Genomic DNA, 56,534 nt, shown 5'->3' with positions numbered 1-56,534 from the left:
CCTCCGCCCCTGGTTCCAGGGCGACGGCGCGTTCTACCTCTACCTCGCCGGCCAGGACCACACGCAGGCCTTCGGCGTCGACTTCTACACGACCGTCTCCCCGTACCGCCTGCCGGGCACCACGGTGCCCGTCGAGGAACGGCAGACGGTGCCCGAGCTGTACGGGCAGCCCTGGTACGAGAACCCCGGCCACCCGCTCGGCTTCACGTCGTCGTCGGAGTCGCAGAACACCTACGTCTACTTCCCGCGCGCCACGAACTCCTTCTCCGGCGGCGCGACGCTCGGGGCGTACGGCGCCGCAGGCATGGTCCTGTCCGACGACGTCCCCTACGTCGACGCCCAGGCCGGCGTCCTCCCCGCGGACTTCGTCGTCTACGCGAACGCCCGCGCGGTGAAGTCGTGGTTCCTGCTCGACGACGAGGTCGTGGTGCTGGCGGCAGGGATCCACGACGAGCACGGCCGCGACGTCGTCACGACGCTCGACTCCCGCATCGCCGCGCCCGGCGACGGCGTGGCCGTGACGGGCGCCCGCAGTGACCGGAGCGCATGGTCGCCGCAGGACGGCGAGGCGTCGCTCGCGTGGCTGCGGTGGGACAACCCGGGTCAGGGCGTGGCCGTCGGGTACGCCCTGCTCGACGCCGAGCCCGTGCACGTGACGCTCGAGGACGTGACGCGCAGCCGCCGCGTGGTCCGGACCTCGAACCCCGACAGCGCGGTGACGAAGCGGGTGTTCACGGCCGCCGTCGAGCACGGCCACCACCGCGCGGAGCTCGCCTACGCCATCGTGCCCGGCGCGACCGAGCAGCAGCTCGCGGCCTACGGCGGTGGCCCGGTCGCCGTGCTCGCCAACGACGAGCACGTGCAGGCCGTCCGGCACGCAGGCCTCGGCCTCGTGGCCGCGAACGTGTTCGACGGTCGCGCGCACGTCCGCAACCTGACGATCGACGGCCCGGCGTCCCTCCTCGTGCGCGAGGACGACGGCACCACCTCCGTTGCGCTGTCCGACCCGACGATGCGGCGCGACACCGTCACCGTCACCCTCCGCGGTCGCCACCTCGACGTCGAGGCCGCGGACGACGGCGTGGAGGTGCGGCGCGTGCCGGGCGGCACCGAGGTGCGTGCCCGCACGCGGCACGCCTACGGCGCGAGCCGCACCGCCGTGCTGCGACGACGCTGAGGGCCGGTCCACCGCTGACACGCACCGGCCGTCCGCGTCACGCCCGCTCTCGGACGACGCGCGCCAGGCCGACGTCCATCGACTCACCGACCGCCATACGGTCCAGGCACCACCGCAGGTGCCAGTGCGGCTCTCGTGCGGCGTTGGCGAAACCGGAGTCGAGGAGGAAGTCCGCTGCCGATCCGGCGTGCGCGAACTCCTCCTCTCCGTCCGGGGTCTCGACGACGAACTCGGGGATGTCCACCGTGCGATCCTCCCGCAGCCCGGCCCGACCACGGCCTGGCTACCAGCGGGCTGGTGGGTGGCCCGCATCCCTTGACCTGATGGACAGCCCGCCCCGAGGGCCTCGGTTGCTCAGCCTGGCTGGGCCTGTTGCGACTCACCAGGCGCGGGGGTCGGCTCCTCGGGGAAGGTTCCCCACGCCACGGCAAAGCACTCCGGAGAGGTCGATTCTTCGTAGACGTCGAACGTCCCGATCAGACCCTGCTCAGGACCGACGACACGCACGGAGTGCACCGCGCCCATCTGGTCGTCACTGAGGAGCAGGTCCTGCACGGAAGTCCCGTCGAGCTCCTCGCCCAGGAGCGTGAAGGCCCCCGGATCGACGTCGTTGCCCTCGATCAGGAACCTCTCCGCGGCGTCCGTGTCGCCTTCTGCGACAGCGCCGAGGAATCCGGTCACCGCCCCCTCGACGCTGGGCGCCCCGCGATCACAGGATTCCCCTACACCGGGGGAACAAGCCGCCGCGGCGGATCCGGTGATGAAGATCAGGAACAAGGCACCGTTGGAGCGCCCGATCCTTGTCGTCATGTCAGCCCTTCAGGTCCGGTGCGCGAAGCGCGCGTCGCCAGCACACATTCCCATGAGATGCAAAAGCTTCTTGCCATTGGAATTGCCGACGTGATATTCACAATTTCCGCCCAGCAGTATCGCAGCGACCAAGTCATTGCACGACTGGTGGCGATCAACGAATTGCTAGATTCCGATCCTTTAATCTGGTCGACGGCTCGCCACCCAACCAACGTTGCCATTCGCGGTTATCGTTCAAGGCGATATGGTTCACGGTTGGTGACATACGGTACGCAACAGGTAGTCGCGTACTCCGAGTCGGTCGAAAATCTCTCTACGAATAGTCCACAATTCCACGCAACAATCCGTCGATTGTACGCCAAGAACCTCACCGGCTAAGAAGGCGCGCCAGCCGAGGCTACAAGGATCCTCTCGAAAGCCACCATTGAAGAATGGCAAGAACGATGGGAGCGCTCGCCAGCCTCACCACGATTCGCAAAAGACCGCCCAACTTCCCGAAGCCTCCCTCCTTCGGCGCCTGCACGGAAAGCATCCGAACGTCCGCACCTCCCCGTAGGAGGCGGACCACACTCTCCTCCCCGGCATCATGAACGTAATCCAGGTCCCGCTTTCGAATTCGCGATCGATCGCACACATTCTCAAGCCCGGCGCGCCAACCACCCACGGCGACAAGTCGAGACTCCGACTCTCTGAAATAGCGATCGACCTGCCGGCAGAGAGTCTCACGTGTGCCCAACTCCTTCGGTGGAAGATGGCGCAAATCGATTAGCCCCCGGCACGTCCTACCAAAGCCGTAGTACGGGTCACTCTTACGAAGCAGACGGTCGTTGATCGACCAGGCAATAACCATGCCCCACGGGATCAGCACGGCGGATGTCACGACGAAGCACAGGATGGAAAAGCCTAAGTACAACGCCCCTGATGTCTTCAGCAGTATTGCAAGTACCAATTCCGCGGCCAGCGCGCCGAGAAGCATGCCGTAGAGCACGCCACTCACCGTCGCACCCGGAGACGCACCGCCACGCATCCAACGAGCAGCCCGTAGTTTCGAGTGGGCAGACAGCCGCGAAATGCTCTCCCAGGAAAACTTGACCTTTCGATCCAGATACCGCTCCGCTCTAGTAACTGCGCGTGAGGATGGAGCCTTCGTCACCTACACTCCTGAATAGCATCGATGTGCGCGTGGCATGCCCTCGCGAGCAGACGATAGCGGTACCCGTTCATGCCACCGGTACGGCCAGAAGTACCGTGCCCGCTATGAGAGGTCCTATCCGCCGCCATTCCCAGCCAGCGGTGTTATGAGGTCTGGCGATTGCTGCGCGGTTCCGTTCCGGCAACTCACGTCCTGAGAGATCATGAATTCGACAACTTTCGTTCGGTCGTCCGGACACAAAGGGCCGGTAGGCATGCCCGCGAACTCGAACGAGATCTCCGAAGGTAGAACCGATCGGAGCATCGCGGGGATGACCTCACTCCACACCCGAACGGCGCGACGTGCAGCGCTCTTGCAGGATTCGCACGGACCTGGCCCCAGGCTCGGGGAACGACCTAGGATCCGCCGCGCACCTGTCCTCGGGAGCGACCTCTGCGCCGCCACGCAGACGCGGAGGTTCCGAGCCTGCTAGACCGACGGCCGGGGTCCCGCATCGTGCTGGTCGCGGTCGCCGTCGACGCGCACCGGAGCATCCGCCCGCAGCGACTGCTCGACCGCGTCGACCAGCACGGCGACGCGCACGGCCCGGTCGACGTCGACGGTGACCGGGCTGCCGTGGCGTACGGCGGCGGCCAGCTCGCGGCGGGCGGTGACCCAGCACTCGTCGTGATCCATGCCGCTGGTGGTGTAGCGCGCGACGCCGGCCGACGAGTACACGTCGACGTCGGTGAGCACGCCTTCCGCGGCCACGGCGCCGGACAGCACCACCTGGGCGACCGCGCCGTCGGCGTGCCAGGTGGTGACGGCGGTGAGCTGGTCACGCGCCTGCTCGGCACGGACGGCGACGACCGGCCCGACGGCGAGATCGACGAGGTCCAGCAGGTGCGGACCGAGGTCGCGGAGCGCACCCAGCGGCCCGGACCTCCAGGTGCCGTCGGCCTGCGCGAACGAACCCTGCAGGAAGCCCCCGTGCAGGTAGCGGGCGGAGGCCCCGAGGGCGGGGCCCTCGGCCCGCAGGGCCGCGGCCTGCGCGAGGAAGTGACGGGTCCGGGAGTGATAGCGCTTGGTCAGCACGACGAGGTGCGGCACGCCCGCGGTGCGCACGGCGTCGGCGACCTCCCGGGACTGCTCGAGGGTGACGCCGAGCGGCTTCTCCAGCATGAGCGCGCGGCCGCGCGCCGCGGCGCGGACCGCGAGCTCAGCCTGGACGTGCGGCGCGACGGCGAAGTCGACCGCCTCGCACTCGTCGACGAGCTCGTCGAAGCTGCGGAACGCCCGGACCCCGTGCTCGGCGGCGAGTGCCGCCGTCCGCTCGGGGTCACGACCCCAGACGCCGGCGAGCCGCGTCGGCCCGGCGGCCGAGTGCAGCGGGGCGTGCATGGTGCGCGCCCACCCACCGGTCCCGACCAGCCCGACGGCGACGGGCGCGTCGGCGGTCATGCGAGCCTCGCGTTCACGGCGTCGGCGGACAGCTCCTGCTGCACGACCTGCCCGGCCATGCCGACCAGGCTGGCGTCGTCGCCCAGCCGGGCCAGCCGGATCTCCAGGTTCCGGGTCGCGCGCGGGAGCACTGCCGGGTAGAGCGACTCGCGGACCCCGCTGAGGAGCGAGGCGGAGGCGAGGTCGCCGCCGAACACCAGGACGCCCGGGTTGACGAGCGTCACCGCAGTGGCCAGCACCCGCCCGATCGCCTGCCCCGCCTGCCGTGTGAGCTGGAGCGTGTCGGGGTCGCCCTCCGCCAGGAGGGCCTTCACGTCCCGTCCCGAGCGCGCGTCGCGGCCGAGCGCGCGCAGCTGGCCCGCCACGGCCCGCCCCGAGGCGATCGCCGCCAGGCACCCGGTCGCGCCGCACTGGCACCGGACGCCCTCGGCCTCGGGCACGCGGACGTGCCCGATGTCGCCGGCCGCGCCGTCGTTGCCCTGGTAGATGTGGCCGTCGATCACGATGCCCGAGCCGATGCCGGTCGACGCCTTCAGCAGGAACAACGACCGCGGGCGGTCCGGGACCTGGAGGTACTCGCCGTACCCCATGGCATCGGCGTCGTTGCGCACGACGACAGGCACGTCGATCCCGAACGGCTTCGCCACGTGCTCCCGGACGCCGAACCCGTCCCACCCGGGAAGGATCGGCGGCTCGGACGGCCTGCCCGTCGCGGGGTCGACCGGACCGGTGAGGCTCACGCCGACCCCGAGCAGCGGCCGGCTCGGGTCGGTGTCGACGAGGTCCGCCAGTGCGGCACCGACGAGGTCCAGCGTCGGGACGGGGCCGGCCGCCACGTCCACCTCGACGACCGCACGCCGACGGACGGCCCCGTCGAGGTCGGTCACGGCGATCTCGGCGTGCGAGGTCTCGATCGCGGCCACGGCGACCTGGGCCGCGTCGGCGTTGAACGCCAGCCGGGTGGCACGGCGCCCACCTGTCGCGTCCCCCGAGCCGGCACCCTCGACCAGGCCCGCGGCGAGCAACGCGTCGACGCGGTGGGCGACGGTGACGCGCGAGAGGCCGGTCGTCTCGGCGATCTCACCGCGCGTGCTCGCGCGGCCCTGCCGCACCAGGTCGAGGATGTCCCCGGGTCCGATACTCATGCTCTGTCCGATCCCCCGAACCCGACTCTCAGCCCTTGTCCGCGCCGGCCGTGAGCCCTTCGGTCAGGGCTCGTTCGGCGACACCATAGAGCAGCACCACCGGGATGGTGAGCAGCACCGACCCCGCCATGAGGACGGTCTTGGACACCTCGATGCCGTTGGAGAGCTGCGAGAGGCCGAGCGACACCGTCCACTTGTCCCGGTCGGTCACGAGGAACAGGAGCGCGAACAGGAGCTCGTTCCAGGCGATCATGAAGATGTAGAGCGCGGTCGACATGATCGTCGGCATGGACAGGGGCACGGTGATCCGGCGCAGGATCGTCCAGCGGCTCGCCCCGTCGAGCGTCGCGGCCTCGTCGATCGAGCCGGGGATGGTCTCGAAGTTGGACCGCAGCATGTGGATCGACGTCGGCACCGTGAGCGCGATGTACACGAGGACCAGGCCGACCAGCGACGTACCCAGCCCGGCGCGGGAGAAGCCCACGAACAGCGGGATCGCGATGACGATCGCCGGGAACAGGTACACGGCCAGGAACAGCGCCCCCATGCCGTCGCGGCCCTTGAACGTCAGTCGCGAGACGGCGTACGCGCCGGGGATGACGGCCAGCAGGGTCAGCAGGGTGCACGACAGCGACACGATCGCCGAGTTGCGCATGAAGAGCGCGAACCCCTGGCCGCCCTCGGCCTCGCTGCGCAGCACCTCGGTGTACGTGGCGGTGGTGAGGTTCTCGAGCGGCACCCACAGCCGTTCGGGATGCTGCAGCAGCTGCTCGATCGGCACGAAGCTGAGCAGCACCATGTAGTAGAAGGGGAAGACCGTCGCGACCACGAGGGCGACGATGAGGACCCAGCGCAGGATGGGCCACAGCTTGAGCTCGAAGGCGAGCCGGTTCATGCGTCCTGCTCCTTCCGGCCGAAGAACCGCATGTAGACGGTGAGGAAGAGGGCCAGCACGACGGCGAGGACCAGGGCGTTCGCCGCGGCGCCGCCGATGTCGAGGTTGCCGGTGAGCTGGTTGTAGACGCGCACGGGTGCGATCTCGGTCCCGGCGGTGCCGCCGGTCAGCAGGTACACGTCGTCGAACTTGTTGAACGTCATGATGAGCCGCAGCAGGCACAGCAGGGCGATCGTCGGCACCAGCTGCGGGAAGATCACGTGCCGGAAGGTCTGGGACGGCGTCGCGCCGTCCACGCGGGCAGCCTCCTCGATCTCCGCCGGCAGGGCGACCAGCCGTGCGGTGAGGAACATGAACGCGAACGGGAAGTACCGCCAGACCTCGAACAGGATGACCGTGATCAGCGCGAAGGGCTTCTGCCCGAGGAAGTCGATCGGCTCGTCCCAGCCGAGCAGCGACGTGCCCCAGGTGTTGATCAGCCCGTACTGCGGGTTGAGCAGGATCTCCCACACGAACGCGACGGCGACGACGGGCGCGACGTAGGGCAGCAGCATGAACGCCCGCAGCACGCCGCGGGAGCGGAAGGGGCGCCGGAACGCGAGCGCTGCCGCGAGCCCCACGGCCACCGAGCCGGCGGTGGCCGCCACCGAGTAGACGATCGTGGTCCACAGCGACGACCAGAAGCCGGGTGCGGTGAGCACCCCGACGACGTTGTCGAACGTGAACGAGCCGGTGATGCCCCGTTCGGCGATCGTCGCGAGCGACGTGTCCTGGAACGCCAGGACGACGTTCCAGACGATCGGCACCACGATCACGACCAGGATGATCAGCGCGGTCGGCGCGATCATCGTCAGGCCGTCGCGGTTCTCCACCCGCGCGGCCAAGGACGTCCGTCGTCGTGCCGTGGGTGCCGGCGCGGGCCGGGTCACGGTCGTTGCGGTCACTGGTCGACCTCCTCGTTGATGGCCTCGACGTCACGCTGCGCCTGGGCGGCGGCGTCCTCGGGCGAGAGCCCGCCCGCGAGCTCGCTGACCGTCTTCGACAGCGGGAGCTGCGTGCTGACCGGGCCGAGGAGGCCGCCCTGGCCCTCGGAGATGCCCCACCGGTCGATGTTCTTCGCCACCGAGCGCAACGCGTCCATGGTCTGCGCGTCGTACACGTCGGCGAGCGGCTTCTTGGTGTCCACCCCGGCCTCGAGGCCCTCCCACGCGTCGGTGAACCGTCGCGGGTCCTGGGCGTCGCCGGTGCGCACGGGGAACTTGCCCTCCGGCGCCATCCCCAACCAGTCGGTGTACCCGTCGGACATCATGTACTCGACGAGCTGCGAGGCCTTCTTCTGGGGTGCGCCGTTCAGGACCGTCCACGAGGTGATCTCGCCGTAGGTCGACCCCTGCGGGTTGTCGGGTCCGGAGATCGACGTGACGACGCCGCTGTTGCGGGCCAGCCACTCCGGGTCGTCCGCGCACTGGTCGCACACGGGCTTCGCGTCGTTCCGCAGGCCGGCGAGCTCGTCGAGGATGAAGGTGGACCACACCGTCATGGCCGCGGACCCGTTGAAGTACGTCGCACGGGTCGAGTCGACGGACTGCGTGCCGCGGGGAGAGTCCTCGGTCGCGAGCCGGCTGTAGAGGTCCCAGGTCTTCTGGCAGGCCGGCGACTCCAGGGTGACGTCGCCCGCGCCGTCCACGAGCTGGCAGTCGTTGCTGAGCGCCAGCGACTCGAAGGACTGCGTGGTGAACACGTCCGAGGGATCGGTGGCCAGCGTGATGCCGAACCGCCCGTCACCGGTCAGCGTGTCGGCGGCCTTGCGGATCGCGTCGTACGACGTCGGAGGCGCCAGGCCGGCCTGCTTGAACAGGTCCTTGCGGTACACGAGCACCTGGCTCCACGCGTCCGACGGGACCGACAGGTGGTCGTCGCCGTCGCTGGTGAGCTGGAGCGCGGAGTCCTCGAACGTGTCGGGGCCGAGGTCCGCCACGACCTGGTTCGTCGTGGCGGTGTCGACGAGGCCCAGGTCGGCGATCTGGCGGACGTAGGACAGCGACAGCGCCCCGATGACGTCCGGCATGTCCCCCGACAGCACCGCCGACTGGATGAGCTGCGGCACCTGCGCCTCGTCCACGGCGACGAGCTGCACGTCGACCCCGGTCTCCTCCGTGAAGCGGTCCATGATCGCGCGGGTCGCGGCGACCCGCTCCGGGAGGTTCTCCAGGGACCAGACCACGAGCGTGTCGTCGTCCGCACCGGACGACGACGGCGCGCACGCCGCCGTCCCGGCGACGACGGCCGTCACCACGGCTGCGCAGCCGACTCGCTTCCACTGCCGCGATCGCCACCGTGCGGTCATGTGGCACCTCCTCGTAGGGCTTCGGGCTCATCCGTGAGCACGAGTCCGTACGCTAGCACTTCTGTCAACACGGTATGCTGAAGTAGCAAGGATGCTTTCGAGATGTGGCCCACGGGCCAGGAACGGGACCGATTCGTGACACACGTCGTGCGATTCGCGGCACCTCGCCGCGTCGAGGTGATCGAGACCAGCCCGCAGCCGCTCTCCCCGGGGCAGGTGCGAGTCCGCACCATCGCCACGGGGATCTCGGCCGGTACCGAGCTGACCGCCTACCGGGGGACGAACCCGTACCTCACGTCCACGTGGGACCCCGGCTCCAAGGTCTTCCGTGACGCCGACCAGGTCGCCCCGCCCGGGTACCCGCTCGACGGCTGGGGCTACTCCGAGGTCGGCGAGGTCGTCGAGATCGCTCCCGACGCCGGCCGCCCGGCCGCCGACGACGACGTCGCCGTCGGTGACGTCGTCTGGGGCATCTGGGGACACCGCTCGGAGGGCGTCCTCACGCAGGACGCCCTGCGCGGCCACCAGCTCCCCGCCGGGCTCGACCCGGTCGCCGGCTGCTTCGTGCGCGTCGGCGCCATCGCCCTGAACGCCGTCCTGGCGGCCGACCTCAACCCCGGCAGCACCGTCGTCATCCTGGGCCAGGGCGTCATCGGCCTGCTCGCCACGCGGTTCGCCACCCTCGCCGGCGCCCGCGTGATCGCCGTCGACGGCATCGAGCCGCGGCGCGCGGTCGCGACGCGGCTCGGCGCGCACGACGTCCTGACCCCCGGCCCCGACCTGCCGTACCAGGTGCGCGAGCTCACCGGCAGCACGGGCGTCGACGTCGCCATCGAGCTGTCGGGCAACTACCACGCCCTGCAGTCCGCGACCCGCGTCGTCGGGCCCGACGGCACCGTCGTCGCCTCCGGCTTCTACCAGGGCGAGGCGCAGCCCCTGCGCCTGGGCGACGAGTTCCACCACAACCGCGTCCAGATCGTCGCCTCGCAGATCGGTGGCGTGCCGCAGCGACTCCGCGCCCGCTGGGACGTGCCGCGCCTGCAGCGCACCGTCGTCGACCTGCTCGCGCAGGGCACCCCCGACGTCCGCGAGCTCGTCACCCACCGCTACCCGATCGCCGACGCGGCTGCCGCGTACGAGCTGCTCGACACCGACGGCGCCGCCGCCCTCCAGGTGGTGCTGGACGCATGACCGCCGCTGCACAGACCCAGGAGCACTCCGTGACCCACCCCATCCTCGTCCAGGAGCAGCACGTCCCGGGGCGCGACGTCGAGGAGAAGTTCGAGGTCGCCCGCGCGTGGGGCTTCGACGGCCTCGAGCTGCGCGGGCAGGGCGACTACGCCCTGGAGGCGCGCCTGCCCGAGCTGCGTCGTGCCCACGCCAACGGCGTGGTCATGCCCACCGTGTGCGTGGAGATGTCGCACTTCGTGGGCGCGTTCGACAAGGACCTCGCCGAGGACGCCGTCCGCCAGATGACGTCCCAGCTGACCGTGATGGCCGAGATCGGCGGCGTCGGCGCGATGACGCCCGCCTCGTACGGGATGTTCTCCCGCCGGCTCCCCCCGTTCGAGCCGCCCCGCTCCCCCGAGGACGACCAGGCGCAGCTCGTGGACGCGTTCGGCCGCCTCGCCGAGCACGCCGCGACGGTGGGCACGCACATCCTCCTGGAGCCGCTGAACCGGTACGAGGACCACATGGTCAACTCGATCGCGCAGGGCGTCGCGCTGTGCCGGGAGGTGGACGACCCGGCGTTCCGCCTGGCCCCGGACACGTACCACATGAACATCGAGGAGGCGGACCCGGCCCGGTCGCTCGCCGACGCGATCGAGTTCATCGTGCACGTGCAGGCCTCCGACTCCAACCGGCTCGAGCCGGGCGCCGGGCACGTCGACTGGGCCCTGGAGATGTCGACGCTGCGCGCCGCCGGGTACGTCGGACCGGTCGCCGTCGAGTCGCGCCTGTCCGGGCCTGCCGACGTCGTCCTGCCCACCGTCCCGCCGCTGCTGCGCCGGCACCTGGCATGACGTCGGGCATGACGACGGGCATGACGACGACCCTCCCCGACGCACCCCGCGCCAGGACGGCGCTCGCCGCGGCGAGCGCCGTCCTGCGCCGCAACTGGGGTGGCGCGTACACGGTGCCCGCCACCGGGCTGTACCCGCACCAGTGGAGCTGGGACTCGGCGTTCATCGCGATCGGGCTGCGGCACCTGTCCGCGCGTCGCGCACAGGTCGAGCTCGACAGCCTGCTGTCCAGCCAGTGGGCCGACGGCCGGCTGCCGCAGATCGTGTACGACACCCGCCGCGACGACGACTACGCGCCCAGCGCGGCCTTCTGGGGCTCCGCCGACCTTCCGGGCAGCCCTGCTGTGCCCACGACAGGCCTCGTGCAGCCGCCCGTGCACGCGTGGGCGGTCTGGCTCGTGCACGTCCAGGACCTGCGCGAGTCCGGGCGGCGACGGTTCCTCGAGCGCGCCTACCCCCGGCTGCTCGCGTGGCACCGGTACCTGCGCGACCGGCGTGCCGCGGCCGACGGGCTCGCCGCCGTCGTGCACCCGTGGGAGTCGGGCACGGACAACTCGCCCCTGTGGGACGACGCTCTCGCCCGTGTGCCCGGCGTGCCCCGGGCCGCCATCGAGCGCCCCGACCTCAAGCACGCGTCCGCGGGCGAGCGGCCGAGCGGCAAGGAGTACGGCAAGTACTTCTGGCTGGCCGAGCGGTACCGCGACCACGGCTGCGCCGACATCGACCCGGAGCACCCGTTCCTCCTCGACGACCCGACGACGAACGCCCTGTGGGCGCGCTCCGAGCTCGCGATGGCCGACATCGCCGACGCGCTCGGCCAGGACGGTGCGCCCCATCGCGCCGAGGCCGCGCGCATCGTCGCGGCCATGGAGATGCTGTGGGACGACGGTCTCGGGACCTACGTCGCCCGCGACCGCGCCACGGGCGCTCTGGTCCGCAAGGCCACGGTGGGCGGCCTGCTCGCCCTCCTGCTGCCTGACGACGTGCTGCCCGCCGGCCGCGGGGACGCCCTCGTGCGCACGGTGCTGGGGCGCCGGTTCCTCGACGTCGACGGTGCGACGCCGCCGATCATGGCGCCCAGCTACGACGCGTGCGCGCCGGACCTCGACCCGGCCCTCTACTGGCGTGGGCCCGCCTGGTTCAACATGATGTGGCTGCTGCTCGAAGGGCTGCGCGCCCACGGCCGGACCGACGTCTCGGACCGGTACGTCGGGCCCATGACGGACGCCGCGGTGCGCGAGGACTTCCCCGAGTACGTCAACCCGTGGACGGGTGCCGGGCACGGCACCCGCAACTTCAGCTGGACGGCGGCCCTCACCGTCGACCTGCTGTCCCGCCACACCCACCCCGAGGGAGCCGACACGCCATGAGCGCCGACACCACTCTCGTCCGGGCCGGCACGATGCTGCTCGCCGACGAGGCCGGCGACGTCCTCGCTGCCACCGGCTCCGCGCAGGGCCTCTACCTGGACGACGTGCGGCACCTGAGCACCTGGCGCGTCGAGCTGAGCACGCCCGACGGGCCGGTGCCGTTCCGCGTCGCCGGCACGGACGTCGGCGCCTCCCGGCGCGGGACCGCGCTGGTGCCGCCCACCGCCCGGAACGAGCCGACCGGCCTCCTGCTCGTCCGCGAGCAGGAGGTGCGGCGCGACGGCCTGCACGAGCGGTGGCGGGTGACGCGGACCGCTCCGGGCGCGAGCACCCTCCGGCTGCGGCTCACGGCCGGCGCCGACTTCGCGGACCAGTTCGCCGTGCGCTCGGACGGGCGGACGTTCCCCGTCAGGAGCACGTCCTCGGTCCGTCGTCGGCCCGACGGCGCCGACCTGGACGGGACCGCGACCGCCGGCGACACCACGCTCACCCACACGACCCGCATCACTGCGGCCCCCGCCCCGGACCAGGTGCGGGCCGGTGACCACGTGACCCTCGAGTGGGACCTGCGGCTCGCCGCCGGTGACACCGCCACCGTCGAGATCCTGGCGTCGTCGGCAGCGCGTGCGGCCGAGACACTCGCCGTGGGGAGCATGACGACGGACCCGCTGCCGGCCGCGCGGCGCGGCCAGGACGCGGCGGCCCGCGCGCTCGACGACCTCGACGCGCTCGTCATGCCCTGCCCGGGCGCGGCAGACCTCGCGATCCCCGCGGCCGGCGCGCCCTGGTTCCTCACGCTGTTCGGCCGCGACTCCGTCCTCTCCTCGCTGCTGGCGCGCGAGGAACGCCCCGGACTGCTGCCCGACGTCGCGCACGCCCTCGCCCGCACGCAGGCGACGACGGACGACCCCGTGCGTCTCGCCCAGCCCGGCAAGATCGTCCACGAGATCCGCGTGGGCGACCTGGCACGGCTCGACCTGGTGCCGTACTCGCGGTACTACGGGACGGTCGACGCCACCGCGCTGTTCCTCGTCGTGCTCGGCGCCCTCGACCCCGAGGACGCGCGCGCCGACGAGCTGCAGGTCGCGGCGCGCGCCGCGGTCGGCTGGCTCAGGGGCCCCGGCGGGCTCGACGCGGGCGGGTTCGTCACCTACGTACCCGACCCGAAGGGCCTGATCAACCAGGGGTGGAAGGACTCGCACGACGCCGTGGCCTTCCGCGACGGGACGCTCGCCACGGGGCCGATCGCCCTGTGCGAGGTCCAGGGGTATGCCTGGCGAGGCCTGGTGGACACCGCCCGCCTCGCCCGCACCGTCTGGCACGACGACCGGTGGGCGGACGAGCTCGACGACCTGGCCGCCGCGCTCCGCTCGCGGTTCCTCCAACACTTCTGGATGGACGCCGACGCGTTCCCCGCGCTCGCGCTCGACGGCGAAGGCCGACAGGTGGACGCCCTCGCCTCCAACGCCGGGCACCTGCTGTGGTGCGGCATCCTCGACGCCGACCACGCCGCGGCCGTGGCAGACCGGCTGCTGTCCCCCGAGTTCTTCACCGGGTTCGGCATCCGCACCCTCGCCGCCGGGCAGGCGCTGTACGCGCCCACCTCGTACCACAACGGGTCCGTCTGGCCCCACGACACCGTCCTCGCCGCCGTCGGGATGGACCGCTGCGGCCTCACCGAGCACGCACGCACCGTGGCGGCCGGTGTCCTCGACGCCGCCGCCGCGTTCGACGGGCGGCTGCCGGAGCTGTTCGGCGGGTTCTCCACCGGCGAGTTCCCCGCGCCCGTGCGGTACGCGCACGCCGGCGTGCCGCAGGCATGGGCCGCCGCGGCGACGGTCGCCGCGGCCCGGCTGGCGGGTGGCCCGCGCTAGACCCGGACCGCCGCGGTCCCGCGCTGCAGGCGGGGCGTTGCTACTTCACCGCCCCGCCGAGCGCACCGGCGGCGATGTACCGCTGCGCCAGCACGAGGAGCACGACCGCCGGCACGGACGAGATCACGGCGCTCGCCATCACCGGGCTCCAGCTCTGCACGTTGCCCTGCAGATAGTCGTAGATGCCGAGCGTGATCGGCTTGATGTCGGCGCCCGTGGTGAGCGTGAGCCCGAACATGAAGTCGCTCCACGCGAACAGGAAGCTGAACAGGCCCGCCGTGATGAGCGAGTTGCGGCTCACCGGCACGATGATCGACCAGAACGCCCGGAAGTGCCCCGCGCCGTCCACCCGTGCGGCCTCGGTGAGCGCCGGCGGGATCGACCGCATGAACGCGCTCATGATGAGGATGGCGAACGGGATGCCGTGCGTGGCGTTCGCGAGAATCAGCCCGCCGTAGGTGTTGAGCAGCCCGAGGTCGTTGAACAGCGTGTACAGCGAGTTCGCGATGACGATGCCCGGGATCATCTGCGCCAGGAGCAGCACGAACAGGAAGACGCCCATCCCCCGCAGCCGGAACCGGGACAGCGCGTACGCGGCGGGCGTGGCGATCACCAACGACACCGCGACGGCACCCAGGGCGACGATCATGCTGGTGACGAGGTTGCCGGTCTGGTCCTCCCACGCCCGCTGGTAGCCCTCGAACGTGATGTCCGTCGGGAAGAACGAGCTGTTCGCGGCGGTGCCGCCGCCCTGGAGGGACACGTTCACCATCCAGTAGACGGGGAACAGCATGAGCGCGAGGAGCACGATCCCGAGGATCGTGGACCGCAGCTGTCGCGACGTGGTCGTCTGCTTCACGATGAACCTCACTCATCCACGGCGCGCCGGTTGGCGCGCAGGTACACGACGGCGAACAGCAGCGACACCACGATGAGGATGTTGCTGACGGCAGCCCCGGTGCCGAAGGAGAACTCCTGGAACGAGCGCCGGTAGGAGTCGGTGGCCAGCGTCTCGGTGGCGCCGGCGGGTCCCCCGCCGGTCAGGCCCAGGATGATGTCGAGCACCTTGAGCGTGTAGATCACGCCGAGCACGAGGACCACGCTGACGACGGGGCGCAGGTTGGGCCAGGTGATGTGCCAGAACGCCTTGACGCCGGTGGCGCCGTCGAGCGCGCCGGCCTCGTAGAGCTCCTCGGGGATGTTCTGCAGCCCCGAGTACAGCAGCGTCATGTTGAACGGGATGCCCACCCAGACGTTCACGATGACGACGGCGACGAGCGCGACGTCCGGGCTGGTGAGCCAGTGCACGGGAGCGTCGACCAGGCCGACGGCGCGCAGGGCCTCGTTGAGGACGCCGCCGTCCTGGTCGAGGATCCACTTCCACACCGCGGTGCCCGCGATCATCGGCAGCAGCCAGGGCAGCAGGAGCAGGGAGCGCAGCACGTTGCCGAGGGGGAACCGGCGCTTGAAGAACAGGGCGAACAGCAGGCCGATGACGAACTGACCGACGATGGAGCCCACGGTGAACAGCGCCGTGTTGACCACGGAGGTCCGGAAGATGCTGCTCGTGACGACCTCGACGTAGTTGTCGAGCCCGACCCACGGCGCCTCCCCCGAGACGAAGGTGCGGACCGTGTAGTCCTGCGACCCCATGACGAAGTTCTTCACGATCGGGTACCCGAAGAACACGAGCACGTAGGCGATCGCCGGGACCAGGAACAGCCACTGGGCGGTCCGCTCCCGTGTCCGGGCGCGGCGGCGCCGGGACGCGAGGTCGGGGCCGGGCGGTGCCACGACGGGCGCCGGACCGGCGGCGAGGGTGGTGGTCATCGTCCGTCCTTCCTCGGTGACGACGTGCGCGACGTCGGTGTGCGCATCAGTTCTCCGCCGCCCGCTCAAGGGCGGCCGCGGGAGACTCGCTGCCCGTGAGCGCGAGCTGCTGGGCTGTGTAGATCTGGGTGGCGGCGTGCGGCCAGTCCGGACCGAGCAGGGCGGTCCGCGACCGTGCGGTGCGCACGGTGTCGACGAACGTGGCGATCACCGGGTTGTCGGCGGCCGCCTTCGCGGCGACCTGGGGGTCGGACGGCACGGCGCCGCGGCCGGTGGCCATCGTGAGCTGGTGCTCGCCGCGGGTCACGCACGCCACGAACTTCCCGGCCTTCGCCATCTTCGCCGTGTTGCCCGTGCGTGGGACGGTGAACGCCTCGCCGCCGAGCGGCGCCTGCAGGGTGTCCCCGGCGTGCGGCACGGGAAGCGGGACGGCCGCGTAGTGCAGCCCCGACGCGGCCTCGAGCGCTGGCTGGTTCCACGGCCCGTTGATCATCATCGCGGCCTTGCCCGCGATGAACTGGTCGTTGACGTCGTTCTGCGACCAGTTGACGACGCTGGAGGACGCGGAGCCGTCCTGCACGAGACCGTCGACGAACGAGAGCGCCCCGACGGCCTCGGGCGAGGTGAGGTCGTCCTCGTCCGCCCCGTTGCTCCACAGGTAGGGCAGGAACTGCCAGGTGCCCTCGAACGTGTTCGCGGCGCTGAACGCGAGGCCGTAGCGGTCGTCGGTGGTGAGCTTCTGCGCGGCCGCCCGCAGCTCGTCCCACGTGGTGGGCGGCTCGATCCCGGCGTCGGCGAGGGCGTCGACGTCGTAGAAGAGGCCGATCGTGTTGACCACGGGAGCGATGCCGTACAGGTCGCCGTCGTAGGTCCCGGCGTCGACGACGCCCTGCGGGTACCCCTTGCCGGTGATGCCGTAGTCGGTGAGCGGGCTCAGCGCCCCGGAGGACGCGATCTGCTGGACGTCGGGGTTGTCGAGCATGAGCACGTCGGGCAGCGTGTCCGACGACGCCTGCTGCAGGACCGTCGCGATGAGGCCGGAGCCCGCCACGTGGTTCGCCTGCACCCGCACGCCCACCTCGGCGGCGCAGGCGTCGTAGACCTCCTGGTAGACGGGCGCGCTGGTGTCCGACAACGTGTCGGTCACGACCAGCGTGCCCTCGTCCGCACGGGCCCCGCCGCTGCAGGCGGACAGGCCCAGGACGACGGCGGCGGCCGACGCCGCACCGATGACGGCGGGGGTTCGTCGCACAGTCGTAGCTCCTTCGCTCGGTTCACGTGACGGCGAGGTTAGGCACCCCCGGCGAAGGTTGTCAAAGCGCTTTACCGCAGACGCGGGAGTGTGTGATCATCGATCCGCAGCACCGTTCCCGACGTTCCCGACCGCCCGAGGAGAGCCTCTTGGTGACCATGCAGGACGTGGCCGACCGCGCCGGCGTCTCCCTGACGACCGTGTCGTTCGTGGTCAACGGGACCAAGCGCGTGGCGCCGGCCACCCGCACCCGCGTCGAGGAGGCGATGGCCGACCTCGGCTACCGCCGGAACGTGCTCGCCCGGGCGCTCGCCAGCCGGCGCAGCCAGATCGTCGCCCTCGTCTTCCCGGCCCTGCGCCACCGTCTGGGCAGCACGGCGCTGAGCATCGTGACCGCCGCCGCGAGCGCCGCCACCGAGCGCGGGTTCAACGTCGTGCTGTGGCCGGTCGACGACGTCGCCCAGCTCGACGACTACCTCTCCGGGGGCCTCGTGGACGGCGTCCTGCTCATGGAGGTCACCGCCGAGGACCCGCGCGTCGCGCTGCTCACCGCACGCGACGTGCCGTTCGGGCTCGTGGGACGCACCGAGGACACGACGGGGCTCTCGTTCGTCGACATGGACTTCGCCGACATGGTCGGCACAGGGCTGGACCACCTCACCGGTCTCGGGCACCGGCACGTCGCCCTCTTCCTGGGACAGCCGTCGGGCGACCCGGCCGCGTCGGGCTACGGCCCTGTCGTCCGCACCGAGCAGGCCTACCTCGCGCAGGCGGCACGGCGTGGCCTCGACCCACTCGTCGTGCGCGGCGGGCAGGACCCGCGGGCCGGGCGCGAGGCGGCGATGGCGCTGGCCGCCGACCACCCGGAGGTCACGGCCGTCCTCGTCCTCAACGAGGGCGCGCTGTCCGGGTTCGTCAACGGGCTCATCGCCGCGGGGCGCGCCGTCCCCGACGCCGTCTCGGTCCTCGCGCTCGCGACGTCCGCGGCCGATGTCGCCACGGCGGACCCGCCGGTCAGCGCCGTGGTCGCGCCGGGCACCGAGCTCGGTGCGCGCAGCGTGCAGGGGCTCCTGGACCGGCTCGCCGACCCTGCCGCCCCGCCCTCGCACGACCTCCTGCCCGGCACCCTCGAGCTCGTCGGCTCGACCGCCGCCGCTCGCTGACGCAGCACCGCACCACCCGCAGCACGACCACCGGAAGGCTCCCCCATGAAGTTCACCGACGGTTTCTGGCACGCCCGCCCGGGCGTCGCGATCCACTACGCCCGCGAGGTGGACCGTGTCACCACGGACGGCACGAGCCTGCGCTCGGTGGCGCCGACGAAGGTGGTGCGGCAGCGCGGCGACACCCTCAACAACCCCGTGATCACCACGACGGTGTCGTCACCCGCGGACAACGTGGTGCGGGTGCAGCACGTGCATCACCGGGGCCGCCCGGAGCCGCGCCGCTTCGAGCTGGAGCTGGCCGACGGGACCGGCGAGGCGAAGGTGGTCGACGGCGAGGGCACCCTCACGACCGGTGACCTGTCGGTCCGGCTGTCGGTGGGCGCGTCCTGGGAGCTGTCGTTCCACGCCGGGGGCCGCCGCCTCACGGGGTCGAGCGGCAAGTCGGCCGCGTGGGCCGACGTCTCCCCCGACGCGGCCGTCGACCACGGCCCGATCGAGCTGCGGCGCGAGGGGCGCACCAGCTACGTGTTCGACCAGCTCGACCTCGGCGTGGGCGAGCTGGTCTACGGCCTGGGCGAGCGCTTCGGCCCCGTGGTCAAGAACGGCCAGACCGTCGATATCTGGAACTACGACGGCGGCACGTCCAGCGAGCAGGCCTACAAGAACGTGCCGTTCTACCTGACGAACGGCGGCTACGGCGTGTTCGTCAACGATCCCGGCCACGTCTCGTTCGAGGTGGGCTCCGAGGCTGTGGAGCGGGTGCAGTTCTCCGTGCCGGGCGAGGCGCTGGACTACTTCGTCGTGTACGGGCCTGACCCCAAGACGATCCTGGAGCGGTACACGGCGCTGACCGGCCGGCCGGCCGAGGTCCCGGCCTGGACGTACGGCCTGTGGCTGTCGACGAGCTTCACGACGGACTACGACGAGGCCACGGTGACCTCGTTCATCGACGGCATGGCGGAGCGCGACATCCCGCTGAGCCTGTTCCACTTCGACTGCTTCTGGATGCGCGAGTTCAACTGGTGCGACTTCGAGTGGGACGCGCGCACCTTCCCCGACCCGGAGGGCATGCTCGCGCGGCTCCACGACCGCGACCTGCGGGTGTGCGTGTGGATCAACCCGTACATCGCCCAGCAGTCGCCGTTGTTCGACGAGGGTATGGCGGCCGGCTACCTGGTCAAGCGCCGGGACGGGTCGGTCTGGCAGTGGGACCGCTGGCAGGGCGGGATGGCCCTGGTGGACTTCACCAACCCGGCCGCGACCGCCTGGTACAAGGACAAGCTGCGCGTGCTGGTGCGCCAGGGCGTGGACGCGTTCAAGACGGACTTCGGCGAGCGCATCCCTGTCGACGTCGCGTACTTCGACGGCTCCGACCCGGAGCGGATGCACAACTACTACACGCACCTGTACAACGAGGCCGTGCACGAGGTGCTGGCCGAGGAGCGCGGGGTGGGCGAGGCAGTCCTGTTCGCACGGTCCGCGACCGCCGGCGGCCAGCAGTTCCCCGTCCACTGGGGCGGCGACTCGACGGCGTCCTACGTGTCGATGGCCGAGTCCCTGCGCGGCGGCCTGTCGCTCGCCTACAGCGGCTTCGGCTACTGGAGCCACGACATCGGCGGCTTCGAGATGACGCCCGACGCCGGGGTGTTCAAGCGCTGGACGGCCTTCGGCCTGTTCTCCAGCCACAGCCGCATGCACGGCAGCGGGTCGTACCGGGTGCCGTGGATGTTCGGCGAGGACGAGTCGGACCCGACCAGCGCCGTGGCCGTGACCCGCACGTTCGCCAGGTTCAAGAACCGGCTCGCGCCGTACCTGGTGGCGACGGGGCACGAGGCGCACCGGTCGGGGACGCCGATGATGCGGCCGATGCTGCTGGAGTTCCCCCACGACCGGGCCGTGCCGCACCTGGACCGTCAGTACATGCTCGGTCCCGACCTGCTCGTGGCACCCGTGTTCAACGCGGAGGGCGACGTCGACCTGTACCTGCCCGAGGGCGAGTGGGCCGGTCTGCTCACCGGCACCCGCGTGACCGGGGGGCGCTGGCTGAGGGAGAACCACGACTTCGACTCCCTGCCCGTGTACGTGCGCCCCGGGGGCGTCATCCCGCTCAGCGCGCACGAGGAGCGCCCCGACGCCGACCACCTGGACGGCCTCACGCTCCTGGTGAACCCCGCGGGCGAGGGCTGGACGCGGACCGTCGAGGTGGACGGCGTCGACGGCGCACCGGTGACGTTCACGCTCCGGCGCGACGGCGGCGACGTCGTCGTCACCTCGCGGCTCGACGAGGGCTGGTCGGTGCAGGTCCTGGGCGGCGCGCACGTCGCGGCCGCCGGTGGCACCGCGCGGGTGACGGCATGAGCGCCGCGGTCAGCGTCGCGCGGCCGGGCCCTGCGTGGCTGCCGGAGGTCGCGGAGGCGGCCGGCGCGCGCCTCGTGCCGGCCGGCGCCGAGACCGACGCGCTCCTGTGGTTCGGCGGCGACCTGGACGAGCTGCGCACGGCGCTCGCCGCCGCGCCCGGCACGCGCTGGGTGCAGCTCCCTTCGGCCGGCGTCGACTCGTACGCCGACGACGGCCTGCTCGCCTCCCCCGGCATCACCTGGACGTCCGCGAAGGGCGCGTTCGCGCGCCCCGTCGCCGAGCACGCGCTCGCCCTGACCCTGGCGACGCTGCGCCGCCTGCCGCAGCGCGCCCGGGCGCGGTCGTGGGGCAGCCAGGCGGGGACGTCCCTGTTCGGCGCGGACGTGCTCGTCCTCGGCGCCGGGGGCATCGCCCGCACGTACCTCGACCTGCTCGTCCCGTTCGGCACCCGCAACGTCGTGGTCCGGCGCCGGGCGGAGCCCGTCCCCGGGGCCGAGCGGACCGTCACCGCGGACCACCTGCACGCCGAGCTCGCCCGGGCCGACGTCGTCGTGGTCGCCGCCGCGCTGACCACGCAGACCCGCGCCCTGATCGGTGCGGCCGAGCTGGCCGCCATGAAGCCGGGGGCGGTGCTCGTCAACATCGCCCGCGGCGGGCTCGTCGACACCGGCGCGCTGGTCGCTGCGCTCGCGTCGGGCCACCTGGGCGGCGCGGCCCTCGACGTCACCGACCCGGAGCCGCTCCCCGACGGGCATCCCCTGTGGGACCTCCCGACGGCGCTGGTGACCCCGCACACCGCGGACACGCAGGAGATGGTCGAGCCGCTGCTGCGTGCCCGCGTCGAGGAGAACCTCCGCCGCTTCGTCGCGGGCGAGGACCTGGACGGCGTCGTCGACCCGGTCGCCGGGTACTGACGTGCCGGGTCGGAGCGGCGCCGCCACGCGGGGCGTGGTCGTCATGGGCGTCGCGGGGTGCGGCAAGTCCACCGTCGGGACCCTGCTCGCCGCCCGCCTGGGCGGCACGTTCGTGGACGCGGACGACCTCCACCCGCCGGCGAACGTCGCGAAGATGACGGCGGGGAGGCCCCTGACGGACGACGACCGCGCCCCCTGGCTCGCCCGCGTCGCGGACGTCCTGCGCGCGGGAGCCGACGCGGGCACGCGCACGGTGGTCGCGTGCTCGGCCCTGCGGCGCCCGTACCGGGACGCGCTGCGGCACGGTGCGGGCGGGGACCTCGCGTTCGCCCACCTCCACGGCGACCGCGACCTGCTCGCGGGGCGGATCGCCGCGCGTGCCGACCACTTCATGCCGCCGGAGCTGCTCGGCTCCCAGCTCGCCACGCTCGAGCCGCTGGGGGCGGACGAGACCGGTCTCGTGCTCGACGTCGCCCGGCGGCCTGCTCACCTCGTCGGCGTCGTCGCGGAGTGGGTAGGCGCGGAGGGACCGCCGACCGTCAGGCCCACACCTTCTCGATGAGGAGGGCGAGGCCCAGGACGACCATCACCACCCCCGCGACCTTGGTGACGACAGCGCCCGCGCGCGGACGTGCGCTCAGGACGCGGCGCGCCAGCACGGCGACGACGGAGTAGACGACGGCGACGTTGAGCACGTGCAGCCCGCCCAGCACGAGCAGCTGCACCGACGAGGGCCAGCCGGTGGCCGAGGTGAACTGCGGCAGCAGCGCGAGGAGCAGGAGCAGGCCCTTCGGGTTGATGGCGCTCACGCCGGCCCCGCGCAGGAACTGCGCCAGCGGGCGGTCGCCGAGGGGACGTCCGCTCGCCGCCACCCGCCCCACGGCGCTGCGCAGCGTGCGCGCGCCGAGGTAGACCAGGTAGGCCGCGCCCGTGACGGTGAGCACGGTCAGCACCGTGGGGTACCGCGTCACCACCGCCCCGACGCCGAGGGCGACGACGCCGACGACCAAGACGTAGCCGCAGACCATCCCCAGCACGGACGGCACCACCGACCGCGCGCGCAGCCCCGCCGCGATCGCGTACGCCCAGTCCGCGCCGGGCGTGAGCGCGAGCAGCACCGCCACCACCCAGAACTGCACCACCGCCGACAGGTCCATCTGCCACCCCCCTCCGTCTGTCGGAGAGGCTAGGCAGCGCAGCGCGAAATGTGCTTCGAACTTTCGCCGCAATCGCGGGCCGTCGTGGAAGACTTTCCGGCATGGACGAGATCGACCGGGAGATCCTTTCACTGCTGCAGGACGACGGGCGCATGAGCACCACCGACCTCGCCGGCCGGGTCGGGCTGAGCCTGTCGACGTGCCACCGCCGCCTGCGAGCCCTCGAGAGCTCCGGGGCGATCGCGCACTATCGCGCCGTGGTCGCGCCGGACGCGGTCGGGCTCACGTTCGAGGCGCTCGTGTTCGTCACCATGCGGCGCACCGACGTCGAGGCTGTCGCCGGGTTCGAGGCGGCCGTCGCCGCCGTGCCGAACATCGTCGACGCGCAGCGCCTGTTCGGCGAGCCCGACTACCTGCTGCGCGTGCTCACCCGCGACCTCGCGGCCTACCAGGAGCTCTTCGACACCGCGCTCGGGTCGCTGCCCGGCGTACAGCGCCTGACGTCGACCCTGGTCATGAAGCGCCTGGGCCCGGACCGGGCCGTGCCCATCCCCTGACGCCTCCGGTCAGCACCACCGACGCCGTCGGCCGCGTGCCGACCGTCGCGAGCTGGACGAGCCAGGCCGCGCCCAGCAGGATCAGGGCGGACTCGACTCCTGACCGGCCGACACCGGACCCGAGGCCGATCGCCACGACCAGCACGGACGCCCACACGATCACGGTGGCGCAGGCGAACGGGCGCGGCATCGCACGCTCCCCCCGGCGGAGCGCCAGCAGCTCGCGCAGCAGCAGCGGGATGGCGAGCACGGCCGTGAGCGGGAGCGCGAGCACGAAGATGCCGGTGACCAGCCACGGGCTCTCGCCGATGCCCAGCACGATCGCGACCGGCGTGGCGGCCAGCGCCCACCACTGCCCTTCCTGGGCGATCTTCTCGATCCTCATCACGGCTCGCTTCCTCGCGACGGCGCTGTGACCTGGCGCTCACGATAGCGGCCGTCCACCCCGACGGGCAGGTGCGGACGACGCGACACGCGGGCTCCGGGGGGCGACGCGACGGCACTCCGGTCGTGTTCGGCGCGCGCGTGGCGAGGAGTGTCGACGTCGACTGACAGCGGTGCCAGGATCGCCCGATGACCACCACCGTCGGTGCCTCGTCCATGCCCTGGCTGTCCGAGCTCTACGCGCTCGCGCAGGACACGCTCGCCCGCAACGTCGTCCACGACGACGCCGGCCCGTTCATCCGTGCGGGGGGCGGCTACCCCGAGCCGTGGACCCGCGACGCCGCGCTCAACTGCTGGGGCGCGGCGAGCCTGCTGCGCCCGCAGGACGCGCGCGCCACCCTGCTGCGGGTGTGCGAGCGGACCGCGGACGGACGCCTGGTGGTCGCGCAGGACGACCAGTGGTGGGACCAGGTCGTCTGGGTCCTCGCCGCCGCCGACCACGCGTGGGCCGCGGACGACCCCGAGTTCCTCGAGGTCGTCTGGGAGGTCGGCACGGCGTCGCTCGACATCCTGCACCGCGAGCGGTTCCGTCCCCGCTGGGGGCTGTATGCAGGGCCAGGCCTCATGCAGGACGGGATCTCCGGCCTGCCCGTGGGGCCCGCCACGGCGGACGAGCTCAGCTCCTTCGTGCTCGACTACCCGGACGCGCACGAGATCATGACGCTCTCGACCAACGTCGTGTACGTGCTGGCCCTGCGCCGCCTCGTCGCGGTCGCCGACCGGCTCGGCCACCACGGGTCGGGGCTCGACGCTCGCGCCGACGCCCTGGCAGCCGCGATCGAGGAGCACCTGCGCGACGGGGACACCTACGGCTACTTCCTGCACGGCTCCGGTCCGCGGGCGGGCACGCTCGACCACCACCGCGAGGCCGCGGGCCTCGCGCTCGTCGTCGTCGGCGGTCTGGTACCCCCGGAGCGTGTCCCGGCGGTGCTCGCGTCCGTCGGTCGTGGGCCCGCGGGCGTGGTCAACGTCGCCGGCCACTTCGAGCGGTACGACGACGCGCGCCCCGGCCGCCACAACGCGATGTGCTGGCCGATGGTCATGGGCCTGGCGGGCCTGGCGTCGGCGACGGCGGGTGACCGCGCGGGCGTCGTGCAATGCCTCGAGGACTTCCGCGCGGCGGTGCGGGCGAGCGGCGGGCGCTTCGACGAGGTGTACGACCCGTCGACCGGCGCCCCGCACGGCGGCTGGCAGTGCGGCCGCGTCTGGCCGAGCGAGCCCGACCAGACCTGGTCCGCGACGTCGCTGCTGCGGCTCGTGCACCTGGGCGTCGTCGGGCTGGAGCCGTCCGCGGAGGGGCTGCGCCTCGCCCCGCTCCCCCTCACGGCGGGCGAGACCGTCGAGCTGCGGGGGCTGCCGTACGGCGCGGCCACCCTCGACATCACGCTGCGCGGAGGCGAGCCGGGCGACGGGCTCCCCGTGGTGCTCGTCGACGGCGCCGACGTCTCCGCGCACGGTGTGCACTTCCCGGCCGGCGCCGTGGGCACGCACCGTGTCGACGTGGTCGTGAGCGAGCGCCGATGACGTCCACGAGCGGGGGGACCACGGCGAGACTCTGAACTGCTCAGACGTCCTCGAGCCGGACGTCCGCGCCCCACGGCTGCTCCCACCGGTAGGTCCGCTGCTCCGTACCGACGCGCCAGCGGCGCGGGGTCGGGGTGCTCTGCCAGTCGAGCGGCTCGACGCCCTGGTCCACGCCGCCGTCGGCGACGAGTGCCGCCGCCCTGGCGAGGTCGGCCGCGACCTGGGCGTCCAGGGTCGTCGGGTCGACCGACACGAACGTCGCCGTCCCGGCCGCCGCGACAAGCTCGAGGAACTGCCGGTTCTGCGTCCACGGGGTCTGCGGGGTCGACGGGACGCAGTCGGCGTCGACGGCGAAGAACCGGCCGTGCTGGGCGAGGCGGAAGGCGAGCGAGTTCACCCCCATGCGGCGGGTGCGCTCCCACTGACGACCTGACGTGTCGTCGCCCACCCGGTGGACGTGCTCGAGCCCGGCGGCCAGGTGGCCGACCGTGTTGCACCCGATGACGGTCGCTCCGCCCGCGGCGTCGCGGACGGTCCTGTAGAGGTCGACGAGGATCTCGGCAGTCGTCCGGCTCGTGTCGGCGAACCGCCATCGGGTCGCGCCGACCTCGACGTCGGAGCGCGCGTGGAACCGCCCGAACACGTCGAAGGTGGAGAAGTCGTGCTTGACGAGCTCGTACCCCCACTCGCCGAACCGCCGGACGCTCTGCGCCACGAGGGCCAGCGTCTCGGGCCGGCTCGGGTCGAGGGGCCATTCGTCTCCGAGCCGCTCGGTGCGGCTGCCCGCCACCGGCTCGCGCGAGAGCAGGGGGCGGAACCAGAGGCCAGGGCGGCAGCCCGCGTCTCGGATGGAGTCGGCCACGGACGCCATGTCGGAGAAGGTGCGCCAGCCGTGGTCCCAAGGGCCCCCGGGAGCGGTGCCGCCCTCGCTCCACCCGGCGTCGATCACGCAGAACGGTGACCCGTCGGGGGCGGCCATCGCGCCGCGGACGACGTCGGCGTCCCGGAGGATCGCGGACGCGTCGAACCCGACGCCGTAGGCGTAGTACCAGTTGTTGCTGCCGAAGACGGGAACGGACGGCAGGAGCGGGTCGGAGCAGAGCGCCGCGCACAGCCCCTGCAGCGCGACGAACGGCGAGCCGTCCGCCCCGTCCTGCCCCGCATCCTCACCTTCCACCGCGACGACGGTCGCCAGGTCCAGCCGACGGCCGGCGAGCCGCACCGGCTCGCTGCCCGAGCGGACGTCGAGCCACAGGGTCGTCCCTGTCAGGTCGACGGTCCAGCTGCAGAACGCGGCGGGCCGGACCCGGACACCGGCACCGCGCACGCCGCCGTCCGGCGTGGTGGCGAGCCAGTACCACGGGAGCACGCGCTCGGGCCGCGGCGGCTCCCACCGAAGGTCACCGTAGGCTCGCTCCCAGGCGTCGCCGAGCACGAGCGAGCCCTCCGGCAGCGGCCGGTCCCAGCGCAGCGCGACACGACTCAGGGCGGCCGCCCCTTCCACGCTGACGTCGAGACCGGCTGGCCCATGGACCGCGCGCACCAGCGCACCACCGCACTCCCAACCGTCGCCGCTGGGGCGTCCACGGCGCGGCTCCGGCTCGTCCCCGGGCCATGCGAAGACCGCGTCCGGCGGAGGTGTCAGCTCCACGACGCACCAAGGCGTCGCACGGTCAGGGTCGACAGCACGGCGTCTCCCCCGTCGGCGCGCAGCCGCAGCTCGGCGGTCCGCTCCGGGTCCTCCAGCGCCCTGTTCACGGCGACGTAGTGCCGTCCACCAGCCGCGAAGACGGCGACCTGGTCGCGGTCGACGAGGACGCGCACGACCGCGGCGTCCGCAGCCTGCCCTGCGGCGGGGAGCGGGTGCCCGTCGAGGCCGTGCTCCTCCAGGTCGTAGGCCGTGATCGTCTCGGCGCACCCGCCCGGGACGACGGCCTCCAGGATCAGCTGGCGTGCGCTCGAGCGCGCGCGGTCGACCGCGACCTCGACGTCCAGCCCGTCGGTGTCGCGCGCGGACGGGTCCGCGCCGATGCGCAGCCCGGCCGCCGTCACGGCGACGTCCTGCTCGGTCCGCACCTCGCGGTGCAGGAGGGCGATCTCGGCGACCGGTTCGCTGTGCACGTGCACACCGTCGGCGGAGCTGAGCAGGCGTTGCTCGACGGGGAAGGACAGGTTCCCCGTCCAGGTCGGTCCACGGTTGCGACCCTGCCAGGCCACTGAGACGACACGCCCGTCCGGAGCGTCCGAGAAGGTCTGGGCAGCGTAGTAGTCGGAGCCTGCACCGCCGGGGTGGCGTGTGACGTGCTGCGGCCGGTCCCCCGCGGGGACGAACTCCAGCCCGTCGAAGTCGCCGACGAGGTAGCCACCGCTCGCGGAGACCAGCACGTGGCGCAGCTCGCCGGGATCGCCGTCCAGCGCCATGACGGAGACGTCGGGGCACTCGAACATCCAGTCGGCGGCGAACCGGCTCAGGAACGTCCACTCCCGCAGGTCGGGCGAGCCGAAGAAGTTCACGCCGTTGCCGTCGTCGTCGGACCAGACGACCATGACCCACTTCCCGGAAGGTTCGTGCCGGAACACCTTGGGGTCGCGGCTCTCACGCCCGGGCGGTGTGGCGAGCACCCTCCCGTCGTCGAGCGGCTCGAACGTGTCACCGCCGTCCAGGCTGACCATGGCACGCACGCCCTGCGTGCCGGTGAAGACGACGATCGGGTCGTGCTGCGCCGTCGCGAGGCCGGAGGTGTTCGTCACGTCGACGACGCCTCCGCCCGAGAACAACGCCCCCGGGTGTACGTCAGGGTGCAGCGCGATCGGCTGCTGCGTCCAGTGCACGAGGTCGGGGCTGGTGGCATGTCCCCAGTGCATCGTGTCCCACTCGAGGGAGTGCGGGTTGTGCTGGAAGTACAGGTGGTACGTGCCGCGGTAGTACACCAGGCCGTTGGGATCGTTCATCCAGCCCGCCTGGGGGCTGAAGTGGAAGCGGCCGCGGCGCGGTTCACGGTGGTCCGTCGCCGGGTAGGGAAACAGCTCCGTCGTGGCGGTCATCGGGGTGGGCGGTCCTCTCGGGAAGGCAGTGCAGACGAGGTGTTGCGGGCACCGGGCGACCGGTTCCACAAGGTCACGGTGGAGAGGGCCGTCACACGGCCCCCGTCCCTTGCAGCGCCAGCTCGTCCGCGCGGTGGCACGCCACCGCGTGCCCCGACGCGAGCACGCGCAGCTCAGGTACCTGCACGGCGCAGTCCGGCACGGCATAGCGGCACCGCGGATGGAAGACGCACCCGCTCGGCAGGGCCGCTGCGTTCGCGGGCTCGCCCGACAGCACGATCCGCTCTCGCGACTGGTGCGGCTCGGGCACGGGCATCGCCGACAGCAGCGCCTCGGTGTACGGGTGCGCGGGGCGGCCGAAGAGCGCATCGGTGTCCGCGAGCTCGACGATCCGCCCGGCGTACATCACGGCCACGCGGTGCGCCAGGAACTCGACGACAGCGAGGTCGTGCGCGATGAACAGGTACGACAGTCCGAGATCACCCTGCAGGTCCTTGAGCAGGTTGAGGATCTGCGCCTGCACGGAGACGTCGAGGGCGGACACCGCCTCGTCCGCGACGACGAAACGCGGGTCGCAGACCAGCGAGCGCGCGATGCCGATGCGCTGGCGCTGTCCGCCGCTGAACGCGTGCGGGTAGCGGTGGAGATGGCGTGCCGACAGGCCCACCCGCTCCAGGACGTCCACCACGCGGTCCCGACGTTCGTCGGGTGCCCCGACCCTGTTCTGCACCAGAGGCTCGCGAACCGCCTCGAGCACGGTCATCCGGGGGTCGAGGGACGAGTACGGGTCCTGGAAGATCATGTGGAAGTCCCGACGTCGCTCCCGCAGCGCCCGGCCCCTCATGCGGGCGAGGTCCACGTCGCCGTCGTCGGTGCGCAGCAGGATCTCCCCCGACGACGGGTCGATCGCCCGGACGACGGCGCGGCCCAGCGTCGTCTTGCCGGAGCCCGACTCCCCCACCAGGGCGAGCGTCTCGCCCCGGCCGAGGTCGAAGCTCACGTCGTCGACGGCGCGCAGGCTGCCCCGCGTGCGGCGCAGCAGGCCGGACGTGACGGGGAACTCCTTGCGGAGCGACCGGACGGCCAGGACCCGGTCGTCGGGGGTGGCGGCTGGCGCCGTGACCGGGGCTGCGAACGGGGCTGTCGTCGGCTCAGACATCGGACCAGGCATGGTCGGGCTCCTCCGCGTCGCTGACCTGGAAACACCTCACGTGATGACCCGGCTCGACCTCGTCCAGGCCGGGGACGACCGTGTCGCAGCGGCCCTCGATGGCGACCGCGCACCGGGACGCGAACCCACAGCGACGACCGAGGCCGACGGGAGTGGGCACCGAGCCCTCGATCGTCTCGAGCCGCTCGACCCGTCGGTCGGTGCGCGGCACCGCGGCGAGCAGCTTGCGCGTGTACGGGTGCCGCGGGTCGTCGAACACCTGCTCGGTCGTGCCGCTCTCGACCACCCGGCCGAGGTACATGACGTAGAGCCGGTCCGCGTGCTCCGCGATGACCCCCATGTTGTGGGAGATGAGGATCATCGCGGTGCCCCGCTCGTCCTGCAGCGAGTCGAGCAGCTCGAGGATCTGCGCCTGGATCGTGACGTCCAGCGCCGTGGTGGGCTCGTCCGCGACGATGAGGGACGGCGAGCACGCGAGCGCCATGGCGATCATGGCGCGCTGGCGCATCCCGCCCGACATCTGGTGCGGGTACTCCCCGAACCGCTGGCGCGGGTTGGAGATGCCGACCCGGGTCAGGAGGTCGACGACCCGTTCCTTCGCCTCAGCCTTCGACACGTCCTCGTGCACGCGGATCGCCTCGACGATCTGGCGGCCGATGGTGTGCACGGGCGAGAAGCTCGTCATCGGCTCCTGGAACACCATGGACACCTCGGCGCCGCGGGTGCGGCGCAGCACCGGAGAGTCGGGCTCGACGGCGAGGAGGTCGACGGTCTCGCCGTCCGGGGGGCTCAGCAGCACGCGCCCGCCCACGATCTCGCCCGGCGACCGGACGAGCCGCATCAGCGACTGCGCCATGATGCTCTTGCCGCACCCGGACTCGCCGATGACGCCGATCGTCTCGCCGGCGTGCACCTCGAGGGAGACGCCGTCGACGGCCTTGACGACGCCCTCCTCGGTGAAGAAGTACGTCCGCAGGTCGTCCACCCGCATCCGCGGGTCGTCCGGCCGTTCGGTGGTGGTGGTCCCGGCCGCACCGGGACGCGGGTCAGTTCTGGTAGGGGTCAGCCGCATCTCTCAGCCCGTCTCCGACGAAGTTGAACAGGATCACCGCGATCACGAGCACGACCGCCGGTGCGAGGAGCCACGGGTAGTTCGACACGACCGTGACGTCCTGGGCCCCTTGCAGCAGGGACCCCCAGGACACGTCCGGTGCCGAGATCCCGAGGCCGAGGAAGCTGAGCGTGGTCTCGCCGAGGATCATCCCGGGGATCGCGATGGTGATGTGCACGATGAGGTAGCTGGTGAGTGCCGGCAGCATGTGCCGGCCGATGATGCCGGGGGTCCGCATCGCCGACACCCGCGCCGCGGTGACGTAGTCCTCCTCGCGGAGCGCGATGATCCGCCCCCGCACGACCCGCGCGAGCCCGGTCCAGCCGACCAGGGACAGGATGAGCGTGATCGCGAGGTAGGTCTGGACGCCGGACCAGGTCTGCGGCACCGCCGCCGACAGCGCCATCCACAGCGGGATGAGGGGGATGCTGATGATCAGGTCGATGAAACGTTGAGCCACCGCGTCGACGCGACCACCGAGGTAGCCGGACAGCCCACCGATGAGCAGGCCCAGCACGAAGCTCACGATCACGCCGCCGAAGCCGACGAGCAGGGAGATCCGTGAGCCCACCATGATCCGGGAGAACGAGTCGCGGCCGAGGTGGTCCGCCCCGGTGAGGAACACCGGCTGGTCGTCGGTGGTGCCGAACAGGTGGATGTCCGTGGAGATCAGGCCGAGCACCTCGTACTCGTCGCCGCGCACGAACAGACCGAGCGGGTGGCGCTCGGACGTGTCGACGACAGTCCGGTAGGTGAACGTGTCCTGGTCGATCTCCGTGCTCGACGAGTACACGAACGGCAGGTGCCAGCCGCCGTCCTCGTCGACGACATGGATCTGGCTGGGCGCCGCGTACTTCTGGTCCTCGAAGCCGTGGAGCTTGTCGTAGGGCGCGACGAACTCCGCGAAGATCGCGCAGAGGTACATCGCGACAAGCAGGTAGAGGCTGAGGTGCGCGAGCCGGTGGTGACGGAATCGGCGCAGGACCAGGGTCCGCTGCGACGCCTCGTAGAGGTCCGCTCGCGCGTCGGCGCGGGCGCTGCGGGCGGTGCGGTGCCGCCGCAGGAGGGCCGCGCCGCGCCGTGCGGTGTACCCGTCGCCCCCGTCGGGCGGCGCGGACGCCGCCCGACGGCGTCCATCTGCCCGGACGTCGTCGTCGCGGGCGGTCTCGAGGTCAGTCATGCGGCCTGGCTCCTCTCGTATCGGATGCGTGGGTCGGCGACGGCCAGCGCCACGTCGGAGATGACCGTGCCGATGATCGTGAGCGCACTCAGGAGCAGCACGATCGCTCCGGTGAGGTACATGTCCTGCGACTGGATGGACTCGAGCAGGACCGGGCCGGTGGTCGGCAGGTTGAGCACCTTCGAGACCACGATCTCGCCGCCGACGGTGGCGGGAAGCATCCAGCCGATGGTGCTGAGCAGCGGGTTCATCGCGAGCCGCAGCGGATAGCGGCGCAGCACCTGTCCTTCGGTGAGGCCCTTGGCCCGGGCGGTGGAGACGTACTGCTTGCCGAGCTCGTCGAGCAGCGATGCGCGCAGCACGCGGACGATGCCGCCGATTCCCGCGATGGTGAGCACCAGGAGCGGCAGCCAGACGTTGCGCAGCAGGTCCAGCAGCCTGTCGACCGACCAGGGTGCCTCGCGGTACGCCGGTGAGAACAGTCCTGTGATGAGGAACCCGGTCTGGTCGTAGACCAGCAGCATCAGCACCAGCGCGATGAGGAAGCCCGGCACGGCGAGCCCGACGAAGCTCAGGAACGTCACGACATAGTCGCCCACCGAGTACTTGCGCACGGCCGAGTAGATGCCGACGGGGACGGCGATCGCCCAGGTCAGCGCAATGGACACCAGCGAGATGAGCATCGTCCGCGGCACCCGCTCGGCGAGGATCTCCGAGACCGGCTGGTTGTAGGCGAAGGACATCCCGAAGTCCCAGTGGAACAGGATGTTCTTCATCCACACGAGGTACTGGACGAGCATCGGCTGGTCGAGGCCGTACTGGGCGCGCAGCGCGGCGAGCTGGTCGGCGTTGACGGAGCCACCCTCGCTCGCGAGGTTGCGCGCGTACGTGTCGACGTAGTCACCAGGCGGGAGCTGGATGATCACGAACGACAGGAACGAGATCAGCACCAGCATCGGGAGCATGAGCAGCAGGCGCCGCCCGACGTACCTCAGCACGGGACGCACCTCCTGGCGGGTGCCGGGGCGGCCGTCGGCCGGAGCGGCGGGGAGACGGTGGACGTCATCGTTCGAACCAGATCCCTTCCAGGTTGAGGATGGTGTCGAGCTCGAAGGGGGCACCGGCGGCGGGCAGGTTGACGATCCCGTTCTTCGCCACGTTCGGCTTGACCCGCCGCCCTGTCGTCGGGATGAAGGCGTAGTGACCGGTGAGCCACCCCATGAGACGCTCGTAGGCTTCCTTGCCCTCGGGGGACGCCGGCGGGTGCTCGGTGCGCCGGCTCGCGATGTCGTAGAACTCCTGGATGTACGGCGGCGGCTTGCGGCCCTGGTCCCCCTTCGACTGCACGTACGCCCAGGTCTCGGGCGACCAGGCGCCCTTCTCGTTGGGCATGTAGTCGTTGGAGATTCCCGTGGACCACCCAGCGCCGTCGTTCCAGTGGATGGAGGCCATCACCGCGTTGTCCGACACGAGCTGGCCGAAGAGGCCGTCGTCGACCCCCTTGATGGTGACGCGCAGGCCCACGTCCTCGAGCTGGGAGCGCACCAGCTCCGCGACGGGCGCGAAGTCCAGTGCGATGGTGGGGAACGTGATCGCGAAGGTGAACGACGAGCCGTCGGGCCCGAGACGGAACCCCTTGCGGTCCAGCTTGTCCATGCCGAGCTGATCGAGGATCTCCCGCGCCTTGTCGGGGTCGTGCTCGGCGCTGTTGAGCATGGGCTCTCCGTGCAGGCCGAAGTAGACGGACTCGTTGATCGCGGCCGGGTCGATCGCGAGCGACAGCGCCCGTCCGAACCGCGCCCTCGGGTCGGCCACGAGCTGTTGCCACGGGTCGTCGGGCGTGTCGTGGCGGAAGTCGTGGTTCAGGAAGAGCAGGGGCGGGAAGTTGAACGAGTGCGTGAGGAACACGCGGGTGTCGGCATGCTCGCTGCTCTGCGTGTACACGGCCATGTTGTTGAGGGTCACGTTGTCCCCCGCGGCGACGGTCACCTGCCCGTCCATGACGGCCCGCAGCAGGGCGTCGTCGTCGACCACGATGTAGTTGACGACCGAGTCCGCATAGGGAAGCTGCTGGCCGCTCGAGTCGACGTGCCAGAAGTACGGGTTGCGCTCGAAGACGCGACTCGTCTCCTTGACCTCGGTGAGCACCCACGCGTTGAGGACCGGCAGGCCGAGCGCGTCGGCCTCGCCGGCGGACCACGACGGCAGGTTCTTCATCGTCATGAGCTCCCCCCACGACGACGCGCCCGCGGCGTCGAGCTCCTCTTGGAGCTCTTCGGGATCCGCGTAGTCACCGTGGAAACGCTTGAGGTGGTGCGACGCGACGAAGAGCATGCTCACCGTCGGGATCCAGCTGTGCAGGGCGGCGACGAACTGGCCGTAGGGCGCCTCGAACGCGAGCTCGAACCGCAGGTCGTCGAGAACGCGCAGCTCGGCGGGAGCCAGCCGCGTGTCCCGCTGGGTGTACAGGTCGGTCGGGAACGGGGTGTTCGAGTCCGGGTGACGGTAGAGGTCCTCGAACAGGAACCGCACGTCCTCGGTCGTGACCGGAGTGCCGTCCGACCAGCGCAGGCCCTTGCGGAGCGTGAAGGCGAACGTCCGCATGTCGTCGGAGACGTCGAACCGGCTCACCACGTTGGGCATCGCCTGGTCGGTCGTCTGGCTCGGCGAGCGCAGGATCGTGCTGCCCGTGGCGAGGTTGAGGTTGCCGGTCGGGGACGTCGGGGTGTTGCGGATCGTGCCGCCGTAGCGGCCGTCGCGCCACTCCCCGTACCGGGGCTGCAGCAGGGTGCCGCTGCCGACGACGAAGCACTCCTCGGGGAGCCGTTCGTCGATCGGCGGCAGCTCGCCCGCCTCGACCCGGGCCCGCAGGAAGGGCGGCTCGACGAACCCTCGGGGCGTCTTGTCGTCGGGATCGTACGTCGGGAGGTCCTGAGGGATCTCCGACGAGAGGCTGCAGCCCGCGAGCGGCAGCATGATCGCGGCGAGCGAGCCGAGGGTGAACTGCCGCCTGGTGATCTGCGGCGTGCGATGCATGTCCTTCCCACCTCCATCGGTGCGAACGAGTGATTCCGGGGCGGCGGCAGTGCCGCACCGGTCATGCGGGTGGTGCGGTCAGGGCCAGATCGGGTCGAGCTCGGCGACCTGGGCGGACGCGACGACGACGGCCGCGTCCCTGGCGGTGGCGCGCAGCGTCGGCTGCCCGGCGAACCCGTAAACGGTCAGCGACGCCTCGCCGTCGTTCGCGAACACCTCGACGGACGCGACGTCCAGGAGCACGTCGAGCCGGCGCAGCGGCGTGAGCGTGGGCTGCTCGGCGCCGTCGACGACGATGCGGTCGCGCTCCACGACGAGCCGCCGTCCGGCCAGGTCGAGGTCGAGCCGGCCGCCGGCCGGCACGTCGACGTCGGCCCGCAGGCGCAGCGCGCCCGTGCCGAACGACGCCGACCAGGTCTCCCCCGGCGCCAGCGTGCGCGGCCCGTCGTCGAGCCCGTGCTCGTGGTGCCGGCGCCCGTGGTGGCGGCGTTCGAGGGCGGCGAGCTCCGGCACGGGCGTGCGGTGCAGGCGCAGGCCGTGGTCCGTGCGGCGCAGGGTGAGGTCGCAGGGCACGCTCACCTGCTGGTTGAACGGCATGCGCGGGAACACGCTGCCGCGCATCCACGCGGCCTGGACCCTGCGCGGGACGCCGTCGCTCGTGGCGTCCCAGCTCTGCGTCGCGTAGAAGCTGGGGCTGCCGTCGACGACGAGCTCGTCGGTCTCGGGCGCGAAGGACGTCCCGTCGAACGACCCGACCGAGTAGTGGCCGTCGCCGCGGACGAGCACCCACCGGGTCTCGTCGGTGCCCTCGACGGGGAGCTCGAAGAAGTCCGGGCACTCGAAGCCCTCGCCCAGGTCCCCCACGGGCTCCCACCGCAGCAGGTCGTGGGAGACGAGCAGCTCGTAGCGCTGCTCGGCGTACAGGACCATGCACCATCGGTCGCGACGGCTGTCCCGGAACACCATGGGGTCGCGCTCGCCGCGCAGCATGATCGGGTTGCCGGCCCACGCCGTCCAGGTGCGCCCGCGGTCGAGGCTGTACGAGACGCCCTGGGTGAGGTTGTCGGCCCCGGACCAGAAGGCGACCATCGGCGCCGGGCCGTCGGGGGTCCCGAGCCCGGAGGTGTTGTCGACGTCGACCACGCACGTGCCGGACTGCACTCCCGCGCCGAGGTCCTCCTCGAAGAACGCCGGGGGCAGCTCCGTCCAGTGCACGAGGTCCGGGCTCACGGCGTGGATCCAGCACTTGTTCCAGCGCTGCGCGAACAGGTGGTACTCGCCGTCCATGACGACGAGGCCGTTGAGGTCGTTGAGCCAGCCCTCCTGGCGCTCGACCGGGTCCGGGCGGTCCATCGTCCACTGCCGGGCCGTGAAGTGGTACGCGGGGCGCAGGGCCTCGCGGTAGAGCTGGGCCGGAGCCGCGCCCGTCGGGCGGTCGGTGAGCTCCACGTCGCCGGCGGCGACCCACCCCTGCGCGCCCGACTCGTCGCGCAGCACGAGCCGCACCTCGCGGCCGAGCCACGGCCCGAGGTCGAACGTCGCCCGCCGCGGGTGGTGCGTGCCGCGCCCGGTGTCGGAGCGCACGACCTCGTCGCCGACGACGACGTCGAGGCAGGTGTGCCGCTCGAAGTCGGTTCCGGCGATCGAGTAGGCGAGGTAGCGCCGCGACACCAGCAGCGGACGCGACCGCACGACACCGCGGCTCCCGGCGTCCTTGCGGGCGCTGGTGACGGTGCTCCCGTCGAGCTCGAACGGGCTGTCGAGCGGGCCCCAGACGACGGCGCCCGGGGTCACGTCGGTCTGGGTGCCGGCCGTGCTCGGGGCGGCCTGCGCGGGCGGGCGCGGGGCGGTGGTGGTCATGCGGTGCCTTCCGTGGAGGGTCTCGGGTGGCCGGCGGGCCGGGTCAGGCCTGCGCGCCGGCACGGTCGGTGGTGAGGACGTACGTCGCGCGGGCGACGCCGGGGCCGACGAGCCGGGCGTTGGCCTCGTCGCTCTCGGTGACGAACGTGGCCACGTCCTGCGGGCTGCGCCCCAGGCCCTGGTGCCGGTCGACCAAGCGGCGTCGTCGCTCGGCGTCGTCGCAGCCGACCCACCACACCGCGTCCAGCTCGGACGCGATGTCCTGCCAGCCGCCGTCGTCGTGCAGCAGGTAGTTCCCCTCGGTGATCACGAGGTCGACGTCCGGCGCCACCGGGACCGCGCCGGCCAGGCCGGCGTCGAGCTCGCGGGCGAACGACGGCGCGTAGACGACGGGGCGGCCCGGGGTCCGCAGCCGGCGCAGCAGCGCCACGTACCCGGCGACGTCGAACGTGTCCGGCGCGCCCTTGCGGCCGCGACGGCCGAGGGCGTCGAGCACCGGGTTCGCCAGGTGGAAGCCGTCCATGGGCACGACGACGGCGCGCAGCCCCTCGTCGGCGGCCCGGCGCGCCAGGGCGTCGGCGACGGTGCTCTTGCCCGCTCCGGGCGGGCCGGCGAGGCCGAGGACCGGCGTGCGGTCGGCCCGGCGCAGGGCGCGCAGCCGCGCTCCCACGTTGTCCGGCAGGGCGACGGTCGTCCCGTCCAGCACCCTCGAGGTCATCACTCCGGCCACTCCTTCGTGTTCCTGGTCAATACGTTTTGACCAGCGCCGCGGACGAGTGAAGCACAGCCCTCTCCCGAGGGTCAATACGTATAGCGCAATTCGTATTGATCGGCCCGTACACTGCTCGCATGCGAGATCAGGCGGTAGATCGGGACAGCGGCGCGACGGCACGCACCGGACGGCCCCGCATGGTCGACGTCGCCCGCCTCGCGGGGGTCTCCCAGGCCACCGTCTCGTTCGTCCTCAACGACCGGGCGGACATCCCCGTCGCCGCGGCCACGCGGCAGCGCATCCTGGACGCCGCCGAGCAGCTCGGCTACCGCCTCAACCGTGCGGCGCAGGAGCTCAAGCTCGCCCGGTCCACCACGGTCGGCGTCGTCTCCTACGGCATCGCCTCGCACCCGTTCGCCGGGCGCACCCTCCTCGGGATCCAGAACGCGGCCCGCGCGCGGGGGTACGTCTGCATGGTCGTCGACGTCGGCGACGAGCCCGACCACGGTGCCGACGCCGACGCCGTCGCGAGCCTCCTCGACCGCGTCGTCGCAGGTCTCATCTTCGCGTCGCCCGGAACTCTCGCGGTTCAGACACCGACCCTCGACGCGGGGGTTCGCACCGCCTTCTCGAGCTGCTGGCCCGTCGACCCCGCGGGCGCGGGGGACGTGCGCGCCGTCATCCTCCCCGACGAACGTCAGGGCGGGAATGCCGCCGCCGCCGCGGTCTTTGACGCCGGCCATCGCGACGTGCTGTTCCTCGGCGGCACACCGCGCGAATGGGCGACTGTCGAGCGGGAGCGTGGACTCGACGACGCCGCCCGCGCAGCCGGGATCGATCCTGCGTCCATCCCCCGCGTCTACGGCGACTACTCCGCACGAAGCGGCTATCGCCTGGCAGCGGAAGCCTTCGACCGCCGCAGATACACCGCCGTGGTGTGCGGCAACGACCTGATGGCGCTCGGCGCGCTGCTCCTGCTGCACGAGCGCGGCCTCCGCATCCCGGACGACGTGAGCCTGGTCGGCTACGACGACCAGGAGGCCCTCGCCGCGGAGCTCCACCCGCCGCTCACGACCGTCGCGCTGCCGCACTACGAGATGGGCGCGCTCGCCCTCGACGCCCTCCTCGACGACGAGCCCCTCGGGCGCCTCGCCGTGACCTGCCCGCCCGTCGAGCGCGCGTCCGTCGCGACACCTCGAGCGTGAGGTCCGGCGAGTGCCAGCGCCCTATCAGGCGGTGCGCTCGGCGAGCTCCTGCAGGAACTTCGGGACCCGCCCGGCGCCGAAGTCGTAGTACCGGGCCCAGCGAGGCCGGATGGCGATGCGCGCCATCCGGTCGTAGAGGTCGCGGCAGCTGCGTTCGAACTGCTTGTACTCCTCGCCGGACATGCCCTTGCGGGCCGCCGCCAAGTACTCCTCGACCACGCCGTCGACGATGCGGACGTCCACCTGCCCGCGCACAGACAGGGACCGCGCACCGGTCGCCCCGTCGCTGGCGTCGAGGGTGAGGGCGACGTCCGGCCGGGCGGTCAGCGCGGCGACCTTGGGCGCGGTCGCCGCCGTCGAGACGACGAACTCGTCGCCGGTCCAGAAGAAGCCGACCGGCACCACGCGCGGCGTGCCGTCCTGCGCCACGTACGCGAGATGGGCGGCGGACGACGCGGTGAGCAGCTCCCCCGCCGCTGCGAGCTCGGCGTCGATCTCGTGCTGATCCATCGGGCGATCCTCCCATCGGGCCGCGCCGTCCGCCGCCCTCCGGTCCGGGGACGGATCCGCGCGCGCGATCTCGACATCGTCCGACATGGCTCCTCAGGCCGGCGCCGCGTCGAGCGACCCGCGGGCCACCATGCTGACGGCGCCACCCACGCGGACGTTGTGCAGCGCGTCCGCGCGTCCCTGGGGCAGGACGGTGAGGCTGCTCGGTCGGCCGGCGAAACGGCCCTGCCGCAGGAGGAACTCCGTGTCGGTGGGCACGACGCCGTGCCGGGCCAGGTAGGCGCCGACGCAGCCGGCCGCGCTGCCGGTCGCGACGTCCTCCAGGACGCCGTCGTTGTTCCAGTGCCGACCCTCGACCGCCTCGACGTCGAGCACGTACGCGAACTGTGCGCCGTACCGGCCGACCAGCTCCGCGAAGTCGTCGCGGACGATGCGCGCCTCCGCCAGGCCGGCGACCACCGGCACGACCAGGTAGCGCAGCCCGGTCGAGACCACCTGTATCGGCAGGTCGGCGAGCACTGCGACGGGCAGGTTCAGCGCGGCCGCGACCTCGGGCCTGTCGTCGTCCGGCACGGTCGCGAGGAGCTCCGGCGGGCCCTGGTCCAGCTCGGCGTGGTACCCGGTGGCGGTGGGCCGGGTGGCGACCTCGACGGTCCGCCGGGGCAGCCGCATCGTCCAGCGCCGAGGGCCGGTGGCGCCGGCCCGCTCGTGGAGCACGCAGCCGGCGCCGAGGACCGGGTGCCCGGCGAAGTCGAGCTCCTCGGCCAGGTCGAACACTCGGGCCCGGACCTCCGTGCTGCCGTCTTCGCGAGCCTCGCCGTCGGTCACGAAGATCGTCTCGAAGTGGCGCAGCTCCTGGGTGATCGCGAGCATCTGCGCGGTGGTGAGGTCGGGTGCGTCCACGAAGACGGCGAGGCTGTTGCCGGTGTAGGCGCGCTCGGCGAATACGTCGACGTGGCGGTAGTGCAGGGCCATGGGGCTCCTCCGGACGAGGGCGGACGGGTCGGGTCGGGTCAGACGTAGCCGGGTCAGGGGTCGGGTCAGACGTCGAGCCGGGTCAGGCGGGGACGACGCGGACCCGCTCGGCGAGGCGGCGCATGACGTCGGCACCGGGGTCGGCGTCGGTGACGACGCCGGCGACGTCGTCGAGCTCGACCACGCGGTAGGGCGACGCGGCGCCGACCTTCTCGGACGAACCCAGCACGTACGTCTCGGCGGCACGGCCGGCGAGGACGCGCTTCATGGCCGCCTCGTCGCCGTCGCCCGTGGTCAGCCCGGCGTCGGGGTGGATGCCGGTGACCCCGAGGAAGAACAGGTCCGCCGCGATCTTCTGCGCGGCCTCGACCGTGGCGGCACCGCTCGCCACCGCGGAGTGCTTGAAGAGCCTGCCGCCGAGGATGAACACCTCGACGCCGGGGTGCTCGACCAGGGCGGCGGCGACTGTCGGGCTGTGCGTGACGACGGTGCACCACAGGGTCGGCGGCAGGGCGGACGCCACCGCGAGCGCCGTCGTCCCGCCGTCGAGGATGACGGTGCTGCCCGGGTCGATCAGCCGCACCGCAGCGGCGGCGACGCTCTGCTTCCCGGCCACCGCGACCTGCTGACGACCGCCGTAGTCCGCCATCGCCGGCGACACCGGGAGCGCTCCGCCGTAGACGCGCTGGCACAGCCCTTCCGCGGCGAGCTCGCGCAGGTCGCGGCGGATGCTGTCCTCGGAGAGCCCGAGCTCGGCGGCGGCGATCTTCGCCACGATCTTGCCGTCGCGCCGCAGGGTCTCCAGGAGGTGGTCGCGCCTCTCGGAAGCGAGCATGCTGTTTCTCGTTTCTTCGTAGTTCTGCATGTTTGTGCCTAGTCTAGGGCCATGACTCGACCACTGCTCATCCTCATCGCCGGCCCCTACCGCTCCGGCACCGGCGGCGACCCTGCTGCGATGGAGGCCAACCTGCGACGCCTCGAGGAGGCCGCCTGGCCGATCTTCGCGGCCGGGCACGTCCCCATGATCGGCGAGTGGGTGGCGCTGCCCGTCCTGCACTCGGCCGGCGCCACGATCGACGACGACCTGGCGGCCGACGTCCTCTATCCGACCGCGCAGCGGCTCCTGCAGCACTGCGACGCCGTGCTGCGTCTGCCCGGCGAGTCGACCGGAGCCGACCAGGACGTCGCGATCGCCACGAGCCGCGGCCTGCCGGTGTACTACGACGTCGCCGACGTGCCGCGGCTGGCGGAGCTCGGACGATGAGCGGGCGGCACGGGTTCGGGCAGGGCGGGGGCGGGCAGCACGGGGTTGGACAGCCCGGCATCGACGTCCCCGACCACCGGGGCCGGACGGGCCTCGACCAGGCGGGCCGGGACCTGCGGCGCAACCCCGACGTCGTCGTGCGCGACGTCGAGCTCACCTCCCGCGGGTGGCACGTGCTGCGCCGCACGACGCTCGACTACCGCCGGCGCGACGGACGCTGGGACACGCTGGAGCGCGAGACCTACGACCGTGGCGACGGGGCCACCATCCTGCTGCACGACGACGCGCGCTCCACCGTGCTGCTCACGCGCCAGTTCCGCTACCCCGCCTACGTCAACGACCACCCGGACGGGATGCTCCTGGAGACGGCGGCGGGTCTCCTGGACGGCGACGACCCGGAGACCGCGATCCGGCGGGAGGTCGCCGAGGAGCTGGGCGTCACGGTCGGGCCCGTCACGCACGTCTTCACCGCTTACATGAGCCCCGGGTCCGTGACCGAGAAGGTGCACTTCTACGCGGCGTCGTACAGCCAGCGCGACCGCACCGGGCCCGGCGGGGGCGTCGCGGCCGAGGGCGAGGACATCGAGGTCGTCGAGCTCACCCTCGACGAGGCGATGGCGATGCTCGGCGACGGGCGCATCGTCGACGGCAAGACCATCATGCTGCTCCAGTGGTGGGCGCTGCGGCGCTGACCTTCCCCCTGTCCGGCGTCCACCGCGCGCGCCGCACCGGGCGCTCGTACGCTCGCCCCGTCGGCGACGAACGCGCGTCCGACCGGTCGACGACGTCGGCCGCGCGACGCGACGAGGAGTGGTGACCGTGGCCGACCACGCGGGCTCGATCGAGCGGACGACGACGCCGTCCGGCTGGCAGCGGTTCTGGGACCGCGGGGGCTGGTGGCGCGCGCTCGGCTTCGCCGTCCTGTACCTCGCCGTGTACCTGGGGGTGGGCTGGCTCGTCGGCCGGCTCGGCCAAGGCCCCACCGACGACGACGACCTCCTGTCCTCGCCCGGGACGGTGTTCTTCGGCCTCGCCCTGCCCATCCTCGTCATGGGGCTGCTGCTGGTCGCGTTCATCGCGTCCATGGGGTGGCGGCGGGAGGTGTTCGGCCGTCAGCCCGTCCCGGGGCGCCGCTGGATGTTGCTCGCCGTCGTGCTCGTGCTCGTGCCGGTGGTGCTGCACGTCGCGGCCACGGACTGGGCGTCCTACGACGTCACGGTCGTGCTGACCGTGCTGTTCCTCGGGCTGTGCGTCGGGTTCGCCGAGGAGGTGCTGACCCGCGGCGTCGCCGTCGTCATGCTGCGGCGCGCGGGCTACGGGGAGCGGGCCGTGATGGTGCTGTCCTCGGTGCTGTTCGCCCTCCTGCACGCAAGCAACCTCGCCTCCGGGCAGAGCCTGGCCACCGTCGGCGTCACGGTCGTCTACACGTTCGGCTTCGGCACGATGATGTACCTGTCGATGCGAGCGACCGGCAGCATCGTGCCCGCGATCCTCCTGCACGCCGCGACAGACCCCATGACGTTCCTCGCCACCGGCGGCGTCGACACGCAGGGCCCGGCCGCGGGCGCCGACTCGCTCAACGCGCTGGCCGGCTCCTTCAACCTCGTGTTCGTCGTCGTCGCCGTCGTGGCGATCTTCCTCGTCTCCGGCCGCGCACGGGACCGCTCCCCCGAGGTGTCCTGACAGAACCTCCCTGTGCAGGGCGGACACGACGTACGGTGGACGCCGCACCACCGACGAAGGAGAACACTTGCGCACCGTCAACGCCTACGCCGCCCCGTCCGCGACCGACCCGCTGGTCCCCACGACCATCGAGCGTCGCGACGTCGGGCCGAAGGACGTCCTGATCGCCATCCGCTACGCGGGGATCTGCCACTCCGACATCCACACCGTGCGCGGCGACTGGGGCCCGATCACCTACCCCCAGGTGGTGGGGCACGAGATCGTCGGCGAGGTCGTCGAGGTCGGCCCCGCCGTCACCAAGCACGCCGTCGGCGACCGCGTCGGCGTCGGCTGCATGGTCAACTCCTGCCGCGAGTGCGAGAACTGCCGCGCCGGCATGGAGAACTACTGCCTCCAGGGCAACACCGGCACGTACGCCAGCACCGACCGGGACGGCACCATCACCCAGGGCGGCTACTCCACGCACGTCGTCGTCGACGAGGACTTCGTGCTCCGCGTCCCCGAGGCGCTCGACTACGCCGCGGCCGCGCCGCTGCTGTGCGCCGGCATCACCACCTACTCCCCCCTCGCGCACTGGAACGCCGGCCCCGGCAAGCGGGTCGCCGTCGTCGGCATGGGCGGCCTGGGCCACATGGCCGTGAAGATCGCCGCCGCGATGGGCGCCGAGGTCACCGTGCTCTCCCGCACGCTCGCGAAGAAGGACGACGGCCTCGCCTTCGGCGCCACCGACTACTACGCGACCGACGACGACGCCACGTTCGAGACCCTCGCCAACCGGTTCGACCTCATCGTCAACACCGTCAGCGCCCCGCTCGACCTCAACCTCTACCTGCGGCTGCTGCGCCTCGACGGCACCATGGTCAACGTCGGCGCCCCGCCGGAGCCCCTGCCCATCCAGGTGTTCTCGCTGTTCAACAACCGCAGGTCGTTCGCCGGCTCCAGCATCGGCTCCATCGCCGAGACGCAGGAGATGCTCGACTTCTGCGCCGAGCACGGCATCGCGCCCGAGACCGAGCTCATCAGCGCCGAGCAGATCAACGACGCCTACGAGCGCGTGCTGTCCAGCGACGTGCGCTACCGGTTCGTCATCGACACCGCGACGCTGTAACGGCTGAGCTGGCCCCCGGGCAACCAGCAGCGACGACCCCGTCCCGTCTTCCGACGGGGCGGGGTCGTCGTTTCGGCACGATTTAAATCGTCCACTATTGAATCATCTCGTTCGACGTTGCGCTAACGCTATCGCCGTGCGTCACTATTCGCGCACCATCAGCGAAAGGAAGCGCACGTGATACACCGAACCACAAGCAAGCGCAATGTGATTGCAGGAATCGCAACGCTCGCCCTCTGCGGACTTGTCGCACCACCCGCGGCCAGTGCCGCGACAGCCGATAGCGGCCTGGGCGATAAGGAACGTGGGGGCCTCACATCGGCAGAGTGGGAGGCGGTGCTGGTGGACGAGCTCGACGCGCCAACCCCTGACGCGAGCGATGAGGAGGCGGCAGCTGTCGAGGTAGCGCCCCCACTCGGTGAGGAGTTCTCCGACCCGCTCGCCCCGGTGGCGACGGTGGACCTTACCGCCGCCGAGTCCTCCGATGTGGCGTCCTCGCTCATCGTTTCCCTGGATGCTCTGGAGCCCCGGGATCGCGAGGAGGCCGCGGAGGAGATTGCAGACCTTGTCGACGCGGATCTTGAGGACGTCGCGGTCATCCCTGCCGTGGCGGCAAATCTGGAGCAGGCGGTCACCGAAGGCATGCCAGGGCTCCCGACGGACGAGCAGGTGGCCGCGATGCGTGACGATGTCGCCTCCCGTGGCGTGCGCCGTGCAGCCACGAACAAGACACTGAAGTGCAGGCAGACGAAGTCTTTCTGGGACGCAAACATGACGGTCACGTTCCAGAACAACTGCCCCAAGTAAAAGAACGTCGTCTGGGGGCTGAGGATTCAACCGACGCTTCAGCGCCAGATCGTTGGCAATGTGAATGAGCGTGGCATGAAGTGGTGGCTGAACGGCAAGCGGCAGGGCATGAACGCTCCGCACAAGAATGTGCCCAAGTCGTACCTCTTCCACGGCTCGTTCAAGCCAGTGAAGGTACCCTCGACGGTCAAGTCCTCCGACCTCATCACGTTCAAGGTTCGGTGCAAAGGAAGGATTCTGCCCGGCGCGTTGACCGTCACGACGACGTTCTACCCTCGTAGGTGACAAGAGGAGGAGGACGCATGGGATCCGAGCGCTTCCGCGGTGTGGTCATCGCGTGGGACGAGGAAGAGGGCGTCGGGGCGGTGCGCCTCGCTGACGGCCGGGAGGTCTGGGCGCTGTTCGCGGCGATCGATGCACCGGACGGAGCCTTCCGTGAGTTGGTGCCGGGCGAGGATGTCACGCTCACGGTTTCCGAGGTGGCGCACGGCGCCTACTCCTGGCAGGCGGACTGGATCAGACGCCGCTGAGCTCTCGCATCCCGCCTGATCAGCGCGTACACCTGCACTCGCGACGTCTTATCCGTCCAGGCTCACCGCATCGGTGCCGCCAGCCCCAGGCAGACGCTCAGGGCGGGTCCGAACCCGACCGTCAGACCACGACCCGACGAGCCTAGAATGTTCCGGTTCAAGCCGTAACAGGAGTCCTTCACGGACCTGCCATTGCCAGAATTGGGCGAGCATGGTCACCCGTCGGAGCTGCCAGAAGGAGGCGTGCGCATGGACGCGCCACAGGGGCTGTTGGCCGGGGTGGGAGCCCTGGGCGAAGCGTTCCTCCTCGCATTCTTGATACGAGGCTTCGCGATGTGGGTCGTCGCTCGGATCCGGCTCACCGATGTCGTCGGATATGTCACCGCAGCGTGCGGAGTTCTCGTCGTCGTCACCTATGTCTTCGACACATACCAGAGTGACCTGCTGTCCGGGACCCTCGTGGCGCTGGGCGTGGCAGGGGGCCTCTGGTGGACGATCCAGTCCAAGCGGGCCAGGGAACGCGACCCGGACCATGTCCTGCTCGGTATGTACATCATCCGTAGGCAACAACCTTCAGGAACTCGGAACTGGCTCTCTTTCAGCGACTCGCCAAGCTCCTGACGGATGCGGGTACGAGCACTCGTCTCCGTCGCTCAGAAGAGCGGCCAGGGCACGGCTGGCATGTCGCCCTCGGGCGACGGGAAGACGGCGGTGCGCAGCAGCCGGTCGCACCGCTCGGCCAGGGCGGCGACCTCGGCGTCGTCGAGGAGTGCGGCGAGGCGGCCACCGAGGCCGCCGTCGTCGTGCTCCTCGAGGCTCGCGCGGACCCGTCGGACGCCGTCGAGCTCGTCGACCTGGAGCGGCTGGCCGACCCAGCCCCACAGCACCGTGCGGAGCTTCGGCTCGACGTGGAACGTCACGCCGTGGTCGACCCCGAGGCGTCGGCCGTCGCTCAGCGGCAGCACGTGGCCGCCCTTGCGGTCGGCGTTGTTCACCAGCGCGTCGAACACCGCCATGCGGCGCAGCGACGTCGAGTCCTCGTGCACGAGGCAGACCGGCTCGTCGTCGGCGCCGCTGCCCTCCAGCACCACGCGCCAACCGTCGCGCCGTGCGGCGTGGGACGGGACGACGTCGACGGGGTCCTGGTCGGGGTCCTGGTCCTGCCAGAGCTGGACCATGCCCGGGCCGAGCGGCCCGTCGCGCAGCCAGGTCCGGGGCACGACGCCCCAGCCGAGGGCCTCGGAGACGAGGTAGGCCGCGACCTCGCGACCCGCCAGCGTCCCGTCCGGGAAGTCCCACAGCGGCTTCTCGCCGGTCACGGGCTTGTAGACGACGGTGGTGGTGCCGATCCGGCCGACGTACGTCGCGTTCGATGCCGTCTGAATGCGGCCCACGACCTCAAGGTCGCCCGTGTGGAGGTCGACCTGCTGGTCGGTCACGGCGCGACCGTCGGGCTGCTGCGCCGTGCTGTCACGCGTCGGCTTCCGGGGCGCACTCGTGGCCCTCGTCCATCGGCATGCCGCAGTCCGAGCAGGTCGGGCGGCCCGACGCGACGACGCGGCGGGCGCGTTCGGCGAACGCCCGGGCGGTGCCGACGGGGATCCGCACCACCAGCATCTCGCTGGGCTCGGACTCGGCCTCGGCTGCGACGTCGAGCGCGTCGTCGTCGCTGCCGGGAAGGTCCTCCTCGACGGGGAAGGCCTCGATCACCATCTGCGCGGTCCTCGGGTCCCAGCCCAGGCGCATCGAGCCGGTCCGGAACTCTTCCTCGACGGGCTGGTCCAGCGGCGCGTCGTCGAGGAGCTCGGCGGGGGCTTCGGCGGGGATGGAGAGCTTGTCGTCCGCCGTCACCAGCTCGTCGAGCATCCGGTCGATCATCTCCGCGAGCACGGCCGACTGCTCCTTCTCCATGGCGATGCTCGCGGTCCGCTTGCCCGCGCGGGCCTGGAGGTAGAACGTGCGCTCACCTGGACGGCCGACCGTCCCGATCACGACCCGGTCGGGCCAGTCGAACTCGTGCACCACAGTGGTCATGCCACCACTCTAGGAGGCGCCCGCGCCGGCCCCGCCGCCGACGGGCGCGTCACCCGCAGGTGCGGCGCCGCGCAGCCAGGACAGGTCGCCGGAGTCGGTGTTCATGGCCACGACCTCGGGCCGGTGTGGCCCGTACCGCACGATCGAGACGGACCCCGGGCCCACCGCGATGCGCTGGAAGAGGTCGAGGTGCATGCCCAGCGCGTCCGCGAGCACGGACTTGATGATGTCGCCGTGCGCGACCGCCGCCCAGACCGCACCCTCGCCGTGCTGCTCGCCGACGGCGGCGTCGTGGCGGCGGACCGCCGCCACCGACCGCGACTGCATCGCTGCGAGCGACTCCCCGCCCGGGAACGTCACCGCCGACGGCTGCGACTGGACCTGCGACCACAACGGCTCTTTCGCCAGGTCGCTCAGCGCCCGGCCCTGCCACTGCCCGTAGTCGCACTCGCTGATGCCGCGCTCGACGAGCGTGGGCGGTGCGCCGCCGTCAGTTCGCTGCTGGTGCTCGACGACCGCACGCGCCGTCTGCCGGCACCGCTCCAGCGGGCTCGTGACCACCGCGGCGAGGGGCACGTCCGCCAGCCGCGCCGCAGTGCGCGCCGCTTGCTCGCGACCGACAGCGTCGAGCCGCACTCCTGCTGTGCGGCCTGCGAGCAAGCCCTGCGCGTTCGCAGTCGTGCGGCCATGGCGGACGAGCAGGACCGTAGGCATGCTCCGGAGCCTAGACCTCAGTGCTTGGGCTGCTCGTTCGCGCCCGTCCCCGGAGGTCGGTCAGACGGTCGAGACTGCTCCGGAACAACCCGTCGGACAGAAGTTGACCATTCAGTTCAGGTGAACGCGCTCACTGAAATGGCGGGTCTTCTGCGCATGTTTCAAACGGCCGTTCAACTCGCGTGCAAGTTGAACTGTGCAAGACCATCCGCCTGCAGACGAGCCGTACCTGGCGGAGCATGTCGGAGGGAGGATCAGCGCACCACATCGGAGCAGCGGTCGGTCGGCGGTCCTGACGATGCTTGCCTGGTGCCAGGGCGCTATGAAGCCCGGAGCTTCGGATCCTCGAACGCATGCCAGGCCATGGGCGCAGGGTAGGCCACCACGCTACGGCGGCCGACGCGCTCGAGGCGGCTGCGGGAAGGGCAGGTCGTACTGGTTGCTCGTGCTCCGATTGAGGGTCAGCCCGGCGGCGTCTGCCCGGGCAATGCGGGCCGACGAGACACAGTCAGGGAGGGCCGAGGCGTCCCGGATCCCCAGCGATCCAGAGCTGGTCGGGAAACATCGATGCGGTCCGGTCGTGCGTGGCTCTGTAGCCCAACGCGGCAATGCTGTGTGGACGAGAACCAGATCCAGACTTTGGACGTACGCGTACGCGAGCACTTCGTCCTTTGGCCGTAGCGAGGCTGAAACACACGCCGAGCCAGGCGCTATTGTGCACGAGCGCGACTGGCGCAGCAGCCAAGGTCACCCAGTCTCCCTGGGCTGATTTGTGTACTGTGACACTTGCTGATCAGCCTGAGCATCAAGGGGACCCGTTGGATTACACGAGTGCGACCTCGAAGGCTGCCGCGGTCGCCCGGATCTACGTGCTCGCGGACATGCCGCCCGAGCCGCTCGGCCGGGGGAGCAAGGAGAAGAAGTCGTCGCTGGAGGCCCTTGGTGCCTCGCTCGGTGTGGAACTCCACGGCGTCCGCTCGAAGCATCGTTGCGCCCAGGCGATCGCTGAGGTGCTCGGGGTCCTGTGGGACGACGGCTGTCAGTCCGCCGGAGACACGATCACCCTCAAGGGCATGAACCTTCTCGTGGATGCCGCGGCTCGTGCCCGGCTCGCGAGTGCCACCCCGTCCGAGGCGCGCGTCCTTGTCGAGCGGTTGCTCGATCCTCGCCTCGGTTCCCGTCCGAGTACGCAAGAAGAGGATGTGCCGATGTCCGAGGTCGCTGTGGTGGACGAGGTCGAGCAGAACGTCGCCGACTATCTTGCTCGCCTGAGCGAGCCCGGCCCGGTGCCGGAGGACTTCGGTGAGCCAACGCTATCCTTCTCGGCTGACGACGTCCGTTTCGACGACGGTTCGTGGCGCCAGCGGCTTCTTGACGTGTGGTACTGGCTGAACCTCGGCTCATCGATCGACGACACGAACCCTGACACATTCGACCGCAGCCTCTCCGAAGGGCTGGGCCTCGACGAAGACGCCGCCGGCCTGGACCTGTTCGGTGCTCTCGAGCAGCGGCTCGAGAAAGCGCTGGCCCTGCGCGACGAGTTCCGAGCGACGATGGAGGACGCTGTCGAGGGCACCGCGACGCTGACGAGCGCCTCGCTGGCCTGGGTCGACGCCTGGGAGGACGAAGAAGACGACGAGGTCGTCGAGCAGAGCGGCGCGATCGACGCCGAGGCGAGCACGTGGCCGATCGCCAGCTTCGTCGGCTACGCGTCCGACGACGAGCTGAACCTGAGCCCGTCGTACCAACGAGCAGACGTCTGGCCGACCGGTGACGCCCAGAAGCTCATCGAATCGATCGTACGGGGCATCCCGTTGCCCTCCGTGATCATCCTCGAGCGGGAGTCCGAGCGGGGCACCGAGTACGAGGTGGTCGACGGCAAGCAGCGTCTCACGTCGATCCTGCGGTTCATCGGCGCGCACCCACGCGCCCTGAAGGTCGTCGAGGAGAAGAGCACCGCTTGGGGCGTGCCCAACCTCGTCGAGATCTTTCGCACCGACTACCGGAGGTTTCGCAGCCTCTGGAAGACGCACGAGCCCGAGCAGCTGACCTCCGAGGTCGCGCGAGCGAACCAGTTTCCCTTCCCGCTTCGGTCTAGCAAGAAGACGGACAGCAGGAAGCCTCTGACCGGCGACCTCGAGCCACTGCAGGGGAAGTATTACTACGAGGTTCGTGACACCCAGATCTCCGTGCAGGGCAAGCCCCGCAAGGTCAGCTACATCTTCGAGAAGGCTGACGCGTCGTACAAGATCCCTGTGATCGTCTACAAGCAGGTGACGACCGCCCAGGTGCACGAGGTGTTCTACCTTTACAACAAGCAGGGCAAGCGCCTCAATGCCGAGGAGATCCGCAACGCGCTCTACCACCGGCTGGACCTCATGCGTGCACTGCTCGTCACTGCCGGGGACTCCCCGGCCGTCGCTGAGGTCGCGGACTTCCTCCTCGGCGACTGGGAGGACCTGAGCTCGGCCGGCACCAATCTTACGGACTACGCATTCGGTGCAGTCGGCTACAAGCGCACGAAAGTGCTCTCCTGGGTCGTGGCAGCTCTCCTCTTCGAGGACAAGAACAGCGATGGCGTGACGCGATCGACGGCTGCGCACATCGACGCCCTGCTACAGCGGATCGCTGGCGACAAGTACGACCCGCTGCGCGATCTGGAGAAGGTCCGTCGAGCGATGCTGTTGGTCGACCACGGCCTGGACGCTCACGCGACCCCGGACGACGTCTGGTCAAAGTCGTTCCGGAGCGGGAGCGCCAAGGGCGCGGGCAACTGGCAAGAGCTCCGTCTCGTCGCAAGCCTCGTCGGCCTGTCCGCGGCTGGCGCCGTGCTGGGAGACGAGCTGGTCGACGTCTTCGAGGACGCAGCGCCGTCGATCCGGGACGCTTCCGAGCGGTGGCAGAAGCCAAGCCAGAGCCAGTCCAGAGAGCAGTGGCGATGGATCGGTTTCGTCGTCGGTGAGATTCTGCGGCTCCTCGATGTCAACCCAGACGAGGCGCATGACGCGCTGAAGGCACAGTTCGGCTACTCCGGACTGAGGGCACTCGTGGCGAACGCCGAGACCCCGAACGGCTACGTAGCCCCATGAGCGACCTCGTCGCGCCTCTCCACGGGGTCGACTACGTCGTCGCCAAGACCGGCATCGACGACGCCGCCTGGTGGTCGGTCTACGCGGACCGCCTGGCCGCGTCGGGGATCGGGGAGACGAGCCGCGAGGTCATCGAAGACGACGCCCGTTTCATCGTCGATCACGGGGTCTTCGGGGTCGGCGAACCTAGTCCGGAAGGCTGGCCTGTATCCAGGGAACGGCGAGGACTGGTGATGGGAGCCGTCCAGTCCGGCAAGACCGCCTCGATGATGGCTGTCGCGGCCTTGGCCCTGGACCGTGGTGTCGACGCGCTCGTGATCCTCGGGGGGACCCGGACGTCGCTGTGGGTGCAGACACTGGAACGTGTCTTGGACCAGCTCGACACGCTGCCTGACCCGCACAAGCGGCGCCTTCGTCTCCCCCGGGGCCGAGCATCGGAGCTCGAGGGCTCCGACCTGGACCTCGTGTACTCGATCTCGCGCAGCGGAGCCGACCAGGCGGTGAGGAAGAACCGTCCCCTCCTGGTGGTTGCGATGAAAAATACCGCCCACCTCGAACGCCTCGGGTGCGCCCTGCACGACGTCGTCTATCCGGTGTCGGTGAAGAGGGACCGTCCGTTCCACCTGCTCGTGATCGACGACGAGGCTGACGACTCGTCCGTGGTGGATGCCTCCGCCGACACCGGCGACGCGCTCGACGTCCGGTACAAGCAGGTTCCTCGCCGCATCCTCGACCTGTGGGAGGCCCGGAACCAGCCTGGCCGGACGGCCTTCCCCCACCTGTACGCGACCTACCTCGCGTACACGGCCACGCCGCAGGCCAACTTCCTCCAGGACTACAGGAACCCGCTCGCGCCGACCGACTTCGTCGCCAGCCTGCGAACCCCGGGCGCCACCGGCGACCCTGAGGTCCGCTCGTCCTCTTACCGCGTCCCCGAGGGCCCCTACGGGTGGTACACCGGAGGCGAGGTCTACTACAAGAGCCTCGCCGACGTGCCGCTCTGCCTCCCGACCAACCACCTAGACCCAGAGGACCTCGTCTATGACGGCGTCCGCGCCTACCTGGTCGCCGGGGCGTTGAGGCTCATTCGCGACGAGTCGCGCCTCAGCCCGGCCAAGGCCGCCCGCGGCCGGACGTTCGAAAGCCGTGCCGAGGTGCGCGCCCAGGTCCTGCCGCCGATGTCGATGCTAGTGAACCCCGCGGCGACGAAAGACTCCCACTTCGACGTAGCCAAGAAGATCCTCGACTGGTCGCACGGCACCAACACCGACCACCAGACCTTCCCGGAGCGAGGCTCCACGGGCCGCCCACTCGGGACCGTCGGCCTCGCTGCAGACATGGAGGAGCACCCGGACCGTTGGGTGGCTTGGCTCGACAACTATCGCGAAGGGGCTGCCAAGGCCGCGACGATTCTCGGTCTAGCGGTCGTACCCGTGGTAGCCGACGACTGGGGCATGCTCCGGCAGACGATCCTCGACGAGATCGTGCCTGGCACTGGTGTCTCGGTCATCAACAGCGACGAGAACGCCGACGATCGCCCCGAGTTCTCCCCCCGGCAGCACGCCGACGGGACGTGGAGAGCACCGACGAACTGCTCGACGATCTTCGTCTCCGGGAACGTGATGTCTCGCGGCCTGACGCTCGAAGGCCTCACGACGACCCTGTTCACCAGGAGCGCTTCGATGCCGCTGGCCGACACCCAGATGCAGATGCAACGCTGGTTCGGCTACCGCGGGGCGTATATCGACCTGTGTCGCGTGCTGATGCCGCAGGATCAGATCGACCTCTTCACGCGATACCACGAGAACGACGAGGCTCTGCGCCGGGATGTCCTGCATGCGATGGGGTCAGGCGCGGTCCCTGACCTCACGATCTTGCAGGGCAGGTCGTTCCGCGCCACCGGGAAGATCGTGAATGTTCAGGCGCAACCGCTCTTCCCAGGTCCCAAGCCGTTCGTGCGTCACATGAACCCCCAGGGGTTCGACGACGAGAACCTGACCTTCATCGCCGAGCTATTCTCCGAAGGGGTGACTCCTGTCGCCGGGAGCGCAGGCAGTCAAGGTCTCCTGCTCGAGGATTCAGTCAGCCTCCTGGGCGCTGCCGATCTGCTCGATCGCCTTCGCTACACGGACCATGGTCCAGGTCCGGAGAGCCGCGAGGCGTCACGCTGGTCGTCGGTCGCCCATCATGCCAACCTCCCCGCTGACGACATGGCCTCCCCGCTGTACCGGGCTCCGTACGTCGCGGAATCGGTGGACCTTGGGATCGCCTCGCCGTACGAGATAGCCGCCTACCTGCGGCTCTGGCACACCGCCATACCCCGACTTGTTCCCGGCCTCATGACGACGGACGACCGGCCGGTGCCGTGGGACCTCGTCGAGAAGAAGACGCTCGAACGACGCCGGCCACGGTTCTGGGTCGGGCTCCGCTTCGGGTCCGGCGATCCGGTGACCTCGGGTCCGCTCACGCGGCTCCCCTGGACGGTGCGTCCCATGCGACGCACCCTCGTCGAGGGGACCTCCGACCTCCAGGCCACCTGGGGGTCACGCAACTACGTCGGCGACCAGGTCCGAGGGGACGAGGTATTCGAGAGCGCTGTACTACCGGGCGATCTCCACGCAAAGGTCAACCTTGAAGGCGCCCGTCTGCCAGGGTCCGACGGCCTGATCCTCTTCCATGTTGTCGGCCGCGAGGACGGTAGCCAGGCCGTTGCCGTCGGCGTCAGCCTGCCCCTCGGCGGTCCCGACCACATCAAGGCCACTACCGGGGGAACAGGCGCATGACGGAAACGCAGTCGTTCGAGTGGCTCCGTGCTGCGATCGAGCAGCAGCCCCGGTCGAAGGCCGAACGCGGACGCACCATCGTGTGGGCAGACAGCCACAAGTCGCTGGGTCTGGCCCGCGACCCGAGCGACACCATCGAAGTCTTCGTCGTCGGGCCGAGGCTGCTTGCCGGGACGACTGCGGTCAGTGAGTGCCTGAGTCATCAGACATGGACGACGTCCGACGGTGCCGACCTCGAAGCGAACCGTCTCGTCCTGCCCGATGCCGCAAACCTGCCCGGGGTTGCGGCATTCGTCTGCGCCGAGCTACTCGCCAACTGCCTCGAGACGGATCCGCAGACAGCCTTCACAGCGACCGAGCCTGTGATCATGCTGCTCCTGCGTGAGGCCGAGGTCGGGAACCAGGTTCGCACAGGGCTCGCCGGGGAACTGCTGGCTCTCGAAGCGCTGACCCGGCACTCCACCGCCCCTGATCAGGTGGTCGACTCCTGGTTCGGCTACGGCCCCTCGTCACGCGACCTGCAGCTCGGTCCTGTCGGCATCGAGGTCAAGACGACGACGACCTCGTCCTCGACGCACATTGTTCAAGGGTTTCACCAGGTCGAGGTAGGACACCCCGCGACCGGTGAGCCCGAGACCCGTCTGTATGTCCTGAGCGTCGGAATCCGGTGGCTCGCGGTCGACAGCCAGGTTGGCCGCACGATCCCGTCGCTGGTGGACTCGATCCTCGGACGGCTCTCCACCGACGCGGTCTATCGCTTTCTCGCGCGGCTGCGGCAGTACGGCGGCGACGCCGGGACCGGGTATGACCACGAGAGGGACCGGGAGAGGCTGAGCTTCGCCCGGCCGTGGTTCGCGACCTTCGAACGGCTCTACGACATGACCGACGAACGAGTCCGCGTCATGCGCAGCAAAGACGTCGAAGGCATCACCCACATCGATCCGGCGTCGGTGACCTTCCAGATCAGGCTTCCGGAGCAGGTCGACGGAAACCTCAATCCCGTCTCAGGCATCGAGCAGATCGCCAGCAGACTCACGAACGGGGCATAGAGGCCCCGGCGGCACTGACGATCGCGTCGATCCGGGCGGCAGCGTCGGCGACGGGCTCGTGTTCCCACACCCGCACCACGGTCCAGCCCAGATCGTTCAAGGCCATGTTGGTGTCCTCGTCCCTGGCACGATTCGCGGCGAGCTTGTCTAGCCACCAGTCAGAGTTCGAGCGCGGTCTTGTCCCGTGGTCCGGGCAACCGTGCCAAAAGCAACCGTCCACGAAGACCGCCACCTTGGCACGCGTGAACGCGATGTCGATCGTCCGACGACGCTGCCCCGGGACCGGGTACGTCACTCGGTAGCGCAGGCCGCGCGCATGGAGCTCGCGCCGCAGCGCAAGCTCCGGTGCCGTGTCCTTGCGCCGCGCAGTTGACATGCGCACGCTGATCTCCGTCGACGACGCCCCCGGGTGTGCGGGGACATGCTGGGGCCGCATCAGCCCGCGTGAGTCAGCGGATGATCCTCCGCTCGGGCCGCCCCCGCTGGCACGCTCCCGGTGGCCAGCTGCTGCGCAACGTCGTCGACGGGTTCTGCGGCTTCGGAGTCAGCGCCCTCCACCGGCACCCGGACCCACCCGGCAGCGTGCGCCCGACAACCGCGGAGCAGCGCGCCGAGACCGCCAAGGTTCGCGAGATCAAGCGTGTCGCCCTTGGTACCGAAGTGGTGCAGCATGAAGTGCGTCAGCGCGAACTGGACGGTGCCGACGTGCACCGCGTTGCCGAACTGCTTGTACGACTGCGTCTGCCGCTGATCCAGGTCAAGCATCGCTTGAAAGACCTCGTCCGGGAAGAGTTGGAGCCGGCCCGCCTCGTACGGAGTGAGGCGACGCTTCTCGCTGCCTAGGATCGGCGCCTGGTTGATCGCGACGAGCGCGGGCGTATACGTAGCCTTCTTCACCCGGACTCCCGAGGGCCTGAGCTGGATCAGGCACTCCGTCAGTGACTCCGCGTCCAACGCCTGCCACTCGAGCTTGCGCCACGCGTTGTTCTTCAGCTTCAGGATCTTTGCGAGCACGTCGCCACTCCCCTCGCCCTTGAGCTGCGGAGAGTACGTCTTGATAAAGTCCTGCGACTTATCAAGAAACTCGTCCTTCCAGTCACGGGCTTTCCGTTCGAGGCCGCGGTGAGCATTTGCGTCAGCGCGCTGGAGCGCGAGCCACACCTTGTCCTCGACCTGGAACCAGATCGGATGGCCGGGGAACCATGACCCCCGCGCGTCCTTGTTTCGCTGG

The 56,534-nt window shown here is 71.0% G+C and carries 54 protein-coding genes (2 of these 54 running past the window's edge); 24 read left to right on the top strand and 30 right to left on the bottom strand.

Features of this window, described 5'->3' with window-relative positions:
* Positions 1-1,177, top strand: partial view of a polysaccharide lyase family 8 super-sandwich domain-containing protein gene (locus ACWGKI_RS01290; protein WP_452184034.1) — the final stretch only. The gene continues 1,358 nt to the left of window position 1, outside the view; only the last 1,177 of its 2,535 coding nucleotides appear in the window; the start codon falls outside the window, past its left edge; the stop codon is at positions 1,175-1,177.
* A gap of 37 nt (positions 1,178-1,214) precedes the next feature.
* Here the strand turns inward: ACWGKI_RS01290 and ACWGKI_RS01285 are convergent, their stop codons facing one another.
* The 8 genes from ACWGKI_RS01285 to ACWGKI_RS01250 all read right to left on the bottom strand — a co-directional run bounded on the left by ACWGKI_RS01285 (position 1,215) and on the right by ACWGKI_RS01250 (position 8,967).
* Positions 1,215-1,421 carry a hypothetical protein gene (locus ACWGKI_RS01285; protein ID WP_380240192.1) on the bottom strand — a complete coding sequence of 69 codons (207 nt, stop codon included), beginning with the start codon at positions 1,419-1,421 and terminating at the stop codon, positions 1,215-1,217.
* 110 nt (positions 1,422-1,531) lie between these two features.
* Positions 1,532-1,987, bottom strand: coding sequence for a hypothetical protein (locus ACWGKI_RS01280; protein ID WP_452184032.1), 456 nt, complete (start codon positions 1,985-1,987; stop codon positions 1,532-1,534).
* Between the two features lie 397 nt (positions 1,988-2,384).
* Positions 2,385-2,975, bottom strand: coding sequence for a hypothetical protein (locus ACWGKI_RS01275; protein WP_452184030.1), 591 nt, complete (start codon positions 2,973-2,975; stop codon positions 2,385-2,387).
* A gap of 633 nt (positions 2,976-3,608) precedes the next feature.
* Entirely contained in the window at positions 3,609-4,580 is a 972-nt protein-coding gene (locus ACWGKI_RS01270) for a Gfo/Idh/MocA family protein (RefSeq protein WP_452184028.1), read from the bottom strand.
* Positions 4,577-5,725 carry an ROK family transcriptional regulator gene (locus ACWGKI_RS01265; RefSeq protein WP_380240199.1) on the bottom strand — a complete coding sequence of 383 codons (1,149 nt, stop codon included), beginning with the start codon at positions 5,723-5,725 and terminating at the stop codon, positions 4,577-4,579. Before ACWGKI_RS01265 ends, ACWGKI_RS01270 begins: the two co-directional genes overlap by 4 nt.
* Before the next feature lie 28 nt (positions 5,726-5,753).
* Positions 5,754-6,620, bottom strand: coding sequence for a carbohydrate ABC transporter permease (locus ACWGKI_RS01260; protein ID WP_452184026.1), 867 nt, complete (start codon positions 6,618-6,620; stop codon positions 5,754-5,756).
* Entirely contained in the window at positions 6,617-7,564 is a 948-nt protein-coding gene (locus ACWGKI_RS01255; protein WP_380240203.1) for a carbohydrate ABC transporter permease, read from the bottom strand. Before ACWGKI_RS01255 ends, ACWGKI_RS01260 begins: the two co-directional genes overlap by 4 nt.
* Positions 7,561-8,967, bottom strand: a complete 1,407-nt coding sequence (locus ACWGKI_RS01250) for an ABC transporter substrate-binding protein (RefSeq protein ID WP_380240206.1) — start codon at positions 8,965-8,967, stop codon at positions 7,561-7,563. Before ACWGKI_RS01250 ends, ACWGKI_RS01255 begins: the two co-directional genes overlap by 4 nt.
* Before the next feature lie 135 nt (positions 8,968-9,102).
* Between ACWGKI_RS01250 and ACWGKI_RS01245 the strand changes: the two genes are divergently transcribed.
* Genes ACWGKI_RS01245 through ACWGKI_RS01230 form a run of 4 tightly spaced genes read left to right on the top strand, consistent with a single transcriptional unit; the run spans position 9,103 to position 14,235 of the window.
* A complete protein-coding gene (locus ACWGKI_RS01245) occupies positions 9,103-10,158 on the top strand; it encodes a zinc-dependent alcohol dehydrogenase (protein ID WP_380240208.1) in 1,056 nt (351 codons plus the stop codon).
* Positions 10,159-10,187: 29 nt separating this feature from the next.
* Positions 10,188-10,991, top strand: coding sequence for a sugar phosphate isomerase/epimerase family protein (locus tag ACWGKI_RS01240; protein WP_380240210.1), 804 nt, complete (start codon positions 10,188-10,190; stop codon positions 10,989-10,991).
* Between the two features lie 20 nt (positions 10,992-11,011).
* On the top strand, positions 11,012-12,361 hold the full coding sequence (locus ACWGKI_RS01235) for an MGH1-like glycoside hydrolase domain-containing protein (RefSeq protein ID WP_452184022.1): 1,350 nt from the start codon (positions 11,012-11,014) through the stop codon (positions 12,359-12,361).
* Positions 12,358-14,235 carry a glycogen debranching N-terminal domain-containing protein gene (locus tag ACWGKI_RS01230; protein WP_452184020.1) on the top strand — a complete coding sequence of 626 codons (1,878 nt, stop codon included), beginning with the start codon at positions 12,358-12,360 and terminating at the stop codon, positions 14,233-14,235. The genes ACWGKI_RS01235 and ACWGKI_RS01230 overlap by 4 nt, the downstream gene beginning before the upstream one ends.
* A 40-nt stretch (positions 14,236-14,275) precedes the next feature.
* Here the strand turns inward: ACWGKI_RS01230 and ACWGKI_RS01225 are convergent, their stop codons facing one another.
* The 3 genes from ACWGKI_RS01225 to ACWGKI_RS01215 all read right to left on the bottom strand — a co-directional run bounded on the left by ACWGKI_RS01225 (position 14,276) and on the right by ACWGKI_RS01215 (position 17,317).
* Positions 14,276-15,028, bottom strand: a complete 753-nt coding sequence (locus tag ACWGKI_RS01225) for a carbohydrate ABC transporter permease (protein WP_380240367.1) — start codon at positions 15,026-15,028, stop codon at positions 14,276-14,278.
* 74 nt (positions 15,029-15,102) lie between these two features.
* Positions 15,103-16,065: a carbohydrate ABC transporter permease gene (locus tag ACWGKI_RS01220; RefSeq protein WP_452184018.1), complete on the bottom strand. Its 963-nt coding sequence runs from the start codon at positions 16,063-16,065 to the stop codon at positions 15,103-15,105.
* 46 nt (positions 16,066-16,111) lie between these two features.
* Positions 16,112-17,317 carry a sugar ABC transporter substrate-binding protein gene (locus ACWGKI_RS01215; RefSeq protein WP_452184016.1) on the bottom strand — a complete coding sequence of 402 codons (1,206 nt, stop codon included), beginning with the start codon at positions 17,315-17,317 and terminating at the stop codon, positions 16,112-16,114.
* A 158-nt stretch (positions 17,318-17,475) separates the two neighbouring features.
* On the opposite strand from ACWGKI_RS01215, the gene ACWGKI_RS01210 reads away from it, so the two are divergent.
* From ACWGKI_RS01210 to ACWGKI_RS01195, 4 genes are read left to right on the top strand one after another with little or no spacing between them, the layout of a single operon-like run.
* Positions 17,476-18,480, top strand: a complete 1,005-nt coding sequence (locus ACWGKI_RS01210; RefSeq protein WP_452184084.1) for a LacI family DNA-binding transcriptional regulator — start codon at positions 17,476-17,478, stop codon at positions 18,478-18,480.
* A gap of 45 nt (positions 18,481-18,525) precedes the next feature.
* Positions 18,526-20,841 carry an alpha-xylosidase gene (gene yicI / locus ACWGKI_RS01205; RefSeq protein ID WP_452184014.1) on the top strand — a complete coding sequence of 772 codons (2,316 nt, stop codon included), beginning with the start codon at positions 18,526-18,528 and terminating at the stop codon, positions 20,839-20,841.
* Positions 20,838-21,755, top strand: coding sequence for a D-isomer specific 2-hydroxyacid dehydrogenase family protein (locus ACWGKI_RS01200; RefSeq protein ID WP_452184012.1), 918 nt, complete (start codon positions 20,838-20,840; stop codon positions 21,753-21,755). The genes yicI and ACWGKI_RS01200 overlap by 4 nt, the downstream gene beginning before the upstream one ends.
* Position 21,756: 1 nt before the next feature.
* Positions 21,757-22,317, top strand: coding sequence for a gluconokinase (locus ACWGKI_RS01195; protein WP_452184010.1), 561 nt, complete (start codon positions 21,757-21,759; stop codon positions 22,315-22,317).
* Here the strand turns inward: ACWGKI_RS01195 and ACWGKI_RS01190 are convergent.
* A complete protein-coding gene (locus tag ACWGKI_RS01190) occupies positions 22,295-22,912 on the bottom strand; it encodes a LysE family translocator (protein WP_452184008.1) in 618 nt (205 codons plus the stop codon). The genes ACWGKI_RS01195 and ACWGKI_RS01190 overlap by 23 nt on opposite strands.
* 101 nt (positions 22,913-23,013) lie before the next feature.
* Between ACWGKI_RS01190 and ACWGKI_RS01185 the strand changes: the two genes are divergently transcribed.
* Complete coding sequence (locus ACWGKI_RS01185) at positions 23,014-23,469, top strand: Lrp/AsnC family transcriptional regulator (RefSeq protein ID WP_452184006.1); 456 nt, start codon at positions 23,014-23,016, stop codon at positions 23,467-23,469.
* Here the strand turns inward: ACWGKI_RS01185 and ACWGKI_RS01180 are convergent.
* Complete coding sequence (locus tag ACWGKI_RS01180) at positions 23,426-23,857, bottom strand: hypothetical protein (protein ID WP_452184004.1); 432 nt, start codon at positions 23,855-23,857, stop codon at positions 23,426-23,428. The genes ACWGKI_RS01185 and ACWGKI_RS01180 overlap by 44 nt on opposite strands.
* 185 nt (positions 23,858-24,042) lie before the next feature.
* On the opposite strand from ACWGKI_RS01180, the gene ACWGKI_RS01175 reads away from it, so the two are divergent.
* Positions 24,043-25,437, top strand: coding sequence for an MGH1-like glycoside hydrolase domain-containing protein (locus ACWGKI_RS01175; RefSeq protein WP_452184002.1), 1,395 nt, complete (start codon positions 24,043-24,045; stop codon positions 25,435-25,437).
* Positions 25,438-25,477: 40 nt separating this feature from the next.
* On the opposite strand, the gene ACWGKI_RS01170 is transcribed toward ACWGKI_RS01175, so the two are convergent.
* From ACWGKI_RS01170 to ACWGKI_RS01130, 9 genes are all read right to left on the bottom strand, one after another.
* On the bottom strand, positions 25,478-26,980 hold the full coding sequence (locus ACWGKI_RS01170; RefSeq protein WP_452184000.1) for a hypothetical protein: 1,503 nt from the start codon (positions 26,978-26,980) through the stop codon (positions 25,478-25,480).
* Positions 26,981-27,078: 98 nt separating this feature from the next.
* Positions 27,079-28,482 (bottom strand): hypothetical protein, encoded by a 1,404-nt coding sequence (locus ACWGKI_RS01165; protein ID WP_452183998.1) that lies wholly within the window; start codon positions 28,480-28,482, stop codon positions 27,079-27,081.
* A 91-nt stretch (positions 28,483-28,573) separates the two neighbouring features.
* Positions 28,574-29,653, bottom strand: a complete 1,080-nt coding sequence (locus ACWGKI_RS01160; RefSeq protein ID WP_452183996.1) for an ABC transporter ATP-binding protein — start codon at positions 29,651-29,653, stop codon at positions 28,574-28,576.
* Positions 29,634-30,725 carry an ABC transporter ATP-binding protein gene (locus tag ACWGKI_RS01155; protein ID WP_380240243.1) on the bottom strand — a complete coding sequence of 364 codons (1,092 nt, stop codon included), beginning with the start codon at positions 30,723-30,725 and terminating at the stop codon, positions 29,634-29,636. The genes ACWGKI_RS01160 and ACWGKI_RS01155 overlap by 20 nt, the downstream gene beginning before the upstream one ends.
* Positions 30,700-31,944: an ABC transporter permease gene (locus tag ACWGKI_RS01150; protein WP_380240245.1), complete on the bottom strand. Its 1,245-nt coding sequence runs from the start codon at positions 31,942-31,944 to the stop codon at positions 30,700-30,702. Before ACWGKI_RS01150 ends, ACWGKI_RS01155 begins: the two co-directional genes overlap by 26 nt.
* Entirely contained in the window at positions 31,941-32,942 is a 1,002-nt protein-coding gene (locus tag ACWGKI_RS01145) for an ABC transporter permease (protein WP_380240247.1), read from the bottom strand. Before ACWGKI_RS01145 ends, ACWGKI_RS01150 begins: the two co-directional genes overlap by 4 nt.
* 64 nt (positions 32,943-33,006) lie before the next feature.
* A complete protein-coding gene (locus tag ACWGKI_RS01140; protein ID WP_380240249.1) occupies positions 33,007-34,980 on the bottom strand; it encodes an ABC transporter substrate-binding protein in 1,974 nt (657 codons plus the stop codon).
* Positions 34,981-35,058: 78 nt separating this feature from the next.
* Complete coding sequence (locus ACWGKI_RS01135; RefSeq protein ID WP_452183993.1) at positions 35,059-36,840, bottom strand: GH32 C-terminal domain-containing protein; 1,782 nt, start codon at positions 36,838-36,840, stop codon at positions 35,059-35,061.
* 43 nt (positions 36,841-36,883) lie between these two features.
* Positions 36,884-37,558 (bottom strand): nucleoside/nucleotide kinase family protein, encoded by a 675-nt coding sequence (locus tag ACWGKI_RS01130; protein ID WP_452183991.1) that lies wholly within the window; start codon positions 37,556-37,558, stop codon positions 36,884-36,886.
* Between the two features lie 131 nt (positions 37,559-37,689).
* Here ACWGKI_RS01130 and ACWGKI_RS01125 point away from each other — a divergent pair, with 131 nt between their 5' ends.
* Positions 37,690-38,757 (top strand): LacI family DNA-binding transcriptional regulator, encoded by a 1,068-nt coding sequence (locus ACWGKI_RS01125; protein ID WP_452183989.1) that lies wholly within the window; start codon positions 37,690-37,692, stop codon positions 38,755-38,757.
* Positions 38,758-38,781: 24 nt separating this feature from the next.
* Here the strand turns inward: ACWGKI_RS01125 and ACWGKI_RS01120 are convergent, their stop codons facing one another.
* From ACWGKI_RS01120 to ACWGKI_RS01110, 3 genes are all read right to left on the bottom strand, one after another.
* Entirely contained in the window at positions 38,782-39,267 is a 486-nt protein-coding gene (locus ACWGKI_RS01120; protein WP_452183987.1) for a pyridoxamine 5'-phosphate oxidase family protein, read from the bottom strand.
* Between the two features lie 93 nt (positions 39,268-39,360).
* The gene (locus ACWGKI_RS01115; RefSeq protein ID WP_452183985.1) at positions 39,361-40,242 is read right to left on the bottom strand and encodes a PhzF family phenazine biosynthesis protein; all 882 of its coding nucleotides are present in this window, start codon (positions 40,240-40,242) and stop codon (positions 39,361-39,363) included.
* Positions 40,243-40,324: 82 nt separating this feature from the next.
* Positions 40,325-41,077 (bottom strand): DeoR/GlpR family DNA-binding transcription regulator, encoded by a 753-nt coding sequence (locus ACWGKI_RS01110; RefSeq protein WP_452183983.1) that lies wholly within the window; start codon positions 41,075-41,077, stop codon positions 40,325-40,327.
* A 51-nt stretch (positions 41,078-41,128) separates the two neighbouring features.
* Between ACWGKI_RS01110 and ACWGKI_RS01105 the strand changes: the two genes are divergently transcribed.
* From ACWGKI_RS01105 to ACWGKI_RS01065, 9 genes are all read left to right on the top strand, one after another.
* Complete coding sequence (locus ACWGKI_RS01105; protein ID WP_452183981.1) at positions 41,129-41,506, top strand: DUF4406 domain-containing protein; 378 nt, start codon at positions 41,129-41,131, stop codon at positions 41,504-41,506.
* The gene (locus tag ACWGKI_RS01100) at positions 41,503-42,198 is read left to right on the top strand and encodes an NUDIX domain-containing protein (protein ID WP_452183979.1); all 696 of its coding nucleotides are present in this window, start codon (positions 41,503-41,505) and stop codon (positions 42,196-42,198) included. The genes ACWGKI_RS01105 and ACWGKI_RS01100 overlap by 4 nt, the downstream gene beginning before the upstream one ends.
* Entirely contained in the window at positions 42,177-42,323 is a 147-nt protein-coding gene (locus tag ACWGKI_RS01095) for a hypothetical protein (protein WP_452183977.1), read from the top strand. The genes ACWGKI_RS01100 and ACWGKI_RS01095 overlap by 22 nt, the downstream gene beginning before the upstream one ends.
* 2 nt (positions 42,324-42,325) lie before the next feature.
* Positions 42,326-43,189 (top strand): CPBP family intramembrane glutamic endopeptidase, encoded by an 864-nt coding sequence (locus tag ACWGKI_RS01090; RefSeq protein WP_452183975.1) that lies wholly within the window; start codon positions 42,326-42,328, stop codon positions 43,187-43,189.
* 67 nt (positions 43,190-43,256) lie between these two features.
* Entirely contained in the window at positions 43,257-44,297 is a 1,041-nt protein-coding gene (locus tag ACWGKI_RS01085) for an NAD(P)-dependent alcohol dehydrogenase (RefSeq protein ID WP_452183973.1), read from the top strand.
* Between the two features lie 342 nt (positions 44,298-44,639).
* Positions 44,640-45,104, top strand: coding sequence for a hypothetical protein (locus tag ACWGKI_RS01080; protein WP_452183971.1), 465 nt, complete (start codon positions 44,640-44,642; stop codon positions 45,102-45,104).
* A gap of 75 nt (positions 45,105-45,179) precedes the next feature.
* Entirely contained in the window at positions 45,180-45,389 is a 210-nt protein-coding gene (locus ACWGKI_RS01075) for a hypothetical protein (RefSeq protein ID WP_452183969.1), read from the top strand.
* 17 nt (positions 45,390-45,406) lie between these two features.
* A complete protein-coding gene (locus ACWGKI_RS01070) occupies positions 45,407-45,634 on the top strand; it encodes a hypothetical protein (protein WP_452183967.1) in 228 nt (75 codons plus the stop codon).
* Between the two features lie 249 nt (positions 45,635-45,883).
* A complete protein-coding gene (locus tag ACWGKI_RS01065) occupies positions 45,884-46,255 on the top strand; it encodes a hypothetical protein (RefSeq protein WP_452183965.1) in 372 nt (123 codons plus the stop codon).
* Positions 46,256-46,287: 32 nt separating this feature from the next.
* Here ACWGKI_RS01065 and ACWGKI_RS01060 read toward each other — a convergent pair whose 3' ends face one another.
* Genes ACWGKI_RS01060 through ACWGKI_RS01050 form a run of 3 tightly spaced genes read right to left on the bottom strand, consistent with a single transcriptional unit; the run spans position 46,288 to position 48,382 of the window.
* Positions 46,288-47,073: an SCO1664 family protein gene (locus tag ACWGKI_RS01060; protein ID WP_452183963.1), complete on the bottom strand. Its 786-nt coding sequence runs from the start codon at positions 47,071-47,073 to the stop codon at positions 46,288-46,290.
* A gap of 31 nt (positions 47,074-47,104) precedes the next feature.
* A complete protein-coding gene (locus ACWGKI_RS01055) occupies positions 47,105-47,668 on the bottom strand; it encodes a DUF3090 domain-containing protein (protein ID WP_452183961.1) in 564 nt (187 codons plus the stop codon).
* Between the two features lie 9 nt (positions 47,669-47,677).
* Positions 47,678-48,382 carry a histidine phosphatase family protein gene (locus ACWGKI_RS01050; protein ID WP_452183959.1) on the bottom strand — a complete coding sequence of 235 codons (705 nt, stop codon included), beginning with the start codon at positions 48,380-48,382 and terminating at the stop codon, positions 47,678-47,680.
* A gap of 869 nt (positions 48,383-49,251) precedes the next feature.
* Between ACWGKI_RS01050 and ACWGKI_RS01045 the strand changes: the two genes are divergently transcribed.
* Genes ACWGKI_RS01045 through ACWGKI_RS01035 form a run of 3 tightly spaced genes read left to right on the top strand, consistent with a single transcriptional unit; the run spans position 49,252 to position 55,303 of the window.
* Positions 49,252-51,471: a DUF262 domain-containing protein gene (locus ACWGKI_RS01045; protein WP_452183957.1), complete on the top strand. Its 2,220-nt coding sequence runs from the start codon at positions 49,252-49,254 to the stop codon at positions 51,469-51,471.
* Positions 51,468-54,254 (top strand): Z1 domain-containing protein, encoded by a 2,787-nt coding sequence (locus tag ACWGKI_RS01040; protein ID WP_452183955.1) that lies wholly within the window; start codon positions 51,468-51,470, stop codon positions 54,252-54,254. The genes ACWGKI_RS01045 and ACWGKI_RS01040 overlap by 4 nt, the downstream gene beginning before the upstream one ends.
* Complete coding sequence (locus tag ACWGKI_RS01035; RefSeq protein ID WP_452183953.1) at positions 54,251-55,303, top strand: PD-(D/E)XK motif protein; 1,053 nt, start codon at positions 54,251-54,253, stop codon at positions 55,301-55,303. Before ACWGKI_RS01040 ends, ACWGKI_RS01035 begins: the two co-directional genes overlap by 4 nt.
* Here ACWGKI_RS01035 and ACWGKI_RS01030 read toward each other — a convergent pair.
* On the bottom strand, positions 55,287-55,679 hold the full coding sequence (locus ACWGKI_RS01030) for a very short patch repair endonuclease (RefSeq protein ID WP_452184082.1): 393 nt from the start codon (positions 55,677-55,679) through the stop codon (positions 55,287-55,289). The genes ACWGKI_RS01035 and ACWGKI_RS01030 overlap by 17 nt on opposite strands.
* A gap of 59 nt (positions 55,680-55,738) precedes the next feature.
* Positions 55,739-56,534 carry the final stretch of a DNA (cytosine-5-)-methyltransferase gene (gene dcm, locus ACWGKI_RS01025; RefSeq protein WP_452183951.1) on the bottom strand. 884 nt of this gene lie beyond the right edge of the window, so the window shows 796 of its 1,680 coding nt (coding positions 885-1,680); its start codon lies beyond the right edge, outside the window; the stop codon is at positions 55,739-55,741.

The sequence above is a fragment of the Isoptericola sp. NPDC055881 genome (assembly GCF_053615895.1).
This window is presented reverse-complemented; position numbering and strand designations above follow the sequence as displayed.

Excerpts from the sequence above, each read along its gene's own strand:
- ACWGKI_RS01125 (WP_452183989.1), top strand. The coding sequence starts at position 37,690 with ATGCGAGATCAGGCGGTAGATCGGGACAGCGGCGCGACGGCACGCACC.
- ACWGKI_RS01135 (WP_452183993.1), bottom strand. The coding sequence starts at position 36,840 with ATGACCACCACCGCCCCGCGCCCGCCCGCGCAGGCCGCCCCGAGCACG.
- ACWGKI_RS01160 (WP_452183996.1), bottom strand. The coding sequence starts at position 29,653 with ATGCCTGGTCCGATGTCTGAGCCGACGACAGCCCCGTTCGCAGCCCCG.
- ACWGKI_RS01165 (WP_452183998.1), bottom strand. The coding sequence starts at position 28,482 with ATGACCGCCACGACGGAGCTGTTTCCCTACCCGGCGACGGACCACCGT.
- ACWGKI_RS01040 (WP_452183955.1), top strand. The coding sequence starts at position 51,468 with ATGAGCGACCTCGTCGCGCCTCTCCACGGGGTCGACTACGTCGTCGCC.
- ACWGKI_RS01050 (WP_452183959.1), bottom strand. The coding sequence starts at position 48,382 with ATGCCTACGGTCCTGCTCGTCCGCCATGGCCGCACGACTGCGAACGCG.
- ACWGKI_RS01185 (WP_452184006.1), top strand. The coding sequence starts at position 23,014 with ATGGACGAGATCGACCGGGAGATCCTTTCACTGCTGCAGGACGACGGG.
- ACWGKI_RS01270 (WP_452184028.1), bottom strand. The coding sequence starts at position 4,580 with ATGACCGCCGACGCGCCCGTCGCCGTCGGGCTGGTCGGGACCGGTGGG.
- ACWGKI_RS01140 (WP_380240249.1), bottom strand. The coding sequence starts at position 34,980 with ATGCATCGCACGCCGCAGATCACCAGGCGGCAGTTCACCCTCGGCTCG.
- ACWGKI_RS01120 (WP_452183987.1), bottom strand. The coding sequence starts at position 39,267 with ATGGATCAGCACGAGATCGACGCCGAGCTCGCAGCGGCGGGGGAGCTG.
- ACWGKI_RS01230 (WP_452184020.1), top strand. The coding sequence starts at position 12,358 with ATGAGCGCCGACACCACTCTCGTCCGGGCCGGCACGATGCTGCTCGCC.
- yicI (WP_452184014.1), top strand. The coding sequence starts at position 18,526 with ATGAAGTTCACCGACGGTTTCTGGCACGCCCGCCCGGGCGTCGCGATC.
- ACWGKI_RS01110 (WP_452183983.1), bottom strand. The coding sequence starts at position 41,077 with ATGCTCGCTTCCGAGAGGCGCGACCACCTCCTGGAGACCCTGCGGCGC.
- ACWGKI_RS01105 (WP_452183981.1), top strand. The coding sequence starts at position 41,129 with ATGACTCGACCACTGCTCATCCTCATCGCCGGCCCCTACCGCTCCGGC.
- ACWGKI_RS01280 (WP_452184032.1), bottom strand. The coding sequence starts at position 1,987 with ATGACGACAAGGATCGGGCGCTCCAACGGTGCCTTGTTCCTGATCTTC.
- ACWGKI_RS01055 (WP_452183961.1), bottom strand. The coding sequence starts at position 47,668 with ATGACCACTGTGGTGCACGAGTTCGACTGGCCCGACCGGGTCGTGATC.
- ACWGKI_RS01035 (WP_452183953.1), top strand. The coding sequence starts at position 54,251 with ATGACGGAAACGCAGTCGTTCGAGTGGCTCCGTGCTGCGATCGAGCAG.
- ACWGKI_RS01115 (WP_452183985.1), bottom strand. The coding sequence starts at position 40,242 with ATGGCCCTGCACTACCGCCACGTCGACGTATTCGCCGAGCGCGCCTAC.
- ACWGKI_RS01030 (WP_452184082.1), bottom strand. The coding sequence starts at position 55,679 with ATGTCAACTGCGCGGCGCAAGGACACGGCACCGGAGCTTGCGCTGCGG.
- ACWGKI_RS01210 (WP_452184084.1), top strand. The coding sequence starts at position 17,476 with ATGCAGGACGTGGCCGACCGCGCCGGCGTCTCCCTGACGACCGTGTCG.
- ACWGKI_RS01200 (WP_452184012.1), top strand. The coding sequence starts at position 20,838 with ATGAGCGCCGCGGTCAGCGTCGCGCGGCCGGGCCCTGCGTGGCTGCCG.
- ACWGKI_RS01150 (WP_380240245.1), bottom strand. The coding sequence starts at position 31,944 with ATGACTGACCTCGAGACCGCCCGCGACGACGACGTCCGGGCAGATGGA.
- ACWGKI_RS01265 (WP_380240199.1), bottom strand. The coding sequence starts at position 5,725 with ATGAGTATCGGACCCGGGGACATCCTCGACCTGGTGCGGCAGGGCCGC.
- ACWGKI_RS01130 (WP_452183991.1), bottom strand. The coding sequence starts at position 37,558 with ATGACCTCGAGGGTGCTGGACGGGACGACCGTCGCCCTGCCGGACAAC.
- ACWGKI_RS01155 (WP_380240243.1), bottom strand. The coding sequence starts at position 30,725 with ATGCGGCTGACCCCTACCAGAACTGACCCGCGTCCCGGTGCGGCCGGG.
- ACWGKI_RS01235 (WP_452184022.1), top strand. The coding sequence starts at position 11,012 with ATGACGACGACCCTCCCCGACGCACCCCGCGCCAGGACGGCGCTCGCC.
- ACWGKI_RS01220 (WP_452184018.1), bottom strand. The coding sequence starts at position 16,065 with ATGACCACCACCCTCGCCGCCGGTCCGGCGCCCGTCGTGGCACCGCCC.
- ACWGKI_RS01260 (WP_452184026.1), bottom strand. The coding sequence starts at position 6,620 with ATGAACCGGCTCGCCTTCGAGCTCAAGCTGTGGCCCATCCTGCGCTGG.
- ACWGKI_RS01065 (WP_452183965.1), top strand. The coding sequence starts at position 45,884 with ATGGACGCGCCACAGGGGCTGTTGGCCGGGGTGGGAGCCCTGGGCGAA.
- ACWGKI_RS01175 (WP_452184002.1), top strand. The coding sequence starts at position 24,043 with ATGACCACCACCGTCGGTGCCTCGTCCATGCCCTGGCTGTCCGAGCTC.
- ACWGKI_RS01100 (WP_452183979.1), top strand. The coding sequence starts at position 41,503 with ATGAGCGGGCGGCACGGGTTCGGGCAGGGCGGGGGCGGGCAGCACGGG.
- ACWGKI_RS01225 (WP_380240367.1), bottom strand. The coding sequence starts at position 15,028 with ATGCTGTTCCCCGTCTACTGGATGGTGAACGTGTCCCTCCAGGGCGGC.
- ACWGKI_RS01075 (WP_452183969.1), top strand. The coding sequence starts at position 45,180 with ATGAAGTGGTGGCTGAACGGCAAGCGGCAGGGCATGAACGCTCCGCAC.
- ACWGKI_RS01250 (WP_380240206.1), bottom strand. The coding sequence starts at position 8,967 with ATGACCGCACGGTGGCGATCGCGGCAGTGGAAGCGAGTCGGCTGCGCA.
- ACWGKI_RS01190 (WP_452184008.1), bottom strand. The coding sequence starts at position 22,912 with ATGGACCTGTCGGCGGTGGTGCAGTTCTGGGTGGTGGCGGTGCTGCTC.
- ACWGKI_RS01070 (WP_452183967.1), top strand. The coding sequence starts at position 45,407 with ATGGGATCCGAGCGCTTCCGCGGTGTGGTCATCGCGTGGGACGAGGAA.